Consider the following 57,671-nt stretch of genomic DNA (forward strand, 5'->3'; position numbering starts at 1 on the left):
GCGATAACAGTATCAACGCTATGGTTGCTGCTTGGCACTGGGGCGCTTATCTTGGTGAAGAAGGTATCAAAAACGGTATCCGTGTAAAAACCTCCTCGTTTACTCATCATATGACCAATGTGACCATGTGCAAGGCCAAAGCTTCTAGTAACTATCCTGTCTCTATCATGGCCAATCAGGAAGTGACTCGTAACGGTTATGATGAAGCGATTTTGATGGATCCGCAGGGTTATGTTTGCCAAGGTGCTGGCGAAAATTTATTCTTGGTAAAAGATGGCGTGTTACATACTCCAGACTTAGCAGGCGGTGCTCTTGATGGTATTACACGCCGTACTATCATTCAGTTTGCTGATGATTTGGGTATCAAGGTTGTTGAGCGCCGTATCACTCGTGATGAGTTTTACTTGGCGGACGAGATCTTCATGACAGGTACTGCTGCTGAAGTCACGCCAATCCGTGAGTATGATGATCGTATTATTGGTAATGGTGGGCGCGGTGAGCTGACTGAAAAACTGCAAACTCTCTACTTTGATGTGGTACATGGTCGCAATGAGCAGTATATGGATTGGTTAAGCTTTATTGATTAACAATGCCGTTACTTTAAAGACCAAAAAGGCTGAACATAATTGTTCGGTCTTTTTTTTATGGTAATATAGCCCTCATATTAATTCATAATATTAAAGTGAGCAGTCAATGCCAATAGATTCTAGTACAGCAGATACTCAAAATATCAAGCAAATCATCTGCATCAAATGGGGCACAAAATACGGGGCTGATTATGCCAATAAACTGTATGGCATGGTATCTCGCAACATTACACCACCATTCCGCTTTGTCTGTTTCACTGATGACACCACCGATGTACGCCCAGAAATTGAATGTCAAGCGTTGCCTCCACTTGATGTCGCTATGCCCACTAATACACTAGGCAAATGGCCAAAATCTCGTTTGTGGGGTGAAAAGCTAGGTGATTTGACAGGGACAGTACTGTTTGTAGATTTGGATGTGATTATCGTAGACAGTCTCGACCCTTTCTTTGAGTATGGCGAGCCAGACGATGTTATTTTGTCTTACAATCCTAGCAATCCATTAGAGCGTTTGGGCCAAACGTCTTGTTTTAGATTTCAGATAGGTTCGCTTGTGTCACTGCAAGAGAAATTCAAAGCTGATCCGCAAGGTATCGCTGATGAGTATCGTTTTGAGCAGCGTTTTGTCACTCGTAATGCACCAGGCGGCGTAAAACTGTTTCCAAAAGCATGGGTGGCACACTTTAGACGCAAGTGCCGTCAGCCGTTTCCGCTGAACTATATTAAAGAACCAAAGATTCCTAAGGGCGCTCGTATTGTTATTTTTCCAGGTGACTTATACCCTACGCATGCTATCGAAGGTAGGTATAACAAGAATGCGGCTAACAACGCTAAAGACCATCTGAAAAGACTCACTGAGCCTAAGAACTTAAAAAGACCGCTGCGCCATTTGCGTCACTTTATCTTGCCAGTAGGGTGGATTGAAAAATACTGGAGAGAGTAAGCTCAATTTTATACTTAAGTATTGTGACAATATCAAAGATTAGTATTTATGTTCTTACCTGTGTGAGGCTTAGAACATAAATCAGTTAACGGATGTAATTATGAAACCAAATGATGCTATTAGAGTCTTTGTTGGTTGTGACCCAAATAACTGTGATCTAGAGCAGATGATGGTATTGGATTATAGTATTCATAAACATACTAGCGTACCAGTGGAAATAGTATGGATGCAATTATCGCGTGACGCCAATAGCTATTGGTACTCTAATCCTGAGGCTGGCGAAGGCTGGAATACGACGAAATGGTCAACACCATTTTCAGGATTCCGATGGGCAATTCCAGAGTATTGTAACTATTCTGGACGTGCAATTTATATGGATGCTGATGTTGTGGTATTAGATGATTTAGCAAACTTATGGAATCACCCTATTGAGGGAAAATCTATAGTAGCGGCTAAAACAAATGCTGATATGACGCGGTTATGTACCTGTGTCTGGGATTGTAGGGCGGCAAAGGCGTTTATTCCAAAAATTGAACAACTCAAAAAAGATCCTGATAGTCATAAGCAAATGATGAAGCTGCTTAAAAAGAATAAGAAACTTATTGAGCCTTACCTTAATACCTATAATTGCGTAGATGGTGAAGGCTTACCCATAGAAGATATTAAAATATTACATTATTCAGATATGGGCACGCAGTTCAGCCACAAATACGCAATAGATAGAGTAAAAGCAGAAGGATTTGAGCATTGGTTTGATGGTAATATTATGCCGCACCCTAGACAAGATTTGTCTGAAGTGTTTGATGAGTATTATAACGAAGCACTTGCTGCTGGATATAATCTAGACAATTATAGAGTTGAACCTTTTGGACGTTTTCCAAAAAAATCCCAACAAGACTATGTCGGTAATAAGGTGACTCGTCCGCTTGCCTCTAAATCGTTATTTTCGAAGTTGTTTAATCGGTAGAAGCGATTTATTTGTTCACTGTTTCTATAAGATTATTATATATTTTATTTTCAAATGGGCGAAGATTTAATCCATAGGTTGTCGTTTATGAAGCAGCACAAAAAAATAGCGGTACTCGTTATTAACTGCCTACAAGGCGGCGGTGCGGAGCGTGTAGTATTAACGTTAGGTCAAGGGTTTCATGAATTGGGCTATGAGGTACATATATTAAGATTCAAACCGTTAGTCGAGTACGACTTGGGTCCAAACCTGAATTACCATGTACTTAGGTTTAAACCTTATAAGCTTATACCGGGATCAGAGCGGCGTGATAGAATTTTTGCGCGGGCAGTTGATAAGTATGTCTTACAAAATATCGGCCAACCTGACATCATATTGTCTAACCTTGATCGCGCAGATAGTATCCTAAGTAATAGTAAACTGCCTAATATTAATTATATTATTCATAATACCGTATCACTGCTTTATAAGTTCAATAAAAACCACGATGCTGAACAGTTGAAGAAACGCATGGTTGAGATATATGCTAAGCATCCTTGTATATGTGTGAGTGAGGGAGCTGAAAAAGATTTCGTCAAAAGCTTTGGCGAAATTACCCCAACGACGGCAATCCACAATCCAATTGACAGAGACAGTATTCAAAAACAGGCTGATGCCTTTGTCCCAGAATATCAAAACTATATAATCCATGTGGGTAGCTTTAAAGATGCAAAGCGCCATGATGTATTGGTAAAAGCCTACGCAAAAACGGATCAGTCTATGCCGTTGTTGCTTTTAGGCCAAGGCAAGCATAAAAGTGAGACAGAGCAATTAGTCAAAGAATTAAACCTAGAAAATAAAGTGGTATTTTTAGGTTTTTGTGAAAATCCTTTTCCTTATATCAAACATGCCCAATTTAAAATACTGACGTCTGACTGGGAAGGATTTGCTTTGGTTATCGCTGAGGCTTTGGTGCTAGGCACTCCCGTTATAAGTACTAACTGCCCGTCAGGTCCAAGTGAATTATTACCTGAAAACAATTTGATGCCAATGGGCGACGTCGATGCTATCGCCGAAAAAATGCGACAGGCAATGAATAACCCACAAAAATTTCATGCACCATTTAATGAAGCACTTCTTCCAGTTAAAATTGCAGAACAATACCTAGCTTTCGCTCAAAGCGTAAACGCTCAAAATTGATAAAATCGTATATTCTTTATATTAAAAACTCCCTGTAGTTCTGAGAAAGCCTAGAAAATGATTAATAAATTCATAAAAACAAAAGAAAGTGCACGCAAAGAAAATAAGAAAAAAGTCCTCTTAGTGATAAATTGTCTGCAAGGTGGGGGTGCTGAGCGTGTTGTTCTTACTTTGGGACAAGGATTTTACGACTTAGGGTATGAAGTACATATTTTGAGATTTAAACCTCGTATCGAATACGATCTCAATCCAAATCTTAATTATCACTTACTTAATTTTAAGCATTATAAGCTCATACCAACACTAGAGCGTCGTGATAAAGTTTTCGCGTGCGTAGTCGATCGTTACATTTCAAAGAAAATTGGCAAGCCTGATATTATCTTGTCAAATCTTGATCGAGCGGATAGTATCTTAAGTAATAGTAAGCTGCCTAATATTTTTTATGTGATCCATAATACCCTTTCCTTGTTATATAAGTTTGATAACACCAGTGCTGCTGACGAACTAAAGTCAAAGATGAGTGATATATACTCTAAACATCCTTGCATCTGTGTTAGCAAGGGAGCTGAACAAGATTTTATTAAAAGCTTCGATAATATTACACCAACTATTGCAATCCATAATCCAGTTGATAGAGAGAGTATCAAAAATTTGGCTGATGCTTTTGTGCCTCAATATCAGAATTATATAATCCATGTGGGCAGTTTTAAAGAAGCGAAACGTCATGATGTACTGTTAAGAGCTTATGCTCAAACTGATCAATCTATGCCGTTACTACTTTTAGGTAAGGGTAAGTACCAAAAAGACATAGAGCAATTGGTAGCAGAGCTAAAATTAGAAGATAAGGTAGTATTTTTAGGTTTTCAGGAGAATCCTTTTCCTTATATAAAACACGCAAAATTTAAAATACTAACTTCTGATTGGGAAGGTTTCGCCTTAGTCATTGCAGAATCTTTGGTTTTGGGAACACCAGTTATTAGTACCGATTGCCAGTCTGGGCCAAGCGAGCTGTTACCAAAAAATAATTTGATGCCGATGAGAGATATAGAGGCTATTGCTGAAAAATTGAGCTTGGCAATGAAAAATCCACAGCAATTTCACTCTGAATTTGACGAGGAACTTTTACCAAGTACTATAGCGAAAAAATATCTTACTTTTGCCTCTGATTTTGCAGGTAGAAAGTATTCTTAATCTAACCACCATTTGGACCAGTCATCTCTATGTAACTGTCGCAGAGTAGCAAAAGCGCTATCAGTATTTTGCAGTTTTTCAAATACGGCCAACAGAATATTAGTGGCTAATTTGTCAATTTTATGAAATTTACGATAGCGTTTGCGCATATTTCTTAAGCTATCATCGGTGCCGATACGAAAATAGGTAAGACCATCGTATAAGGGCAAGTCACCAGCATAAAGCATGTCAGTTTTTTCGGTTAACAAGGGCATATATTCAGCGTTAGCGGGTAGCTGCAAAAAATTCTTGGTCTCATATGCTCGCAAGGTATTCATTAAGGTTATAACATTCATTAAAATAGCCGCTCTATGAGCATTATTTGAATGATCAATAAACGTATCACAGGCGGAAACAATCCAGCGTAACGAGAGATGCTCTAATAGATAGTCACTTTCTACCGTCCATAGTCTTTCAAATTCGGCAAATGTGTTATCAATTTTGTATTTACGGCGCATCAATATGATGAGTGTATTGTGATAAAAGCAGAGCTCAGATTGACCTATTGATTGGTATTTCAAGTTATTCAAATGTTCTTCTAAGTCCTTACTTTTACGCTGATTGGTTAGTGCCTCAGTGTCACACATTGATTCAGTAACCATCGTTGCTTTCATCTCATCAAAGCTCTTGCCATCATAACTTTTGACAATTTTACCTGCATTCAATCTTTTTTCGCTCAGAAACAGTAAAAGTAATTTTCTTTGCCAACTGGAAGGTGTGGTCATGCCAATAAAATCCTTTGAGAAAATACAACGATATTAAAACTTTAATATCTGTAACATAGGTTTTAAAAATAATTATTTGTTATTTAAACTGAATAATATTGTTTATACCAATCGACAAATTTCTTAATACCTTCTTCGATACTGGTTTCAGGCTTAAAACCAATATCATCTACCAGCTCATCTATATCTGCATAAGTAATGGGCACGTCGCCTGCTTGCATCGGCAATAGATTTTCCTGAGCTTTTTTGCCACAAGCGTCTTCGATAGCATTAATAAAGCGGCGCAACGTTACTGGCTGATTATTACCAATGTTGTAAATTTTATAAGGAGCCGCCGCTGTAGTGATAGTAGAACACTGTGGAGAGGGTGCTTTATTGATTATGCGAATGATGCCTTTGACGATATCATCAATATAAGTAAAGTCGCGCTGCATATCACCGTTGTTGAATACGTCAATTTGCTCACCAGCTAGGATTTTTTTGGTAAAAGAAAAATAAGCCATATCAGGCCGACCATAAGGACCATAAACCGTAAAAAAGCGCAGCCCTGTCGTTGGGATATTATATAAATGACTGTAACTATGTGCCATGAGCTCATTAGATTTTTTGGTAGCGGCATATAAACTAATAGGGAAGTCAACACAGTCAGCAGTCGTAAATGGCTGCTTAATATTCATACCATAGACTGAGCTAGAGCTGGCATAAATCAAATGTTTGATATTGTGGTGACGACAGCCCTCTAATACATTAACAAACCCGACCACGTTTGAATCAATGTAGGCATTGGGGTTCTCGATAGAATAGCGTACGCCTGCTTGTGCACCCAAATTGATAACGGTATCAAATTGATAGGTGGAGAAAAGATCAGCCATTAATTCGCGATCAGCAAGATCTAACTTAATAAACGTAAATTTTTCTGACCCTGATGTCTCTTTCAGTATTCGTAAACGGTCTTCTTTTAGACCAACATCGTAATAGTCGTTGTTATTATCAATGCCCACGATAAAAAGATCTTTGTCGGATGATTTTGTTTCTAATAAACCTTTTATTAAATGAAAACCGATAAAGCCTGCAGCGCCAGTCACTAATATTTTCATTAGTCGCTCCCAAATAGGTCACGTGTAAATACTTTGTCCGCGACATCTTCTATATCGGCAGATAAGCGGTTGGCTACGATGACATCACTCATTGATTTAAAGGCTTCTAAATCTTTAATAACTCGTGAGTGAAAGAAATGATCTTCTTCCAACACAGGTTCATAGACAACGACTTCAATACCTTTTGCTTTAATCCGCTTCATGATGCCTTGTATCGCAGATGCTCTAAAATTATCCGAGCCACTTTTCATGACGAGTCGGTGTATGCCCACAATTTTTGGCTGTCTTTCGATAATTTTATCAGCAATAAAGTCTTTACGAGTTCTATTGGAGTCGACAATGGCCTTGATAAGGTTGCTTGGTACCTCGTCATAATTTGCCAATAATTGCTTGGTATCTTTGGGTAGACAGTAGCCGCCATAGCCAAATGAGGGGTTGTTATAATGATTGCCAATACGTGGGTCTAAACCAATGCCTTCTATGATTTGTTTGGTTTCAAGTCCAAATGTCTGCGCATAAGTATCAAGCTCATTAAAATAGGCCACCCGCATGGCTAGATAAGTATTAGAAAATAATTTGATCGCTTCAGCTTCAGTGGATTCTACAAATAGTAGCGGAACATCTTTTTTTATCGCGCCCTCCATCAACAGGTTGGCAAATTGCTGTGCGCGTTCAGATTGTTCACCCACAATGATGCGAGAAGGATAGAGATTGTCATGTAGTGCTTTGCCTTCTCGTAAAAACTCAGGTGAAAAAATAATACGATCGGTCGCATAACGCTCTCTAATACTTGCGGTATACCCAACAGGAACGGTCGACTTTATGATAATAATCGCTTGTTGATTGACTAAAAGCACTTGTTCAATCACTGACTCTACGGTTGAGGTATTGAAATAATTGGTCTTGGCATCGTAATCAGTCGGCGTTGCTATGATGATAAAATCAGCATCTTTATAAGCACTTTGGGCATCAAGCGTCGCAGAGAAGTTGAGATCTTTACGTGTTAAAAATGCTTCGATATCTGCATCTTCAATAGGAGATTGCTGTGCATTTAGTCGTTCAACTTTTTCAGAGATGACATCAACAGCCACTACTTCATTATGCTGTGCTAATAGCATTGCATTTGATAAACCGACGTAGCCTGTACCTACTACTGCTATTTTCATAATAAATCCAAATAATTTTAAGCGGTATACTGTCATTGATTTGCATCAAGATTGCGTAATGCTAGGAATAGTTCAAGTTATAATTAGAGTATTGGGGCATGTCCTCAATCTGAACAAAAGCGACTAAATGGGCTAAAAATAGCTAAATCTTGCCAAACTACGTCAAATAGCTAGTCAATATCTCGATATTATCTACACTATTTTCCTTGTTTGGCTGCCATTTATCTTATTTTTATCACCATTTTCAGATTGAGGACACGCCCTAGTTTAGTTCAGCTTACTGGTGTTTTTTACCACTGATTTAGGTAGATAATTTAAGAATTTATGATTCATAGCTTGGCTAATTCTTTTATGCAGGTTTGGTTCAAGAAGATCCAAGCTTTGAATACAACCATATTTTATGGTGACATCTTCTAGATCGGTTATAAAATTCGTAACACTACTTTCATTCTTTAGATAATTGATCGCTATATCGGGCTCTAAATTTATTTCGTCTTTTTGAATTTTTAAATGATTCATCAGCGTTATGGGGTTTATTTGTGCGACATCTCTGAATTTATATTTGATCTGCTCTATCAAAAAATTAGGATTATTTAATAAATAGCTTTTTAAAGTATTTTTATCGACGATGTGAGGGTAGTGGTGAATCTCAAAAAATTTATCCATACCAAGCACTTTAGCACTTAACATCTGCGCTATAGTGTGCCGTGGTTGTATCGGTGTTCCAAACAATTTCAAGCGAGATTTTCGAAAGTTGAGCTTGGCATTCAAACCAGCGCTTTTGCGCCAATGACCATAAACAATCAGTCTGTTATTGTCCAAAAAGTCATCTATTGTCACTGATTGATTAAAAAAGAAATCATCGTTCATATATATAAAATAGTCAGACAATCCTTCGATATTCCATATCATCGTCTCAATCGATCGGGTATTGAAGGTTGGCAAAAATTGCTCATAACCCAAAAATATATCTTTATGATCGACAATACGTATTTTGTCTGCTGAACAAATATTTTGTTTGGCAAACTCATCAATGAATGCTGGCCGTTGTTGGTCTGTAACGATATAGATATGACGAACAAAAGGTGCATATTTAATAATAGAGGCGATATTATAGTATATCTCGTCGTCACTAGCGAACCGTGTGGCAGTTGTAGCATCTGACGCCACTGGTTTGCCCGCTTTATAGCGCTCTCTTTTTTGTTTGAGTAAGGGATCTGCACCATCTACCCAAGCAATGATGACGTCTAATACCTTTTCATCGGGCTGTCTCATGACTGATCCTATTTTTGCGAACACATTTTATGAATATGCCGACATTTTTAGTAGTTACGTCCATTCAATGATGATATTTACTGACGCTACCATTTAAAAAGTTTAATAAACAAAACTGATCACGATTTTGCTATGGGCGAGCAGATAAATCACGCTTATACTTCAATCCATAAAAGCAAAGGTCTAAAAGTAGATGAGACTAGCATATAAAGTCAGAATGCTGCAATAATTATGACCATTGATACACTTATTTGGCTAATCTGTCATACCCATATAATCGATTCACTTTAAATCCAATACAATACTGCTGGGGTAGATTTTTTGCAGCTTCTGTCACGCTTGCGAACAGCACGCCAGAAACATTTAGCCATTTTTAGTCCATTTAGATACGATCAATTGAATTGAGGACATGCCCTAGCGTATCGATTTTATTTCAAACTGACTATACCTTCATTAAACCAAACTGAGATACTGATGCCACCTACTATTTTATTCATTTTAAAAGCGCTTGAAGGTCGTGGCGCTGAGCGTATGGTCACAACATTAGCAAGTGCTTATGTAAAAATGGGCCATCGAGTTCATATCCTATGTTTGGAGAAAACACAGGATATGTCATTGGATGTAGGCATTCAATATCATGTCGTACCTTATGATGAGGTCTTTTCTGAGCAGGATTTAGATCCAAAATCCAAACAAGCCCAGGCCTATGATGCAGTTGCTAGGCGTATTGATAATTATGTACTGAGCCAAATAGGGACACCAGATTTGATATTGGCTAATATATATAAGGTGAATTGGATCATGGCGTACAGCCAATTACCAAATATCGTCAATGTACTGCATACGGCGCTATCTAAGCAGTTTCAGAACCAATTATCAGATGCGCCCACACAAACTCTCAATCATCTAAAAATGGTCTATGGTGCCCATCCTTGTAGCTGTGTGAGCGAAGGATCACGTCAAGATTTGCTTTCAATTTTAGGGCAAATTACCAAAACCGTGACCATTTATAATCCTTGTGATGTTACTAATATTAATAGCAAAACAGCACAACCGCCATCTATCGAAAATTTTGGTTTAATAGACCAGCAATATATGATTCATGTTGCCTCATTTGATAGCATGAAAGGTCATCGAGACTTGCTGCAAGCCTATGCTAAAACAGAGCGAAAGCTGCCACTAGTATTGGTCGGTAAGGGCAAGCTTGAAGAAGAGATTAAGCAATTGGCTATTGAGCTTAATATTAGCCACTGCGTTCGATTTTTAGGTTTTCAGAGCAACCCTTATCCGCTGATTGGCTCAGCAGCATTAATGGTACTCACCTCTAAGTTTGAGGGTTTTGGCTATGTCATCGTAGAGGCGCAAGCACTCGGCGTACCAGTGATCAGTACCGATTGTCCGTTTGGACCAAGGGAGTTATTACCTGCAAAAAACTTAATAGCTGTAGATGATATTGAGGGGTTGGCTATGCTCATCGATCGCGCAATAGACAATCTAACACACTATATAGTACCGATAAATAAGCAACTATTGCCTCATTGTATCGCGCTACAGTATTTAGAATTTGGCTCAGAATTAGATTTAGATAAACACGAAGATCTATGAATGCTAGGGCGTGTCCTTGATTCAAGCGATACTATCTAAATGGACTAAAAATCTAAACGGGCTAAAATTTCGCAAACATCCTCAAATAGCTGATTAATATCCCGATATTATTTACGCTATTTTTCTCGTTTGACGGCACTTTGTCTCACTTTTATAACCATTTTTAAAATGAGGACACGACCTAGATATTATCAAATAGTGACTTGGAGACAGGTGAATGATTAATGACTGCCACACCCTGCGCTTTATAGGTTTTACCCAATAAATTAAACGAAGGTACAATGCGTTCGTTCAGAGCTTTGTTTAGCATACTTGGGGCGCTATTACCTTCATTTTCATAGAATCGCGGCTGATCACTGTTGAGTAAATCGAGACCGTATAAATTTATAGTAGCGGCATGACGTGAGAAAGCCAGTTGCGTCGCCACATAGACAACCGTGCCTGCCTCCACAAATCCATGAGTAAGATTAAGAGAGACGCCGATCTCAGTATCTTTATAACGATCATCGACAATAAAGCTTGGATGATTTGTAAAGCATGACAATGGCATTTTTTTATTTAGTAATTTTTTCTTAAAAGTTAGCTTACTAAACGATAGCTTATTTGATTTGACCCCCCATAGTCTATTTACTGGATATAACACACGCATGGCATGGGAGTAGGTACGCATGATATCAGGGTGGGTTGTTGCCATCGCTTCAAAGACGGCGAGCGTCGCATATAAAGGTTGACCCGTATAATACTGACGTAAAATCTCAGGCTGATGATCAATAAAGCGTGCGTCACTAATCACATAACCCGCGATATCGGTGAAGTGATGATGCTCAAGAAGGCTGAGGCTGCCATTGACAAAAATAGTGGCTGTGTCTAGTAGTTCTGACCATGATAGTTTTTCTATAGATGGACCTGAGGCGATAATATTAACGTCTTTTCCAAGCAAGCTTTGCTCGGGTTCATTGGCGTTAAAAGCATTGATAACGATGAGCTCGCCATCAATATTGAACCCAGCAGTAGCAGGTAACCTCAAATATAACGCCATACTATTTTCCAGTAGTGAACCTCAATTATTTTATGCCGTAGGGCATTGCCTTGAATTTATTTGAACGGTCTTCAAATCGCAATATATATCCGTTTACTGCCAATGATTTTTTAACCATGGGCTCGGTTTTACATAGCGATACCATTTACCACCACCGCCATTAATGGCATCTGGTGGATTAATCTCGCCATGGAAGATAACGATTTTTGCGCCAGAAGGAAGCTTTGGCGCACGTATCATATTAAACGGTATAGGCGCAATACATTGATATTTGAAGCTGACGCACCATGTTTTATCCCAATACTCTAGGTGATGATGCTTACGTAAGTAATTAGAAAGATACGCTTGTTCATGGCGAACTTCTTGTCGAATGGTATCAAAATTACGCTCAAAGTTTGTTAAGAGGTCAGGATAAGTATTCATACCGATCTTAAAGCGATAAACAGAGCTATTACCAATCATGCGCCAAGGTTTTTTCCAATCACGAATAATGACGACGCTATCGTCATGCTCGGCTCCATAGGTAAAAAAAGCATCAATGTTATCAACAATAACGATATCAATGTCTAAAAATAGTGCCATACCTTTAAGCCCATAGAGCTCAGAGCTAAAGGTCGTCAGCTTTTTCCAGCCACGCTCAGGGCCAGCTGGCAAATCCATTTCGGGGATAGGGTGACAGATGACAGCTGGGTCAATGCCAGTGCTATCATCCGTTAAGCAAATCATCTGGAATGCTAAGGTAAGGTGACGACTGACCATATTATAAAGACGGTTGACATACTCAGGACCGTATTTATCACCCCATTTCATACAGATGACATAACGCTGTTCAGAAGTGCTGTGATTTGTTTGCGTTTGGTCTGCCGATACGGGGTTCGTCATGTCAATTGCCATAATGCACTCATATTTATTTAAATAGATAAGAATTAAAAGCTAAAAAGGTCATCAGTCTCTAATAATATTAACACAGGCAATTGATGTAATATATTTACAATTTTAAGCCTTCGTCGTTAATGCTATTCATTTGGCATTCAATTATTTTGATGATGGACATCATTAATTGTGTCTGAGGAAACGCTGGTATGATGTTTATTAATAAATGCAGCTAACCTAGATTTTTCAGCGTTATAAGGATTACCTAGCGTTGGAATACGCTTAAAACGTCGATAGCCCCACATATAATGGCTGTATTTGTCCTCAATCATTTGTTGCATTGCTTGATTGAGCGCATAAGTAGATATTTCAGCGCTGCGATCATATAAGGCGGGATCGCTGAGTTTGTAACAATAAATATCGAAACCGCGACCATCATCACGGCGAATACAAGATAAACCGACCAAGGCGCATTTGGTTTTGCTAGCCAGCTTTGAGGCGAGCGTACTGGTCAATGTTTCGATACCGAAAAAAGGTACCACTACGCCTCCCGAAGGATCAGGAACATGATCAGGCAGAACAATGCTAAAACCACCCTGTTTGAGTGTTTTAAACACCGCTTTCACGCCGCTACCATCTGTAGGAACCAAAGTCGCATTGAGACGCGATCGACCCTTTAAGACAAAATCATTGGTAATATTGCCCTTAACAGGCTTGTACATGATGGTTGGCGCGCCAAACTGATTAAGCCACGCGTTCATCATCTCCCACGTACCAAGGTGCGGTACAATGGCAAGCATGCCGTTGGGACTGGCAAGCCCTTCTAATAAAAACTCTTTATTATGGACGTCACGAATTTGAGCAATACTCCATTCAGGAGGCATAGCCCAGCTTTTAATAGACTCAATGCTGGTTAAGCACTGATGATAAACGATATCTTTGGTTAGCGATTTTTTTTGAAGATCAGATAACGCAGGAGCAATCAGCGCTATATTAATATTAATAGTGCGCATGATACTCAAGCTTGGGATTTTAACAATTACCCAAGCGACAAGTCGTGCCATCGTCTGCAGTACAGACAATGGCACGTATTTAAAAACATGATAAGGATTCATAAACATCCACATGGTGATGAATCAAACAAATACTGTAGGAAATATCCGAGCATCACCAGGCCATTTATTGAGCAGATTACTTGGTGTCAGCCTGTACTTTTTCACGCACACGAATACCAAGATCACGTAGCTGTTTGCTATCAACTTCAGCAGGGGCTTGAGTTAGCGGACACTCAGCAGTTTTGGTTTTTGGGAAAGCGATGACATCACGAATAGAGTCCGCGCCTACCATAAGCATAATTAAGCGATCCAAACCAAAAGCCAAACCACCATGCGGCGGTGCACCGAATTTTAGAGCATCGAGTAAGAAACCAAACTTGTCCTGAGCCTCTTGCTCGCCGATACCCAGAGCATCAAGTACGGCTTGCTGCATATCAAAAGTATTGATACGTAAGCTACCACCGCCAACTTCAGTACCATTTAATACCATGTCATAAGCGATAGAAAGGGCAGCTTCAGGATTGGTTTTTAATTCCTCAACTGAGCCTTTAGGTTTGGTAAAGGGATGATGCATTGACGTCCAGCGGCCATCATCAGTTTGTTCAAACATTGGGAAGTCAGTCACCCAAAGTGGTGCCCACTGACAGGTAGTCATTTCAAGATCTAGACCGATTTTTTGACGTAATGCGCCGATTGCATCATTCACGACACTGGCTTTATCCGCACCAAAGAAAATAATGTCGTTACTTTCTGCACCAGTACGCTCAATTAAACTTACTAACACATCATCGGTCATGTTTTTAATAATCGGTGACTGCAAACCAGATTCTTTGTCCACACCATTATTGATGTTGCTGGCGTCATTGACTTTAATATAAGCCAAACCGCGCGCGCCATAGATGCTAACGAATTTGGTATAAGCATCGATTTGCTTACGACTTAATGACGCACCGCCAGGAATGCGAAGGGCAGCAACGCGACCCTTAGGATCGTTAGCAGGTCCTGCAAATACTTTGAAGTCAACGTCTTTCATCAAATCTGCAACGTCGACCAGTTTTAGTGGGATACGTAAATCAGGTTTGTCTGACGCATAGTCACGCATCGCTTCAGCATATGTCATACGTGGGAATTTTTCAAACTCAACATCCATCATGGTCTTAAACAAATGCTTAATCAGACCTTCGTTGATGTTCATGATTTCTTCTTCATTTAAAAAAGAAGTTTCAATATCCACCTGAGTAAATTCAGGTTGACGATCAGCACGTAAATCTTCATCGCGGAAGCATTTAGCGATTTGATAGTAACGGTCAAAGCCTGACACCATCAATAATTGCTTAAACAGTTGTGGCGACTGAGGCAATGCAAAAAAGTTACCTGGGCGAGTACGCGATGGAACAAGATAATCACGAGCACCTTCAGGCGTTGCACGAGTCAAAATAGGCGTCTCGACATCCAAGAAGCCATGATCATCTAAATAACGACGAATGGCTGAAGTGGCTTTGGCACGAAAAACCATACGCTCTTGCATTTGCGGACGGCGCATATCAAGGTAGCGATATTTTAGACGCAAGTCTTCTGATACCGTGGTTTTTTCATCATTCAATGGGAACGGCGGCGTTTCAGACTTAGCCAATACTTCAATTTCTTTAGCCAATAACTCAATCTGACCACTGGTCATATTATTGTTTTCAGTACCTTCATAACGGCGACGTACACGACCAGTAATTTTTAACACATATTCAGGACGTACGGCATCAGCCATAGCAAATGCTTCTGGAGTATCAGGATCGACGACGACCTGCAAGATACCAGCGCGGTCACGCATGTCTAAAAAAATCACGCCACCGTGATCGCGACGACGATGTACCCAGCCTACGATGCTAATGGTTTGCTCAATGAAGCTCTCGGTTACCGCTCCGCAATATTCGTCTCGGTATTCGCTATGCGTCGTAATACTATCCGTCATAATATAGTTATCCAGTTATCAGCCCAATTCGAAATACAATCAATTCGAAGTACAGTATGCAGCCATTGCTGTGAGTTTCAAGCTTTTTGCAAAAAAACGCACAAACAACGCGATCAAGACATAAGGTCATCACGTTGGCTGCAGAAAATTTTATATAAACGCATATTATGCCTAATATGCTTTTGTTATACAACCAGCTGAGTTTAATCCAAGTATAGGAACGCCTCGGTATTGGACGTATTTATTCCGTAACATGTACACTCGGTTAAATATTGTCATTCTGCTTGAAAATTTAGCCGAGTGTGCGCATATTAACGGTCACGCTAATAAAAACATCTATGTTGATATGTCTACGGACTTGAGGAATTTTACTTATGTTATTTCATCCGCCCAAAAATCCTGTTGAGCTAAAAGTAATGCATCTAAACGAAGCGCAAAAGCAGCGCCGTGAAGATTTGATGGAAGCGACCCAAGGTAAAGCTGCTCTTAAGCAATTCAAAAAGACTATGGCCAAAAAAGCCAAACAAACGTTAAAAATCAAAGCCAAAAACAAAAAGAAAAGTGCGAATAATACATCACAAGTTTTTGTTTTAGACTTTGATGGTGATATAAAAGCAACCGCGGTCAAGCATTTGCGTGAAGAAATCAGCACGCTTATCAGTACCGCAAATAAAGGCGATGAAGTTATTGTGCGTCTAGAATCAGGTGGCGGCTTGGTACACAGTTATGGACTAGCAGCGGTGCAATTGGCTCGTCTAAAAGATGCTGGTCTGAAATTGACTGTGTGTGTCGATAAGGTTGCGGCCAGTGGCGGTTATATGATGGCGTGTGTGGCAGATAAAATTATTGCAGCCCCTTTTGCGATTATTGGCTCAATCGGTGTGGTATCGCAATTGCCTAACTTTCATAAATGGCTCAAAAATCATGACGTAGATTATGAGATGTTTACGGCTGGTGACTATAAGCGTACCGTAACAGTATTTGGTGAAAACGATGCAGAAGATCGTGCCAAATATCAAGAAGAGCTCGAGCAGACACATGAATTGTTCAAACATTTTGTCAATCGTTATCGTGGCATGCTGGATGTAGACAAGGTAGCGACGGGTGAGCATTGGTATGGCGAAGATGCACTGCATTTGAACTTGATTGATAAATTGCAAACTTCTGACAGTTATATTTTAGAGTTGATGGAAGATAATGAAGTTTATGCGCTACATTCACGCCAAAAACCAACGCTAGCCGAAAAGCTTGGATTTGCTCAAGCGGCAGAAGCGACTTTGAGTATGGCAGTTGACAAGCTACCAGATGCTTTGGCTCGCTTTGACTTAAACAGTCGTTTAAATATCCTAAAGTAATCTAGGACATGGCCAAATTATTATGAATTTTCGCCATTAATAATTGAGCGTATCACTCATAATTTATACATTGTTTATATTTTGTAAAAGGCGTGTCCTAGCTGGTCGCGCCTTTTTGCTGTTTATTAATAATTGCTGTGTTATAAATATAGAAGACAGTACACGTACGTACACTATTTTTATTGCTCAAAAATTTTCATCGAAACGTGATTAAAATAATTCATAAGGAAAAGGAAGTCACCCATGTCTACCAATACATTGATGTTTACTGCCACAGAGCATGGTCAAGCCATGCATGCAAAAGTGAAAGCGTTTATTGAGACGCAGATTGAACCAATTGAAGCAAAGTTTTGGCAAGATTGTCATGAGCAAAACCCTGATGGCAATTGGCAAAACTGGCAGTGGCCAGAAAAATATGAAAGCCTACGCAAACAAGCAAGAGAAGCTGGCTTGTGGAATCTGTTTTTGCCTGATGATACGTTAGGGGCAGGGCTTTCGGTCACTGATTATGCTCCGATTGCAGAGTTGACCGGACGCAGCTTATTAGCGCCTTATGTGTTCAATTGCAATGCGCCTGATAGCGGAAACATGGAGCTGTTGTGGCGTTATGGTTCTGAGGAGCAGCAAGCAAAATGGTTAATGCCAATTTTAGAAGGTAAAACCCGTTCTGTGTTTTGTATGACGGAGCCTGATGTGGCATCCAGTGATGCGACCAATATGCAGGCGACTGCTGTGGTGGACGGTGACGAGATTATCATTAATGGCAGTAAGTGGTGGTCATCTGGTCTTGGTGATCCTGCGGTTGATGTTTTGATTGTGATGGCATACACCCCTGATGAAAACAAAGACCGTCATCATCAGCATTCTATGGTGCTAGTACCTGCGAAAACATCGGGTGTAAACATCGAACGTATGCTCAAAGTATTTGGTGACTACGATGCACCGCATGGACATGGCGAAGTCAGCTTTAATGATGTGCGTGTGCCTGTGAGTCATTTTATTGGCGGGGCTGGTATGGGCTTTGAGATTGCCCAAGGTCGGCTAGGGCCAGGTCGCATCCATCACTGTATGCGCTGTGTTGGTGCCGCCGAAAAGTCTCTAGAGCTGGCAGTGAGACGCGGTATGGCTCGCACTGCTTTTGGTAAGCCGTTACTAGAATTGGGTGGCAATTTTGAACGTATCGCTGAAGCGCGTATCAAGATTGACCAAGCGCGTTTACTGACCTTATATGCGGCGCAAAAAATGGACGCGCAAGGAACGAAGGCAGCACTCACTGAAATCTCAGCTATTAAAGTCGTCGCTCCAACAGTACTGCAAGAAGTGGTTGATATGGCGATTCAGATCCACGGCGGTCTGGGTATGTGCCAAGATACGATGCTGCCAAATTTCTTTGCACAAGCACGAGCGTTACGATTGGCTGATGGCCCTGATGAGGTGCATAAAACTATGATCGCGAAATTAGAATTAAAGCGTCAAGGTTTTAATCACTCGTCTAAACCTGCAAAATCTTAATGGTTAATGGCTATTCCCTTAACACAACGTCCAATTGAAAATTCATTATCAATCATTTGATAGTGAATTTTTTATCACTAAATTGTTTTATAAAACAAATGACCACATGATAAGGAGTATCTAATGGCAACTGACAATGATGATGAAACCAATCGTACTGAAACCAATCTCACTGAAACCAATCTCACTGAAACCAATAATGAAATACTGGATAAAGGCGGCGAGGTTCGAGAAGGCGAGGAGCTTGATACCCAAGCGATAAGCGCATGGCTGCGCGCTCAAGGTGTTGATATACAAGGCGCGCCTACCGTTACACAGTTTTCAGGTGGTGCGTCGAACTGGACCTACCGTCTACAATATGACAATCAAGATTTGATCTTACGTCGCCCGCCAAAAGGCACCAAAGCCAAGTCAGCACACGATATGGTACGCGAATATACGGTGCAAAAAGCGTTAAAAGACGCCTATCCTTATGTACCAAAAATGATAGCACTGTGTACCGATGAAGAGGTGATTGGGGCTGATTTTTATGTCATGGAACGCATGGAAGGTATCATTCCTCGTGCCAATTTACCAAAGGGCGTTGATTTAAATACAGCACAAACGCGCGCGTTATGTACCAATGTCATCGATGCTTTAATTGAATTGCACCAAGTGGATTACCAGCAATACCCTGAATTGATGGATCTTGGTCGCGGTGAAGGCTATTGCGAGCGTCAGGTCAGTGGTTGGGATAAACGCTATGTCAAAGCGAAAACGCCGAACGTACCAAGCTTTGCACTAGTAAGACAATGGCTTGGTAAGCACACACCTGCTGATAGCAAAATGTGTATTATTCATAATGATTGGCGCTTTGACAATGTCATTTTGGATACCGATGATCCGACCAAAGTTATCGGCGTTCTCGATTGGGAAATGGCAACATTGGGCGACCCTTTGATGGATTTGGGTAGCGCATTGGCTTATTGGATCGAAGAAGATGACAATATCATCATGCAGCAGTCACGTCGTCAGCCAACACATCTAGACGGCATGATGACCCGTGAGGAAGTCGTTGCCTATTATCTCGAACAGACTGGATTACAGATAGATAACTGGACTTTTTATGAAGTGTTTGGTCTATTTCGCCTAGCCGGTATCGTCCAGCAAATTTACTATCGTTACTATAATAAACAAACGACCAATCCAGCCTTTAAGAATTTTTGGATTATCGTTCAGGTACTACATGCCAAATGTTTGAAGCTGATTGCTCAATATGAAGGTGAGGTGCTATTTACCAGCCATGTACAGCCTTATTTAAAAGATATGGGTGTCGATGCTGCTACGATTGAGCGGTTACCAAGTCCCATACAATCTGTTATTAAGGGTATTTTGCCAAAAAGTTATTTTGAACAAATCTCTCAAAAACCTAAAGACTAAAAGTTTAAAAAACAGTCCTTTATCAAATACAATAATCTTTATAAAATACAATAATCTTTATAAAATATAGTAAGAAGGTATGATTTTATGACAACCATATTGCTAGCGCGCCATGGTCAGGCGTCGTTTGGACAAGAAAATTACGATCAGCTCTCAGAGCTAGGTACTGTTCAGGCGCAAATGCTCGGTCAGCATTATGCAAATACGCAGCGCCGAATTGATGCTATTTTTACTGGTAGCTTGGTTAGACAAATAGACTCAGCGCAGCATTTTTGGACAAGTTATCAGTCCTCTATGGCCGCTGAACATAGTAACGATGCGCTTGCTTCTGTTATCAATTTAAGTGAGCCTGACAGTTATATCTTGCCACAGTTTGATGAATTCAATCATAAAGATGTCTTTGTTAAATCTGATGCTACTTTCATTGATAAAGGTGCCATCGCGGCTGAAATTGCTAAGTCAGAGGTACCAGCCACACGTTTGGCTGAACTGTTTGATCAAGCGATGAATCGATGGCATGGTGGCGACAATGATCAGGACTACATTGAAAGCTGGCCACAATTTAACAACCGTGCGCAGCAAGCACTTGAACAAGTACGTGTAAAAATAGCAGACCTGAATTTAAACCATGATAGTACGGTATTGGTTTTTACATCAGGTGGTGTGATTGCGGCAATTACTGCCCAGCTATTAAAGCAAGGTAGCCTGACTGCTTATCAGTTAAATAAAAGCCTGGTTAATACAGGTGTCACGTCTGTCACATTGAAAGAACAAAGTACACGCTTGATGGCTTTAAATGAATATAGCCATTTATTTTCTGAAGGTAAAGATTTTATAACTTGGCGATAAAATGGCAAATGGCATCAATCAGTGTCAGCTCAATGTGAAATAGCGTAGCCTTTAGTCTCGATAGTGATAGTGAAGGTCTGATGCTAAAGTTGCGCCATACTACGTGACAAAGATCGCCAAGGTATCTGCATCAATAAGATTAGGAGTCGATATGATCGTTACCGCCACTCAGATAAAAGTCGCTAGCTTGCTCGGCTTATACCGTTTTATTTATAGTGCCATGAGTATCAATAAACAGTTATATGAAAAACAGTTGTCCGAGCATAGCGGCATAGTGTTTATTAGACTGAAAGGTTTTAGAACTCTGAGCGGCTGGTCGAGCCTTGAAGCAATGAAAGATTTTCGTAATAGTGGTGCGCATCTTGAAGCTATGAAGAACCTAAAAAAATTGGATTCGCCAAAAGCGTGACGTGAGAATCACTAACAGAGCCAACTTGGAAAGAGGCAAAAAACAAGACTTAAAAGTGTTCAATTCCGCCGCGCAAAAAAATCTTGAATATTACAATTGCTTGATAATACGATTTATAATCGTCAGCAGGTACAGCCTATAGTATCGTGATTATTCTTATACATAACCGCCACTTATGCAGGGCAAGCTAGCTATTACAATGAAGGCACTATAGAATATTGATTTCCATTCAGGATCAGTATATAAGGGGCTGTCCATGCAAAAAAAACTAATGAGCTTGGTAACAAAAACGACCAAGCAACATAAAGATAAAGTGTTGGGAGCGATTCAGCCCGCACGTTATCTAAAAGGCTTGCATGAACAGCAGGTTGGTCTCAATAAAACCGTCATTATTACTGGGGCCAGCTCGGGCTTGGGCGAAGGTATGACAAGACTCTTTGCCAAGCTCGGCTACAATCTCGCGATATGCGCACGCCGTATTGATCGCCTAGAGCACTTAAAAGCAGAACTGACAGCAGAATATCCTAATATACGCGTCGAGTACCGTGCGCTAGACGTCAGTGATTACGATACGGTTTTTGAAGTGTTTGACGCCTTTGCCGATGATTTTGGCAGTATTGATAGAGTAGTGGTCAATGCTGGTATTGGCGATAGTCGCCGTATTGGCAAGGGACGCTTTGATACCAATCGACGTACGGTCGAAATTAATTTTATATCGGCATTGGCGCAATGTGAAGCCGCGATGAATATCTTTCGAACGCAAAACAGCGGTCATCTGGTCGTGATATCAAGTATGTCAGCGATGCGTGGACTACCCAAACACTTGACGGCCTATGGCGCTAGCAAAGCTGGGCTGGCTCATTTAGCAGAAGGGATTCGTGCAGATATGCTTTTGACCAAACTGCCGATTAAAGTGTCTACTATTTACCCCGGCTATATCCGTACTGAAATTAATGAAAATGCCAAACCATTACCGTTTGAAGTGGATGCTGATACTGGTACTCAGGCAATGGTTGCAGCAATTGAAGCTGGCGTGAGTGAAGCGTGCGTGCCAAGCCTACCGTGGTCAATCGTCGGTCAGGCAATGAAGCGCTTGCCGTTGCGAGTGATGAGTAGGTTAAGCTAATACGATTAACTTGCTCAATGCTAGATAAAAAGAAGCCCACTATTATTATAGCGGGCTTCTTTTTGTGTTTATTTCAAATTATGTTTATCTCAAAATAAGAACGTGAAAATTATAACGTCTGAGGATTGTCTAAAATATGTTTTTCACGCAGTTTTTGACGTAGCACTTTACCCACATTACTCTTTGGTAGTTCACTGACAAATTCGATATGACGCGGACATTTATAGCCAGTCAAATTGTCTAATGCAAATTCGGTAATGATTTCTTTAGTCACGTTATTATCTGCAGGGACAATATAAATTTTGACCGCTTCGCCTTGTCGTTCATCAGGAATACCAATCACTGCGCAATCAATAATGCCATCGCAGTCAAGCATAACCGATTCAACTTCATTTGGGAAAACGTTGAATCCTGAGACCAAAATCATGTCTTTTTTGCGATCAAGTAGGGTAAAGTAGCCTTTTTCATCCATACTAGCGATATCGCCCGTTCGGAAGTAACCATCGCTGGTAAAGTCTTCATTACTGTCTCTATTCAGATAACCTGAGGTCACGTTTGGTCCTTTGATGCACATCTCGCCTGCGTGATTAACGCCCACACGTTTACCATCTTCGTCAATGAGAATAATATCGATACTGGGTACGGGTATACCAATCGTTCCATTAAACTTGCGATCAGTAATGACGTTGGCAGTACCGCCAGCGACACCTTCAGTCATGCCCCAACCTTCGACCATCGGACAGCCAGTAACCTCTAACCAACGTGCGGCGGTCTGCTCAGTGGCTGCCATACCACCCGCTTGAGTGATTCTTAATGGACCAAAATTTAAGTCTTTAAAGCTTGGCTGATCAAGTAAAGCCTTGAATAGCGTGTTCACGCCTGGGAAAATATGGAAGGGTTGTTTTGATAATGTTTTGACAAAGCCCGCCATGTCACGTGGATTTGGTACCATTATAAAAGTGTAGCCTGAACGCATACCTAGCAAACTGAGTGAAAATGCAAAGATATGATAAAGCGGCAATGCCATGACCATATTGATATATACCTCATTAATCTCTGAGGTGACAGGACGGTACCAAGATTCTGCCATCAATGCAGCAGACACTATATTGCGCTGAGTCAGTATCGTACCTTTGGATAATCCTGTCGTTCCACCTGTATATTGCAAGATCGCCAATTGATCTAAGCTAATTTTTGGTGGATGAAAAGGTGGGTTTTTACCTCTTTTCAGCACGTCAGGAAACTTAGTGACTTCATGCTTTGGATCATCGAGTTTATACTTAGGTATTAAACGTTTGACTTGACGCACAATGGTATTGACCAACATACCCTTTAAACCCATCATATCGCCCAGTTTGGACAAGACAATACGCTTGATGGCAGTCTCATCGACGACTTGCTCTAATGCTTGTGCAAAGTTATCGACTACAAAAATAACCTGAGCACCTGAGTCATTTAACTGATGTCGCAGCTCACGCCCTGTATATAATGGATTAACAGGCGTACAAACGTAGCCCGCCCGCAAAATACCGATCATGGTTGGCAAGTATTGAGGGACGTTTGGCATCATTAGTGCTATTACACTGCCTCTAGGAAGCCCTTGTGCTTGTAACCATGCCGCCACAGCAAGTGACGCTTTATCAACGTCACCATAGGTATGAGTGACGCCCATACATATTGTCATTGGATGCATATGAAAACGATCAAAACACTCTTCATATAGCTCCATTATGCTGCTATATTTATCTGGATTGATGGTCTTAGGTACACCCTTCGGGTAATGGGCAAGCCATGGTTTATTCGGCGTCATAATCAGCGTCCTGGAAATTTAAAAGGGATTGAGATATTGCAATAAAGCAGTCTTATCCGTAGCAATGCAATATATCAACGCTGACGTAAATTATTTTTTGCTGAAAAAAATAACATGCTTATTTATTAACTGGTCGCTAAGTTTTCATTATCGTTATACATTTTTCTTAGCTATTGTTAGTAATTCATCATCGGATAGATTGAACAACAGATGGCGTAATAATATATTTTTTACGCTTGAATAAGCTGGATCTAGTGCTTATAACTAAAGTACCAAAAATCGATACATTCGAGCAATACACTAGCATGAATACAATATTAAGTAATATCGGTATAGCAATACTGAGCAGTACATAAATAAAGCTATAACATACAATCTATGTTTCATTAGAGTGAATAAAATTTAGCCATGTTAGCGCGTTTAGATATTAGCGCTCGACTTGAGGAGACGCGATAGCATAATGATTCTCTGATAAGCGCTAATAGGAAAGAATCATTAGCTATCAGCCTGTTCTGTGATCGCTTTTTGAATAGCATCGTATAATTTTTGTGGCACTCGGATAGGTCGCATTGGTATGGTGCTAGTAGAGGCAGTATTTGATTCATTATTAGATATCGATTCTGGCTTCACTAGGTTTTGTACGCAAGCAATAACGATTTTAGTGCAACTTAATAAACTGTTATTGGCTTTGTTAATAGAGCTATCATCTGATGTATGACGATGAATACTTTGATAAAATATCATGCTGGCAGGTTTTAGTTCAACTTTATCGATACGCACATTGATGACTTCATCCAGTAGAATGGCTCTTTTATATTGCAAATCGGCTTGACTCACGACAAAATGCTGTACGTCACCACTATCGGTCTGTAAAAAATAGCCATTAAGACCCAGCTCAGTAAACCAGTCGCGTCGGCAGTTTTCAAAGAATACCAAATGGTTGGCATGATAGACTATGCCACCAGCGTCAGTGTGGTTAATATAGACTTTATAATCAGCAGCAAATAGTGGCGCGCTTGATTTGTCGGATGTTGAGACTGCGTTTGAATCTTTACTCGTAGTGGCTGTCATAGTGATACTCATAAAATGGTTGGATCGCTGTCAGTTAATAAACGCGACTTAATAAATGTGACTTAATAAATGTGACTTAATAAATGTGACTTAACAAAGGTCATTTAATAAAAAGCGATGTATGTGGTAATAGATATAATTGATAGTAACAGTTACTTTATCGTAAGATACAAAAGCACGCAACAGATAGGCTGTCTTACGTCTGTTATCATAGCCACTTAGTTGCCGTTACCTCTCATATATTCGTATCAGCACTGTAGTTTAATTAATTAGTATAGGATGGTTTATGCCTCGTTTTGTCAGTTTTAATATCAATGGTATTCGCGCTCGCCAACATCAGCTTGAGGCTGTACGAGAGGTCATCGATCCTGATGTGATGGGTCTACAAGAAACGAAAGTTCATGATGAGCAGTTTCCACTTCAAGACATAGAAAGTCTTGGTTATCATGTAGAATATTTTGGCCAAAAAGCCCATTATGGTGTCGCACTATTGTCCAAGGTTGCGCCCATCTTTGTACAAAAAGGTTTTCCTAGCGAAGATGTAGAGGCGCAAAAACGTTTTATTCATGCTCGTTATGAATTTGACGGTCGTGAAATTGATGTGCTTAATGGTTATTTTCCGCAAGGAGAGAGTCAAGACCATCCTACTAAATTTCCTATGAAGCGTGCGTATTATGCCGACTTAATGGCTTATATCGATACTTTAAAAGCCGAAGGACGTTCGCTTATTATTATGGGTGATATGAATATTGCTCCAGAAGATATCGATATCGGCATTGGTGAAGTTAATGCGAAGCGCTGGCTTAAAAATAGAAAAACGTCATTTTTGCCAGAAGAACGTGAGTGGTATAGCGCATTAATGTCGCGCGAGTTGACCGATACGTACCGTTTGCACTACCCAGAAAGTACAGAGTTCTACAGTTGGTTTGATTATCGCAGTCGCGGATTCGATGATGACCCTAAGCGTGGTTTACGAATCGACCATATCTTATGTACGTCTGATTTGGTGGGTTCATGTGTCGATGCAGGTATCAGTTATGAGCTGCGAGCCATGGAAAAACCCTCTGACCATGCACCAATTTGGTCAGTATTTGATTTGAATAAGCTGTAGGACATGTCATCAATTAGCACGCTTAATCATTTAGTGGTCTTCAAATGGCTAAATTTTAAGCCTCACAATCTAAATGATGACACGGCCTAGTATTTATAAAATATTTATCTGAAAATTATCAGACTCTGTCTATAACTAATATCAAAAATTAAGTAATAAGGATTTAACGATGGCTGTCGGACATGTTGCAGTACCTACTACTATTTATCCTATCGAAGGAATCAAATTAAGCGCCACTGCAGCGGGTGTACGCTACAAAGATCGTGACGACTTAGTTGTGGTTGAGATAGCAGATAGGGCCACTACTGCGGTTGTGACTACCAAAAATACCTTTTGTGCTGCACCTGTGCGTATATTACGTGAGCACTTTGCGAAAGCCAGTCCGCGCTATTTGGTGACCAACACTGGCAATGCGAATGCGGGTACTGGCGCTGATGGTAAACGTCGTGCTATCGATATCTGTCAGGCTTTGGCGAGTAAAGCGGGTGTGGATATCAACGCAGTGTTGCCATTCTCTACTGGCGTGATTGGCGAGCCGCTAAACAGCGATGCCGTTATTGCAGGTTTAGATGAGGCGCTTGCCAATTTGGCTCCTAGCAATTGGCTGGCTGCGGCGAATGGTATTCGTACCACCGATACGGTTCCCAAGCTTGCTAGTCAAAAGGTTGATATAGATAATCTCAGCTATCACATTACTGGAATGTCAAAAGGTTCAGGTATGATACGCCCAAATATGGCGACCATGCTGGGTTACGTGGCGACAGATGCCAATATCGCTGCTGATTTACTACAAGAGATGCTAATCGCTATCAATGAGCAGTCTTTCAACCGCATCACAGTCGATGGCGATACGTCAACCAATGATTGCTGTGTATTAATAGCGACAGGTGCTGCCAGCTTGGATGTAATCGATAGCCCAAAACATCCGCATTATCAGCCAGTTTTTGCCGCCTTAACTGAAGTGTTCGTACGTCTAGCACAATTAATTGTACGTGACGGTGAAGGCGCTACCAAGTTCATGACCGTGAAAGTCACTGGTGGTAAGACAACACAAGAGTGCTGTGATGTGGCATATGCCGTTGCTCATTCGCCATTGGTAAAAACAGCATTTTTCGCTAGTGATGCCAATTGGGGTCGTATCTTAGCGGCAGTTGGTTATGCGGGTATCGAAGATCTGGATACAGAGCAAGTCGATGTATATTTAGATGAGGTGATGATTTGCCAAAATGGGGGCGTTGCCTCTAGTTATACGGAAGAGGCAGGCAAGATCGTCATGAGCCGCGCTGAGATTACCATTCACATTGATCTTGCCCGTGGTGATGCCAGCGATACGGTTTATACTTGTGATTTATCATACGATTATGTCAAAATTAATGCCGATTATCGCAGTTAAAACTGTTAGGCTTCTTAATTGTCTAATCTATACTTATTACAGAAAGCTAGAGTGCTTATTTTATAGCAAAAAGCTAGAGTGATAATCGCTCTAGCTTTTTGCTACCTACATTGCGGTGGTTATCAATTTACACTCTTATTCAATACGTTTTATTAACATCAGTTGCAAAAGCTGACGTTACTTTACAAAGCAGTCATAGAGAGAAAGGCGTTCTGCCCTCTATACTACCCTCAGTAAATAATAACAGCCAACGCAGAATACCAATTAACTGAGGATTGAATAATGAAAAAATTAGTACTTGCAGCGTTAATGACAACTTTTACCCTTTCAGGTTGTTCTATGATGAGTATGGACAATGAGCGCACAATGGTTGTTGAAGGACAGCCTATGAACGTTAAAGTCGTTAATATCAAAAGCTTTGATATAGAAATTGCCCCACGTAAGGCTGTTTGTGATCTTACTGCCAGTAATGGCATGAAAGTTGAATCACAGTGCTTACAGTACCGTCAGAGCTATCAGAAAAACTTTACCACTCTAAATGGCAACATCCAAGGCTTCACTTATGAGCCAAACTACCGTTACATGCTTGATGTACGTCAAGAAGCAGTGACTGCCGAAGGTTCTAACGTGGTACAACCAGTTTGGATTTTGAACGAAGTTATTTCAAAAACTGCTGAGTAATGTCAGAGATATTAGCTAATATTTATGAGTAGCTAGTAATCACAAAAAAGCCTCTAATTCGTTAGAGGCTTTTTTTGTTTTAGCAATAAATCTAATGGCCTAAATTAGCACTGATTATAGTTAGCACTGGCTATAGTTAACGCTGACACCGTGGGTCGCCGTTGGAATACGGTTATCAGCATAGACCGCAAGACCGCCACGAGCAGTCTCTTTATACTTATCAGACATATCAGCGCCTGTTTGCTTCATGGTTTCTATCGCTTTGTCTAATGAGACAAAGTGCTGACCATTACCTCTACAGGCCAAACGTGCGCCATTAATGGCTTTGACCGCGCCCATTGCATTACGCTCAATGCAAGGGACTTGCACCAGTCCGCCGATAGGGTCGCAAGTAAGACCTAAGTTATGCTCAATACCGATTTCAGCAGCATTTAAACATTTGGCCGGCGACCCATTCATGATTTCTGCCAATGCAGAGCCTGCCATGGCGCAAGCGGAGCCAACTTCACCTTGGCAGCCGACTTCAGCACCAGAGATTGAGGCATTTTGTTTGATTAAGCTACCGATAGCGGTGGCATTCAATAAAAACTTGCGTACACCGTCTTGGCTATAATTGGGCAAAAAGTCACGATAGTAGTGTAGTACGGCTGGAATGATACCTGCTGCACCATTGGTGGGTGCAGTCACCACTTTACCGCCATTGGCATTTTCTTCGTTGACGGCGAGTGCATACAAATCAACCCAGTCCATTGCTGCCAACTTATCAGTCTTTGATATTGGCTGATCTTTTTCGGCGCTCAGCTGCACATGTAAGTCTTTTGCACGCCGTTTGACATCTAGTCCGCCCGGTAAAATGCCTGAATTTTCACAGCCTTGTTTGACACAGTCTTGCATCACTTCCCAAATATTGTCTAAATAGGCGAATACTTCTTCTTTATCATGGAAGTGGCATTCGTTCGCCAATACTAAATCACTGATGCTTAACTCATGCTGAGAGCACTGATCTAGCAGTTCAGCCGCGTTATTAAAAGGGTAAGGCACACGATCAATCGTTGGACTGGCCTGATCTTCATCTGGATCGGTGGCGTCTTCTTCGTTAATCACAAAACCGCCACCCACTGAATAATAGGTCTGCTGATAGCGAGAACCGTCAATCAATGTGGCTCGAAGTGTCAATGCGTTAGGGTGATAAGGCAAAACAGTGTCATCGTACCAGTAGATATCTTGTTCGGTATCAAACGCAACCGTATGAATACCTGATACATTTAGTGTTTTGTCAGAAAAAATAGGAGAAAGATAGTTGCTAGTCAGTCGTGTATCAATGGTGCTGGGCGTATGTCCAAGTAATCCTAGCAGTATGGCCGTATCAGTTGCATGTCCTTTTCCTGTCGCCGCTAAAGAACCGTAAAGCTCAATTTCAATCTTTTCGATAGCCGTCAGTTCTGTTTGCTTGCCTAATGACGCGAGAAAAAGATTTGCAGCGACCATTGGTCCTACCGTATGCGAGCTTGATGGACCGATTCCGATTTTAAATAAGTCAAAAACACTAATCATAATAAATTACCGAAAATTTTAAGTGGGTTAGCAGATTTTATTTGCTGCTTTAATCACTTTTATTGAGAATAGTAATAGATAGCCATCGTTTCGATAAAACAACAAAAGTTAGGTATTAAATGCTATCTATGAAAGTAGTGGAGTAAAGGCATAAAGATAACGATTGAATAATAACTTTTATTTATTTTGAAACTCCGCTATCATGCTCGGAGTCAACTAATATGTAACATCCTGTAAGTTAGTTGTCGTTATAGATTACATAGAATCCTAAACGATCAAAATTGTTTTTAATAGAACATATCCAACCTTATGTGTTTACCAAGGAATATGACCATCATAGAAAATAGTACTTTTAGTTTGTTATATTAAAACATAAATGAATGAGCACGACCCATTATAGATGGGAAGATATAGAATTTCACTATTTATAGCAGTTTTTGGCCACTTATAGTAGTTTCTAGTCACATAGCCTAATTATAAAATTTTCGATTTAACGCATTTTCTATTTTATCAGTTATTTTAGCCTATTACTTTAGCTCAGCTCACATAGGATAAGCGCGCATGCCCTCTCAAAAAGACCACTCGTTATCTTCAGAAAACAGCGCTCAAGATCAGTCAGCTCAAAACATATCAGAAGCGGCAAGTATTGATTCAGCCACTATGAGTCATCCGCACAATCCAGACTTTGAAAATGGTCGATGGTTTCCGACATGGCAGCCTTATAAAGGAGATTTGGACCGTGATCCAGTCGGTATCAATGAATATTTGCCACCATCAAAAAGTGTCTTATTGGGTGTGCAGCATACTTTTGCAATGTTTGGGGCGACCGTATTAGCACCGTTGTTAATGGGGTTTGACCCCAACTTAGCTATCCTAATGTCGGGTATTTGTACAGTGATGTTCTTTATCATCACTGGTGGACGCATGCCGAGCTACTTGGGATCAAGCTTTGCTTTTATTGGTCCAGTCATCGCCGTTACAGCCTATGCGGGCGCAGGATTCAACAATAACTTGAATGTCGCGTTAGGTGGCATCATGGCCTGCGGCATTATTTATGCATTTATTGGGCTGCTGGTGATGAAAACGGGTACAGGCTGGATTGAGCGCTTAATGCCCCCAATCGTCACCGGTGCTATCGTCATGATTATCGGTCTTAACTTAGCGCCAGTAACCATCCAAGGAGTGTCTGCTAACCAGTTCGATGCTTGGATGGCTGTATTGACTGTACTACTTATTAGTGGTGTGGCTGTATTTACACGAGGTATGCTGCGTCGTCTGCTATTGTTGGTTGGCTTGATATTATCATACGGTGCTTATTTTATGATGACTAATGTCATGGGCTTTGAGTTAGCCATTGATTTTAGTGGTGTGGCTGCTGCTTCATGGTTTGGATTACCAAGTATTCATACCCCGCGTTTTGAGATGAGTGCGATTATCTTAATCGCTCCTGTGGCCTTTATTTTGGTTGCTGAAAATTTAGGGCATTTTAAGGCCGTTGAAGGCATGACCAAATCGCGTGTGACGCCTTACATGGGGCGTGCATTCTTTGCTGATGGTTTGGCGACAACTTTTTCAGCAGGATTTGGTGGAACAGGCGTTACCACTTATGCAGAAAACATCGGTGTCATGGCGGTGACCAAGGTATATAGCACAACGATATTTGTGATAGCGGGATTGGTTGCTATTTTGCTAGGATTATCGCCAAAATTTGGTGCCATCATACAGACGATACCAGCAGCGTTATTGGGCGGCGCATCCATTGTAGTATTTGGCTTGATTGCGATCGCTGGCGTAAAAATCTGGATAGACAGCCATATCGACTTTAGCAAAAACAGTAATTTAATTATCGCTGCTGTCACCGTCATCATGGGTACAGGTAACTTTAGCTTACACTTAGGCGGCTTCGATTTGGGCGGTATTGGTACTGCTACGCTGGCAGCTATCGTACTGAATGCATTGTTCAATCAAGGATCTGAGGCGAAGGCTGCCAATAAACAATCTGCCAAATAATGTCCATTACACCCAAATAATTAGTTTTCATTGCGCTTAGTTGAATCTGTGTCATTAAAAAAGCGCCCGTTCTATATATAGAATGGGCGCTTTTTATTGGTAAATATAATCAATTTACTTGTATTTACGCCTATAAAATCGTGCAAAAAATCGATAACGACGCAGTGCACGCGGCTTAGGTTTTAATGAGCCTAAGTAAATGGCAAACATAGTCAGTAGCGCGCCACTCCATTGTAAAGTATTAATCGGTTTATCCAGCCAGCTATAATCAATCACCAATGCCGCGATGGGTTCCGTTAACAGCAATAATCCAGTCAATGCTAGAGACAACTTAGGTATAGAATAGGCAATTAAACCCCATGCAAAGCATTGCATAACAGCGCCATAGACCAGTATCCAACCAATTTCAGACCAGGTATTTGGTAAAATATTGCCGCTATCAAACACAAACATAGGGACAATCATCGCTAATACGCCGCCAATACTAATCAGTTGCATCAACATAAATATCGGCGTCGGTTCAGTGTCATGCGTTTTACGAATAAATGTCATCGAGGCGGCAAGCATTGCTCCTGATAGGATACCAGTGACAAACCCCCAAGTGGCTGCTGTATTATGCGCAAACTCAGGACTGCCGATCATAGCGACACCAAGCATGGCTAAAAACAAACTGACGAGCTGTAGTATAGATTGGCGTTCATTAAAATATAAGAATCCAATTGCCGCTAAGAAAAAAATCTGTAAGCTATTGAGGAGGGTTGAGATACCTGGCCCTACGGCATAAATACTCTCGTGCCAAAGCGCCAAATCCAAACCCAAAAATACGCCTGATAACAAGCTATAAAAAATAGCGCGCCTTGAACGAGGTAGGCGTTGTCCTGTGACTTTGGCTAAGACTGCAAATACAATACCCGAGACAGCCAATCGCCAGAACGACATTGCCCAACCACCAATATCAACATGAGCAACAATCAAGCTGCCCAGTCCAAATATGATACAACCAATGACTAAGCCAATAGATGCAGATCGTGAAGAATCGGTGGCCATAGATTGCCCTTATTTTAGTATTGTTATTTGGAATTTTATTTTGTTAACGTGGGTATTAACACAGGCCATATTGTCGAGGTTTTGAGCCCAAAATGAAATGATTAAAATATAATTTATTTTGATTATTAAATGGGCCATCACAATATAGTCGCGTCACATCCTTACAGGAATGATATTGGCGCAGATGACACTGTTTGTTAACCTATTGGTTTATAATAGGAATGTTTTATTAACCTTTATATTAAAAACTTCAATACTATTAGCCTAGGTTTACTTATGTTTCGACGTTCATTATCAAAACGACAACTGTCTTTCGTATTGAGTTTACCGCTTGCGGTGTCGCGATATGGTTTTGCTACTAGCATCTTGTTTAGTGCATTATTCATCATACCAACTGCACAAGCAGCCAGCTGTAAAATCCCCAAAAGTTACTATAAAAATGTCTCTTGCACAGCGAGCAGTAGCTACTTTTTAGCCATAAAGGATTTCGGTGCGCCAGTGGCTTTGATTAATAATAAAGGCAAAAGTGTCGTTGATTTATCACGCTACCAAAAAGTCGATGCTGACAAGCTATCAGGCGGTTTGCTACCAGTGCAGCGCAACAATAAGATCGGCTACCTTAATATGAAAGGTAGAGAAGTGGTTCCTGCGATGTACGATGTACTGACAGAGAGCCAAGGTTGGGCGCGTCCCGTTTCTGAAGGACGTATCGTGGTAAAAAAAGAGGGCAATTACGGCGTCATTAACACTGCCAACAAAACCATCGTAGCGTTCTCGTCAACGATTAGTGACATTGATAATTATCAGAGTGGCATCACACGTGTACGTAAAAACCAAGCAATCAGCTGGCTAGATGAAAATGGTAAAACGGCGAATGATCCAAATAGTAAGAGTAATAATCAGTCCACAGCAGGGCAGTCTGCTACTAATAACAGCAACAGCTCCTCGGGTTCATCACAATCAAGAAATACAGCGCCCAATCGTTTTACGACGTTGCAACCGCGTCAGCAAGACGGCAAATGGGGTTTTGTCGATGACAACAATGTAACGATGATTACCTATTCTTTTGATGAGGTAAAGCCATTCTCTGAAGAATTGGCTGGCGTGCGTATCGGTAAAGACTGGGGATTTATCAACCTTGGCGGTGAGCTGGTGATTCCTTTTCGTTTCTCGAATAAAGGCGTGTCAGCTGGTGATAGTTACAAAGGTAAGTCAGCGTTCGTATTTGCAGAAGGTAAAGCTTGGATTGGTAACTTAAAGAATGGTACCAAGATGTGCATCGATAAAAAAGGCGATGGCGTTGGTTGTTAAACCTATCATTTAAATCCAAAAGCCAATTAAACCCAAAAGCCAACACGAAATATTTAGTATAAAAAAGAGTGTAAATCCTATGAGTTATCGATAGGTTTTACACTCTTTTTTATTGTCAATATGCTCAGATACTATTAATTTCAAAAATTGTCAATTTCAGACATTGTCAATTGAGAACATATTCTAAATCATCAAATATTATTTAGCCAATAAATGCGTGCTAATCAAGTCGACCATATAAGGCTGATAGTACTCAGGAATATCGTGCGCCATTCCTTCGATTAAGTGAAACTTGGCATTAGGAATAGTTCTAGCAACCACGCGCCCTTGTGAGGCAGGCAGCAGACCGTCTGCGCTACCGTGCAGCACGATCGTTGGTGCTTTAACTTGCTTACTGAAACGACTAATGGAGCCGGAAGCCAAAATAGCATTGAGCTGTTGTACAGTACCGAGCGGATGAAAGTTACGCTGATAACGTATTTTGGCAACCTCACGCACCATGCGTACATTCACGTGTCCAGGCGTACCAACGGTCTTCATAAACCACACACTATGACGCACGATATCGCGTTCAGAGTGACTCTCAGGACGGTTAATGAGCGTATATAGTTGCTTGGGTCTTGGTGGCCTCAAAAAAGCACGATTGGTCGTGGTAAACATTAATGCCATCCGCTGCACTAGGCTAGGATAGCGAGCTGCTACAATTTGGGCAATCATGCCGCCCATGGAGGCACCAAGCAGATGGGTGGCACCAAGGTTCAGGGTTTTGATCAAACGAGCCGTATCTTCTGCCATATCCGTTAGATTATAAGCAACGGGTGCGCCTTTATTGGACAATCCCGTTTGCAAGCGCATCATCATTTTGAGCTGACTGATACGCGGTAAACCTTCAATTTGGACTTTAGAAGACAAACCAATGTCACGATTGTCAAAGCGAATCACAAAAAAACCTGCATCAATGAAGCGTTTGATAAAGTTGTTGGGCCAAAATACCATTTGCGAGCCAAGTCCCATCACCATCAGTAATGGCGGGTCATTGGGGTTGCCGCCTGCCTCAACACAAAGCTCAATACCATCACCAATATCGATCATTGCTTGGTGAAGGTGTTCGCTAAGGTCGGATTCACGCCATTGGTGTTTACCGAATTTTTGCCACTCAGGCGTTGGGTAATGACTTGAGTTTTTAGCCAAGGTCTCAGACAATTCGGTGCCATTGATGTCAGTTGATTTTGTCATGAAGTATCCTAATTAGAGTCGTCTACTAAATCTCAAGCATCTCAAAATCGAGCTTGCCGACACCGCATTCTGGACAAGTCCAATCGTCAGGGATGTCTTCCCATTTGGTGCCGGGCGCAATGCCTTCTTCAGGACAGCCGAGCTCTTCATCATATATCCAGCCACAGACGATACATTCATAACGTTTCATAAATAATCCTATCGATCATTACCAGTGTTGCAGTAAGTTGTTAATGCTCATTTTTAGAGTCACAGTCATCATATTAGACTGTAAAAGCGCACGTAGTTTAGCATATAACCGTGATTTTCGTCGTTAAGTTTACACTTGTATATTGAGATTAATTGGCGTTTATCAAGGCATTTCTCTCTTTCATATTGATATAAGGCCCATCATTCTTATGCTGCAAGCCACAACATCTCTATCAGCTGTGATATAATCGCTGCCGAAAAATCCATAGTGATATCCATGATTCACTACCGTTATACTGTCATTTAAACAATGTCATTTAAACACCGTTATCTAAGCCATATAAACTAAGGGTTATTATGAGCAGCAATGCCGCCGTATCCGCTAACAACGCAGCCGAACCGTCTAATAGTCTCAATACTGATCATCAGTTTTGGCAAATTATTCGTACAGTACCAGACTTCCCAAAAGTCGGCATTGATTTTTATGACATTACGCCACTACTGCGCAGTCATATTAATGAAGTCATCGATGCGCTGCTTGCTGCATTGCCAGATGGGTTGATGGATAAGGTCGACTGTCTAGGGGCTGTGGAAGCGCGTGGTTTCGTGTTTGCAAGTCTGCTGGCAGGTCGATTGGGTAAAGGTATGATTTTGCTGCGTAAACCAGGCAAATTGCCACCGCCAGTTGCTAACAAGTCCTATGCATTAGAGTATGGTAAAGATACCCTTGAGATGCAAAATAATTTGCCACCTGAGCGCGTATTACTGGTTGATGACATCTTAGCCACTGGCGGCACGTTGACGACGGCTTATGAGCTTTGCCTGTCAGCCAGCCATACTGTGGTAGGCGTATTGGTATTGCTAGATTTAGTCGATTTGCATGGTGAGTTTCCAGTGCCTGTATATACGGTATTAAAGGCTTAATCTGAGTTTTTTAGAATGTCTTATCAATTGCACTAACCATATAAAACAAAAGCGCGCTGAATGATATCAGCGCGCTTTTTTAATTATTGTCGCAGTCCAAGTCGTTAAGCTGACTGTTTGGCTTGCTCATAGTTTTTGCAAGCCTGTTCGACCATTGTGCGACCAATCGTTTTTGGAGTCGTGATTTTAAAGTCCTTTGTGGTCAGTATTGGTTTTTCTGACTGCCAAGATTTGATGACTTTATTCTCAGCACCATAGTTCACGTAAGCTCTTTTATAGTAGCTAGCGTCTTTGCAAGAGATCAATAATTGCTGATCGCTATGGTGAATATTGGTTTCTTTATTTACTTTGGTCTCTTTGTCTTCGTTTTTTTGCCCAGTGCTTTTTTGTGCAGTGCTCTTTTGTGAAGGATAGGTTCTACGAATAGACACTGTAATATTTTCGATTCTTTTTTCATCTATGATACTGATGTCGGATTTTTCGATAGAATCTAAATCTAAACTAAAAATAGTTCCAGTAGGACTTTCTGATACTTTTGACCAGTTCACCGCATGTGCGCTGACTACTAGAGCACCTCCTGCCAATAATACTGATAGCCGTTTCATAATAAAGCCTTGCTTCTGCTTGTGGAAAGGAGGCCATAATAGCCAACTTGTTATTAGTAGGCAAATTTCTTTTATGACCCGCTGTCTCTGATGACACTCATAAAGCATCGTCAGTATTAATTATTACTGGTATCAATTATCGCTTATATCAGTGATTAATCATATTAATTACGCAGCGCCGCTAACATTTGGGCAAGCTCATCACGAGCACTGATGAAACCATCAATACCCTTTGGTAATAAATCTTGTGTGACGGTGTCTTGTTGATAAGCCGCACTGAACTCCTCATGGGTCAAGCTCACTCGAGTCATGTCTGCTACATCCAGTGACATGCTCGGCGACAGCTGCTGAATGACGTCTGTATCCATTGCTGCTAGCTCATCGATAAGGTTGGGCGCGATGGTCAGCAAATCACATCCTGCTAGCGCCAATATCTGCTCAGCTGAGCGGAAACTTGCTCCCATCACCTGCGTCTTGTAGTTATGTTGTTTGTAATATTGGTAAATACGTTTGACTGACTGTACGCCCATATCATCTGAAGTGGGTACGTTTTGACGGTTTTGTTGACGTTTTTGCCAATCTAAAATCCGGCCAACGAACGGCGATATCAGCGTCACGCCAGCATCGGCACAAGCAATCGCTTGGTGCTGTCCAAATAGTAAGGTTAGATTACAGTGGATATCTTGGGTCTCAAGATAGCGCGCGGCCTCAATACCTTGCCAAGTAGCCGCCATTTTAATCAACACACGCTCTGAATCGATACCTGCCTTTTCATAGGCTTCCATAAATTCTAAGGCTTTATCAATCGTCGCCTGAGTATCATAAGACAAACGAGCGTCAACCTCGGTAGAGACGCGACCTTCGATTAGCGCTAAAATATCACAGCCAATCTGTATGGTAAGCGCATCAATCGTCGCATCTACATTACCGTTATAATGGCTCATGGTCTCTGACATTATTCCTTGATTGTCAGGATGGATGAGCGCCTTAGTAATTAAGCTTGGATTGGTGGTCGCATCAATAGGCTTTAGACGCGCAATGGCGGTTAAATCGCCAGTATCAGCGACAATCGTGGACATGGTGCGAAGCTGTTGTAATGCGCTCATCAGATATCCTTTTTTCATCAATAATGGGGTTATTTTCTTATTTATAGTGATATTTACTGTTAATTTTGAACTGTAACATAGTTTTGAGCCTATGTTTCCCGATAGTTTGCCCATGCGTGTCTATCAGACGGTATAACTTTGCTAATATTAGTAGGTTTACGCACATTTACACCTATTTACACATGGGCACTGACGATAGTTTTTGTTATAGTAGAGCGGGTCAGCTATCTGGTTGCCGCATTTGTTATTTGATGTATTGTCAGCAGGTAGTAATCAGATATGATAAGACGAGCAGAGTACAATATTTTTGATAGATTGACCTATTGAATACTAGAGCGTGTCCTCAATTCAAGCGATTGTATCTAAATGGGCTAAAAATGGTTAAATTTTGCCAAACATTGTCAAATAGCTGATTAATATCTCGATATTATTTGCGTTATTTTCCTCGTTTGACTTTATATCTCATTTTTATGACCATTTTTAAAATGAGGACATGGCCTAAAATAAATATCGTAATACTCAAATAGTTATAAAACTCAGTAATAATATTAGAAAAAGGATGGGCGGTAATGAGTGAGCAGTCATCAGAGCAAAACATGGACAATCTAAATCAAACCATCGTCGATACCGCAACTGAAAAAGAATTTTTGGACAATATTCGTCAAAATATTGATGCGGTAGACTGCGAAATCCAAACGTTAATCAATAACCGCGCCAAGCTGGCTCAGCAAGTAGCCGCAGTAAAGAAAAACCACAACGTCAATAATCCGACTGCCGATAATAGCAATCCTATTTTTTATCGCCCTGAGCGTGAAGCGCAAGTATTAAAAGCGGTAATGAAACGCAATACTGGTCCAATCGCTGATGAAAAAATGGCGCGTTTGTTTCGTGAAATTATGTCAGTTTGTTTGGATTTAGAAGCACCGCAACGTATTGCTTTTTTGGGTCCAGTTGGCACCTTCACTCATGCAGCCGCACTCAAGCATTTTGGAAAAGCGGCAGATACGGTACCAATGACGACCATCACTGATGTGTTCCGAGAAGTCGAAGCGGGGACGGCTATGTATGGCGTGGTACCTGTTGAGAACTCTTCAGAAGGCGTGGTTAATCATACTTTAGATGGCTTTTTATCGTCTAACTTAAAAATCATTGGTGAAGTTGAGCTGCCCATTCATCAAAATTTCTTAGTCGCTGAACACACCAAGATTGATGGTCTAAGCCGTATTTATTCGCATCAGCAATCATTGGCGCAATGCCGTCATTGGCTGGATGTTAACTTTCCAAATGTCGAGCGTGTTGCGGTATCGAGCAATGGTGAAGCGGCACGTCGTTTGAAAAACGAATGGCATTCAGCAGCGATTGCAGGAGATGTGGCTGCTGTAGAATATGATTTACATAAGCTTTATACCAATATTGAAGACAATCCAAGTAACACCACGCGCTTCCTCATCATTGGTCATGAAGCGATTGCACCATCAGGTCAAGACAAAACTTCTATCGTGGTTTCAGCGCATGACAAAGCGGGCGCATTGATCGAAATCTTAAAGCCTTTGTCGTATCATGGCGTTTCTATGACCAGTATTGAAACACGTCCTGAACGTCCTAATAAGTGGGCATACGTCTTCTTTATTGATATGAATGGTCATGTTGATGAAGCAAATGTCAGTGCTGCTATTGCTGATATTCGTCCGTTGGTGAAAGACGTGCGTGTATTAGGCTCTTATCCAAAAGCGGTATTATAAATGTGATATATGCCCATACTTTTACCATAAATCATAAATCACGGTCATAATCAGAACCAAGAGGCTTAACTCATAATAGATGTCTTACCACATCTAAGGATAAATCATGCAGTCTACTCAATCGACCCAGTCAAATTTATCACCGCTAGTACCAGCCTATGACAGTATTCTGGAGTTGGCACCTTATCAGACAGGAAAGCCTGTTGAAGAGTTGACGCGTGAGTATGGCATCTCAGATGTGGTAAAGCTTGCCAGTAATGAAAACCCGATGGGCTGCTCACCGCATGTGACGCTGGCAGTGACGGAGCAATTGGGTCAGCTGGCGCGTTATCCTGATGGTAACGGTTATTATCTGAAGCAAGCCTTGGCTGATTTTAATGATGTCAACGTCGATCAGATTACTTTGGGCAATGGCTCTGACGATTTGCTCGATATTTTGGCGCGTAGCTTTACCAGTGCTGATGATGCGATTGTTTATAGTCAATATGCGTTTATTATTTATCCGATGTTGGCTAAAATGCAAGGCGCAACTGGTATAGAAGTGCCTGCTCATCGCTTTGGGCATGATCTAAAAGCAATGAGTCAGGCAGTTCAAGATAACCCAAACACTAAGATGGTGTTTATTGCCAATCCTAATAATCCAACTGGTACGCAGCTTGAGCATGAAGCGATGCGTGAATTTGTGGCCAGCGTGCCACGCTCAGTATTGGTGGTATTAGATGAAGCTTATATCGAATACAGCCCTGGAAGTAATAACCGAGCGCTGTTGGATGAATTTGACAATGTGGTCATCGTACGTACTTTTTCGAAAGCCTATGGGTTAGCTGGTCTACGTGTTGGTTATGCGTTAAGTTCGGTAGCAGTGGCGGATCTATTAAATCGCATTCGTCAGCCATTTAATGTTAGCCGTATTGGTCTAGCGGCTGCCGCTGCTGCACTTGCCGATCAGGAATTTATCGAAAAAACTCGACTGATGAATGACGAGCAAATGCGCTGGTTAGAAAAACAGTTTGATGCGCTAGGGTTGGGGTTTGTTAAGTCTCATGCCAACTTTATTATGGTAGAGGTGAAGGTTGAGATGGAGGACATCACGGCTGCTGTGATTCATCACTCATTATTGAAACAAGGCGTTATCATCCGCCCATTGACCGTTTATGGTCTGCCTAACTGGCTGCGTATCACGGTAGGATTGGCAGAGGATAATTTACGCCTCATTGATACCTTGCGCTCTATCTTGACCGAAGATTGATAAGATCATTAGATTTCTTTTAGGCAAGATATTTTTTAAAGAGATGAGCCAATCAATCCGCCACTAAATTTTATGACACGAACGTTGGATTACTTTATCTAAACTGACGTTCGTTTGTACAACGAGAAAAGCCGTGAGTAGCCAGCAAAAACATCAAGAAAACAACAGTCAATCGTTTTTAAATACGCAATCGCCATTATTTCAACAAGTTTGTGTGATTGGACTTGGGTTAATCGGTGCAAGCCTTGCACAAGCCATTAAAGACAATGGATTGAGTCAGCGTTTGGTCGCAGTCGATAGGCATGCGCCAAGTATAGAGGAAGCAATTAAACAAGGATTGCTGGATGCGGGTAGCTCAAGTCTGAGTGATGTGGTTGGTGGTAGTGATTTGATAGTCATTGCAGTACCAGTACAGGCAGTACGAGCAGTGTTTGTTGATATTAAACAGGCGATGGATGACGGACGGCTTGCGACTGATTGCATTATTACCGATGTCTGTAGCACCAAGGTCAATATTATTGATGCTGCCAAAGCCATTTTTACTGATTTACCTGTGGGTCTAGTCCCTGCGCATCCGATTGCTGGTGCTGAAAATTCAGGGTATCATGCTCGCCGTGCTAATTTGTTTGTCAATCATAGCGTCATTATTTGTGAACTACCAACGACCAATGGTTTAGCTATCGCAAAGCTGCGCTTGTTATGGGAGGCGGTGGGTGCAAAAGCGATGCCGATGGACGCATATCACCACGATGCCATATTGGCACATACCAGTCATTTACCGCACTTGCTGGCCTTTAATTTGGTTGAGCAACTGGCGAGCCATGATGATAATTTGGATATGTTTCGTTATGCCGCTGGTGGTTTTCGTGACTTTACACGCATCGCCGCCAGTGACCCTAAAATGTGGCACGATATATTTTTTGCCAACCAAAGCGCGATTGTTAGCGCTCTCGATGAGTATGGTGTCTATTTACAGACCATGCGCCAGCTTATCGTTGATAAAGATTCAACCGCCCTGATGGGACTTTTGGGCCGCGCGCAAGCCGCACGGCGACATTTTGGCCATATGTTAGCCAGCACCCCTTATACGGATACTTCTGCCATGTCAGCTTCTTATATTATTACGCCTAGCAATACCGTTTCTGGCACGATTACCATTCCTGGTGACAAGTCCATTTCTCACCGTAGTATTATGCTTGGTAGTCTTGCCACAGGCATCACGCATGTGACTGGATTTTTGGAAGGAGAAGATGCGCTTGCGACGTTGCAAGCGTTTCGTGATATGGGCGTGACCATTGAAGGACCTGATAATGGCAATTTAACCATTCATGGGGTCGGTATGAATGGCTTAAAACCAAGCAAAACGCCTCTATATATGGGTAATTCGGGCACCAGTATGCGCTTGCTGGCAGGTATATTGGCCGCACAACCATTTGATAGCGTGATGCTGGGCGATACCAGTCTGAATAAACGTCCGATGGAGCGTGTGGCAGCACCGCTACGTGGGATGGGTGCTATCATTCAAAGTACGGGGCATAGTGGTACAGCGCCACTCAGTATCACTGGTCGAGACACGGTCGGCAAACCATTACAAGGCATAGATTACGAGCTGCCAGTCGCTTCTGCACAGATTAAGTCATGCTTGCTGCTAGCAGGTTTATGGGCGCAAGGTACAACGAAGATTACCCAACCAGAAGTCAGCCGTGATCATACTGAGCGTATGTTGTCAGCCTTTGGTTATCCAGTCACCGTCGATGGTAATCGCATCAGTGTGGAAGGTGGCGGTACATTAACAGGTGGCGATATCGCCGTACCTGCTGATATCTCTTCAGCGGCCTTTTTTATGGTGGCTGCTGCCATTAGCCAAGATAGTGAATTGACCTTAACGCAAGTGGGTATCAACCCTACACGTACGGGCATTATTGATATTTTAAAATTAATGCAAGCCGATATCCGCTTAAGTAATGAGACCTATGTGGGCGGCGAACCAGTTGCAGATATTACGATTCGCAGCTCAAACTTAGTCGGCATAGATATACCCGAGCATCTCGTACCACTAGCGATTGATGAATTCCCAGTGTTATTTATCGCTGCCAGCTGTGCGCAAGGTCGTACCGTATTGACTGGGGCAAAAGAGCTGCGGGTCAAAGAATCTGACCGTATTGCAGTCATGGCCGAGGGTTTACAAACGCTTGGCATTGATTGTACGGTGACCGACGATGGTCTGATTATTGAAGGGAAGGGCGTTGAAGGTAATGGCATAAATAACAGCCAACCTATCTTTGGCGGTGGTCAGATTACCTCACATCATGATCATCGAATTGCCATGAGTTTTGCGGTTGCCAGCTTACGTGCATCAAAGCAAATCATTATCGAAGGGGTTGAAACGGTCAATACCAGCTTCCCGGGATTTGCAGAACTTGCCAATCAAATTGGTATGTCTATTCAAGTTGATAGTACTAGCACTTAATGCTGTATCGTTTTTTCTGAATGCGCATGAGTCAGTAGACTTATAAATAAGATTAACGCACTTATTTGCTAGGACACGCCCTAATCTTTAGGTAATTTTATTTCAAAACAGTGGTTATCGTTAGCAATGTGTAGATGTCTATTATGGCATTTACGCATTGCTTTTTAACTTGTATTCTATCCGTAGTGACCCTGCGTGTTTGCCATTGTATTAATATAAAAATTAACAATAGGTGAGGACGCGCTTTGCTCTAAAAAGATGTACTTTATTATGACTACCCAAAACGTCATCAAAAAATCTGTTGCCCCTATTAAAACGACCAGACGCGGTATTGTTACTGCGCTTATCGCTTTTTCTATCTGGGGCGCTTTCCCTTTATACTTTAAGCAATTGTCTGATTATAATGCCACCGAAATCATTGGTCATCGCATTGTTTGGACCTTTGCCTGCTTACTGGTCGTATTGGTAGTTACTAAGCGTTGGCAGTGGATATCGACGCTCAAGCAAAACCCGAAATGGATAGCCTATACCTTTATCTCTGGTGTTATCATTGCTATCAATTGGCTTACCTATGTGTGGGCGGTCAACAATGATCAGATTTTAGAAGCCAGTTTAGGGTATTTTATTGGACCACTCGTTGGCGTTGGGCTGTCGATGATTCTGTTTAAAGAGCGTTTGCGTACCTTGCAGTGGGTGGCGATTGGTTTTGCGTTATTGTCGGTCGTCATTCAAGTAGTTATGCTGGGTAGCTTGCCGTGGATATCATTGATATTAGCCTTTAGTTTTAGCACTTATGGCACCATTCAGCGGCAGACGCCTTTGACCGCAGTCGATGCGATGTTTGTTGAAACTGCCATGCTGTTGCCTATTTTTCTATGGTGGTTTTGGCAGTCTGATGTGGCCAGTAGCCATATCGGCTTTTGGTTCACGCCTTCTATTTGGCTATTAATGCTGGCAGGCCCCATTACTTTGATACCGTTATTGATGTTTAATAAATCTACTAAGTTAGTCGCTTATAGTATTCTTAGCTTTATGAATTATTTGACACCAACCTTTATTTTCTTCTTAGCTGTCTTTTATTATAAAGAGCCGTTTGATTTACATCGTTTAGCGGTATTTGGTCTGATTTGGTTAGGATTGTTGTTATTTAGCATTGATCTATGGCGACATCGTCCAAGTAAACAGTTAAAAGCGGCGCGCCTGCGTGAAGAATCATTATCATCAAACACGCCCTAGTCAAAAAATATAATTAACAAGGATGGAAGCATGTTTCATACCCAATCTGACGTCGTATTTGTAAAAGGCTTAAAAGTAGAAGCAGTGATTGGCGTTTATGAGTGGGAGCGTGCTATTACTCAGCCACTACTCATTGATATCGCGCTTGAGACCGATATTAGCCGTGCCGCTGTGTCAGATGATGTCGAGGATGCAGTAAACTATAAAGCGGTCTGTGATGACGTGAACGAATGGTGTCAAGCCATTAAAGCAAAGCTGCTTGAGCATCTGGCGGGACAAATCGCTGATAAGCTACTCGCCAAATACGCCATCCACCAAGTGACGTTAAGTATTGCTAAGCCAACTGCTATTAAGCAAGCGGATGCGGTTGGTGTGCAAATCACGCGCCATGCCAAAGCTTTGTCTAATGAGCCAGCTGTACATAGTACTGATAATAATCAAACCCACGATGTATAAAGAGCTGGCTGATTTGAATTTTGATACTTTAGAAAAGCAGGCGCTCGAAGCGTTGCAGGCACAATCGGTAATGGCCGTACTATTGGCATTGGGGAGTAATTACCAAGCTGAAATATACCTACCAATCGTGCGAGCGTCTCTAGCGACCTTAGGTGAAATAAAGCTATCTACGGCCTTTCAAAATCCTGATTTTACAGCGACCTTTGAGCTGCCAAAACCTGACTATACTAATCAATGCGTCTATTTATCTCTGAAATCGTCCATGACATTGCAGCAGCTGCAGCAAACACTCAAACAGTTTGAATGTGATTGTCATAGGCAACGCTCAGCAGAACAGTCGATGCTTGTAAAGCAAGTCACAATGGACATCGATGTATTATTAGTTCATTTGGATATGAATCATAATAGCCTAAGCAATAAATCTGAATTCAAATGGATAATCATGGCAGACCGTTATCCATTTAAACGCCATGAAAAAGCGGGGATTAAAGAGTTGGTAGCGAATGGTTTTTGAACGGCTGACTATTATTAAAATTGAAGAATTGATATCGACAATACAAGCGATTGCTCATACTGATGTCTAAACAATGCGACTGACCTAAATAGAAATTAAATCAGTCATCATGAATCATTTAGGTGTTAAGAAGAGCATGAGGCAGAGGTTATAGTCTGCCTAGGTAAGGGGAATACCTTGTCAAAAATAAGCGTAAATACGAAGGTGTAGACTAAGAAAAACACCAACAATGCAGCTTCCATTACAAAGGCTGTCCATAGCCCGACACCATACCATAGCATATATAACGGTAAGCAGATCAAGATTAGGCCGCCTTCAAATCCTAGGGCATGAAACGCTCGTAAGATAAGGGTACGGTCATTAATGTTGAAACGTTTTTCAGTATATTCAAAAGCTGAATTGTAGATAAAGTTCCAAATCACTGCTGCGCCTGAGACCATAATCGCCAAAGGAAGAGATTGTAGTGCATCGCTACCGCTGAGCAGCATGAGAAGAAATGTAGATAATAGAATGGCCAGTATTTCAAAAACAGTCACGTAAACAATACGGCGTTTGATAGGGGTTAGTGTATTCAACCGGAACTCCAATGAGCCTTTTTGGCTTTTATAGATAACAAAAAGCCGGTCCGTCCCGGTTAACATAAAAACAGATAAACATTAAAGCAGTACCACGGTTTCCGCCTGCACCACTATTATAACCAAATTTTTTGATAAATAAAAATGCAGTACACCGTAGTATTTGTAAGCCAACGGTAATTTTATTTCAGTTTAGCATCGATCTCATCTACATCAGCACGACCAATGACGTCCAAATCCTCTAGACACAGTTTGTCGTACTCTTTTGTGCAAAATTCTGGATCAATTTGGCACATCGCAGCTTGTAGCTGATCCAGACGGTTCTCTGATTGCTGAATATGTTCGAGCATTTTAGCAAATGCTTCTGCGACAGGGTCTTGTGAAGACGGGTCGATACCATAGGCCTGAAAAGCCGTCGTGCGTGCTGCGTTAGACGAGGTGTTTTTAGACGGATTTTTATTTCTTGTCCCTGCTTGTGCCACTCTTTCTTGCTGCTTCGCATCCTGTACTTTGGTGGCGATGGGATTGCCTTTTTCATCATGATGATCTGAGATCATACGGGCTGCACTACCGACCATCGTAGCACCTGCTGGTACCGGTTTTACCACCACTGCATTTGAGCCTATTTTTGCGTTTTTACCGACCGTGAATGGCCCCAATACTTTTGCTCCAGCACCAACCGTGACACCGTCTTCTAGCGTTGGGTGGCGTTTGCCATTATTCCAAGAGACACCGCCCAAAGTCACACCGTGATACAAGGTGACGTCATTACCAATCTCAGCAGTTTCCCCAATGACGACGCCGACACCATGGTCAATAAAAAATCGTCTACCAATTTTGGCAGCAGGGTGAATCTCGATGCCAGTGATGATGCGTGAGCCGTATGAGACGACACGTGCTGCAAGTTTTTGTTCATTGTTCCAAAGACAATGTGCCCCGCGATGTAAGATAAGCGCGTGGATGCCAGGGTAGGTCAAGATGACTTCCAGACTATTACGTGCCGCAGGATCGCGGTTGAATACTGCATCAATGTCTTCTTTTAGATCTTTTTTGATGCTGGCAAACGATTTGAACAATTTGGCTGGCAGTGACATACAGTGTCCTATCTATTCATCGGTAAAATGTCTGTACTAAAAGTGGTGTTACGAGGGCATATCTTTAATTCTAGCGATCATATCTAAATGGGCTAAAGCCGTCATATATGAATCAGTCGTCATTATATCTAATAATGATAAAATCTTATTTTCGCTCGGCTCTTTTTAGTTATATCAGCTTTACATCATAAAATATAGTGATGAATTATCATATCGAAGCTTGCTTATAAATAAATACTATTTGACTAGTATCCACTTTGTGCCCAGTTCTAGAATTAAAAAAGAGACTTAGTCTTTGGAGAGCTTAGCAATTAAAGCGCTCAGTAACTGGTATTCTTTTTGGTCAAGTTGTATACGCGAGCCAAGTCTGGACAATCGCGATGGTAATGATTTTAAGTGTTCGCTATCTGCCAAACCACGCTGAACCATCAGCTCAGTTGTTCGCTTGGTCAGCTGTTGCAGCTGCTGTTGGGTAATGGCTGGCTCATCCCACTGCTGACGTATATGTATGTCTACGGTATTATCCTCTAGTTCACTGTTAGCCGTTTGAGCATGTGTCTGCGCGTAAGCAAAGATAAAGCTGGCGATTACTTGTACGGCTGAGGCGACATTTAATACAGGGTAAGCGGGATTGGCATCGATTTGAATATGATAATCTGCATAAGCCAGCTCTTCATTGGTCAAACCACGGTCTTCACGACCAAATAAGATAGCAATGTTTGGCTTGTTGGCTTGCTCATGATTGAGAGCATTTTCTGTATTTGATGCAGATTGGCTATCAATAAATTCTAGGATAATTTTGGCCGCTTGCGTGGGTGTGACCACAGGACGCGGTAAATGACGGCTGCGACTGCTTGCCGCAAACACCAGCTGACAATCCGCGATAGCAGATTCTAATGTTGGTGAGATGATGGCAGATGACAGCAGCTCACTACCGCCTGCCGCATGAGAAATACTGGATTCATCGATTGGCAACTTAGGGTCAACGACGGTCAGACGTGATAGACCCATGGTATGCATCGCCCGTGCTGCCGAGCCAATATTGGCAGGCAAGGTCGTATTAACCATGACCACTTGCACACAAGAAAGATAATCACTCACGGCATGGACTGATAATGCTGACGCTGTAGATGGTATAGGATTGTGACTCATTATTGCCCCAATCGTTGATTGATTGCTTGTTCAGCGCGTTTTAATGCGACGGCGATCTCTTCAATCAGACTGGCCTGCTCACTGATAAGACGTTCACGGCAGTGCTCTTGTAATTGTCTACAAAGACGAACCAGTTGCGTCGTTCCCAAGTTGGCACTTGCGCCTTTTAGAGCATGAGCAATCTCAAAGCCGTTGGCGTTGTCATTTTCTTGCTGAGCCACTCGCAGCGCGACCACTCGCTGCTGACTGTCAGTGATATAAACTTGTATCAAATCGGCAAAGTCTTCTTCTAATAAGTCACGCATGTCTTCAAACTGCTCGTTATTGATAATTTCTTCATCAGTTTGAACCATCAGTTGGTTATTGGGCTTTTCGTTCATGGTTTTATGTCCAGTTTTTAAAAGTTGAAGCCGATAAAATGACTATAGTATTTTTTATTTGTAAATAACAGGCTAGGGCATGTGATCAATTAGCACACTTAATCATTTAGTAGTCTTAAAATGGCTAAATTTTGCCAAACGTCGTCAAATAACTGGTTAATATCTCGATATTATCTGCGTTATTTTCCTTGTTTGACTGTAATTTATCTCATTTTAAGCCTCACAATCTAAATGATGACACACCCTAGTTGTAATGAAAATGTAAGTTGTCTTCGCTAAGCATATTCTTTAATTGCTGTAAATTATCATCATTGGGGTAGATACGCCAGTGCTCAGATAGTCCGACATTCGCAATGCCAAAATCTTCATAAATACTGAGTCCAAGCGGCAGGCAGTTATCATTAATGGAGGCGTCTGTATTACTCAACGCATTATTGGCATAACCATGTTGAGTCAGCCCTTGATTTGCTTCGTTTTGATAAAGGGTGTCTTGATTCATGTCACTTTCTAAAGCCAACAAGTCATTGCCGTTCTCATCGTACAAGCTGCCGCCCATCGAAGGATTATAACCGCTATTATTACTTTGCTCATCTTCCTCATTATTATAAGACAGACGCGGCGCTGGGATAATGTCCGTTTGTGCTGATTTAAGTAACGGTTGCAGATGTGTGAGCAAATTAATATCACTGCCTTGAATTTTGATACTGATCTTTTTGAGCCAACGCAAGCGTGCGTCAACCATACTCATGGCGCTATCAAGACGCGCAAATAAACGTCCATCACGCTCACGGATACTGCCTTTGATAATAACCACTTCATCGACTTTTAGCTGATCTTTCACGCGATTAAAACGCTCTGCATAACAGCTCACTTCAAGACGAGAAGTGCCGTCATCTAAGGTAATCACATTGCGATTACCGAAATTGGCAATATCTATAATCAATCCCGCAAAATAGCAGCTACCGTTATAGCCTGTATCCGTCAACTTGTCGAGACGAGCGCCTGAAGTATAGCGTTTGAGCTCATCTAAGTATTCATTGATTGGATGGCCAGTTAAGTACAGACCCAAAGTGTTCTTTTCTGCTTTTAGGCGATGTTTATCACCCCAAATCAGTTCAGCAGTCATGACAAGTGGCGGTGCCGCGACGACACCATCCATTTCACCAAACAAATCCATCATACCGATTTCGCGGTTTTGACGGTCTTGCTCAGCGGCTTGTACCGCGCTTGGTAGCTGACTCATCAGCGCACCGCGAATCTCGTACGCTTCGTCGCTTGGCAAATCAGGACGTAGGGTAGTCGCAAAGTCATCAAAACAGCCTGCGCTCACTAACGCCTCAAGCGTGCGTTTATTAACCTTCTTGATGTCTACTCGGCGACAAAAATCATATAAATCCTTAAATGGACCTTCACGGCGGCGCGCTTCAACGATAGATTCAACAGCACCTTCACCAACACCTTTAATCGCACCCAAGCCATAAATGATATTGGTTGGGGTATCGGCGACAAAATGCCATTCACTGCGATTGACTGATGGATTAACGACGGTTAGTTCGAAATTTTCGCGGCAGTCGTTGATAAAGAACACCACATTGTCAGTATTGTTCATATCAGACGTCAATACCGCTGCCATAAATTCAGCAGGATAATACTGTTTTAAGTAAGCCGTTTGATAAGCCAAAACACCATAAGCAGCTGAGTGCGAGCGGTTAAAACCATAACCGGCGAATTTTTCCATCAAGTCAAAGACGCCCCCTGAAGTGACTTCATCGATACCTTGTGAGGTTGAACCAGTAATAAAGATATCGCGCTGTTTGGCCATCTCTTCAGGTTTTTTCTTACCCATGGCACGGCGCAGCATATCCGCACCGCCCAAGCTATAACCTGCCATAACCTGAGAGATTTGCATGACTTGTTCTTGGTAAACAATAACGCCGTTGGTGTTCTCTAAAATTGGCTCAAGATTGGGATGGTCATAAATGACTTCCTCACGACCATGCTTACGGTCAATATACATATCCACCATGCCCGCATCTAGTGGGCCCGGACGATACAGCGCACACATAGCGATAACGTCTTCGATATTGGTCGGCTGCAATTTGGCCAGATACTTTTTCATACCCATACTTTCTAACTGAAAGACGGCAGTGGTTTTGGCATCTTGCAATAGTTTATAGGCTTTTTTGTCGTCTAATGGCAAATCTTCTAATACCAAGACATCTTTGCCTTCTTTAACACGGCGCAGATTGATGTTTTCAACCGCCGCATTAATAACGGTTAAGTTGCGCAAACCCAAAAAGTCAAACTTGACTAGACCGACAGCTTCGACGTCATCTTTGTCAAATTGGCTGACGCGGTGACCTTCATCATCACAATAAATGGCGCTAAAATCCGTGATCTTATGCGGGGCAATGAGTACGCCACCAGCATGCTTGCCGACATTTCGGCAAACACCTTCCAGCTTGATTGCCATCTCCCAAATCTCAATGGCATCTTCATAATCCATATTATCAGGATTAGAGATTAAGTCTTTGAGCTGAGGCTCTTGCTCAAGTGCTTGGCTAAGGGTAATGCCAGGCGTTTTTGGGATCAATTTAGATAATTTGCTGGCAAGAAAGTAGGATTTGCTTTGTACGCGCGCCACATCTCGCACCACCGCTTTTGCCGCCATCGTACCAAAGGTAATGATTTGCGAGACCGCTTCACGACCATAGGTTTGCGCCACATAATCAATGACTCGATCGCGACCTTCAATACAAAAGTCAATATCGAAATCGGGCATCGATACCCGCTCAGGGTTTAAGAAGCGCTCAAATAATAAGTCGTAATGGATAGGGTCTAGGTCGGTAATGTTTAAGGCATAAGCGACGAGTGAGCCTGCACCAGAACCGCGACCTGGTCCAACCGGCACGCCATTGGCTTTTGCCCAGCGGATAAAGTCCATGACGATTAAGAAGTAACCTGGGAATCCCATAGACAAGATAACTTCCAGCTCGTATTCGAGACGTTCGTCATATTTTTGGCGAAAGTTGCTCCAATTATCGCTACGTGCTTCAATCGGAAACAGCTTGTCTAATCGATTATTCAGCCCACGGACTGACTCTGCGCGGAAAAACGATTCAATGGTCTCGCCTTCTGGAACGGGGAAGTCGGGTAGGACGTTGATGCCAAGTGTCAAAGTCACATTGCAGCGCGTTGCTAAGCGCAAAGTATTATCAACCACCTGCGGCAGATCAGTAAATAACTGCGCCATCTGGTCTTGAGTCTTAAGATACTGCTCATCTGAATAAGTTTGCGGGCGATTTTGATCAGCAAGTACATATGAGCCTGCGATACAAACGCGCGCTTCATGGGCATCAAAATCATCTTGCTCTAAGAAGCGCACGTCATTATGCGCAATGATAGGAATATTATGTTTGGCACCTGAGTGGATAGCCGCTTTAATAAAGGCATCCTCGCCTGAGCGATTGGTACGCTTAATAGCAAAGTATAAGCGATCATCGAACTGTGCTTGCCATTCAGTCAGTAGCTCGTCGGCTTTTTCTGGCATAGAGCCGACGAGCGCTTGACCGACATCGGATTTCTCAGTAAATAAGACAATAACACCTGCTGCGTGCGCTAAAATATGGCTGCGTTTGACGACCGGCACGCCATGATTGGCAGCATCAGCACGGCCTTCAGTGAATCCGAGTGAGACAATACGCGTGATATTTTGATAGCCCTCATTGTTCATCGCTAGTAGCGTTAGCCGCGTGTCTTCATTATCCATGATGACTTCACTACCGATAATCGGCTTGATACCAGCGCCTAAACAGGCGCGATAAAATTTCACCGTCGCATAAAGGTTGGATAAATCAGTCAATGCAAGCGCACGCTGATGGTCAGCCGCAGCGGCTTTGACCAGCGGCTTGATGCGCACGATAGAATCGGTGATTGAATATTCGCTATGAATACCAAGGTGTACAAATGACATAGAGGACTCTTACGGATACGATCAAAAAATAGGCTGATAATAAAATAAATATAATATTATCAATGGTTTAAGCTAGTAATGTATTGCAAATAATACGGCAGAATGCGTATTTATTCATTTTGAATCAGGTCGTTAATGATAGCATTATTTACCGTAGACAGCCACCGATTGAACGGAGTAATCGCTATGAGCTCGGTGCTTTCTTCTTATTAAAAAGCCTTCTATACAGTAATATAGAAGGCTTTAGTAGGCATGATATTTGTGATTAGTGGGCTAATTATTAGTGTTTACCATATTTATCACTATATTCTATCCAGAAGTCTGCATTCTCAACGCCAGCTTTTCTGGGATCAAAGATAGGGTTGATTCCTAGTTTCATTTGTCTGTCATAATCTTTTAGCACTTTTATAGCAGGTTTACTGAGTAAGACGATGGCGATGAAGTTAAGATAACACATACTACCAAAGCCGATATCGCCGAGCGCCCACATGACACCCACAGACTGTACACTACCGGTCAAGCACACCACAAGGAAGATGATTTTTAGCAAAGGTTTTAGCACAGGATAGCGCAGTTTTTGATCGAGATAGACCAGTGTAGTTTCAGCGATATAGTAATAAGCAATCAGGCAAGTAAAAGCAAATAAGAAGATAGCAATCGCCACAAAACCACTGCCATATTGGCTAAATACCGTTGAGACAGCGGCTTGAGTAAATGCCGTACCCGCTTCGACACCTGGCATGTTTTCTACCAGTACCATGCCTTCTGAAGGAATCACGTTATACATGCCAGTTGATAAAATCATTAAGGCTGTGGCAGTACAAACAATAACCGTGTCAATGTAGATAGAAAAGCTTTGTACCAAGCCTTGTTTGGCGGGATGAGAGACTTCTGCAGCAGCTGAGCTGAAGGTTGCTTCACCCGCACCTGCCACGTTAGAAAATACGGCACGGCGAACGCCCCAAGAGATTGCTAGACCGACGATACCGCCAAATACGGCATCCATACCAAAGGCGCTTTTAAAAATAAGTGCAAACATTGCTGGCAGGTTTGAGGCATTAAATACTAAGACGATGACCATCATCATAACGTAGCCAATGGCCATGATGGGAACAACTTTACTAGCAAAGCCAGCGATACGTTTGATACCACCAAAGATAATAAATGCCAGTAGCAGAACGATAATCGCACCAGTCACGATAGGTGGGATGTTAAAAGCCGTATTAAATGAGTCAGCGATAGTGTTGGCCTGCACACCCGGTACCAGAACGCCATAAGATAAGCAGGTCACCACCGCGACCAAGATAGCAAACGGTTTCATCCTAAGCCCGCGCTCAATATAAAATGGTGAGCCGCCGCGGTATTGATCGTCAACGGTGTGCTTATAGACTTGTGCAAGAGTCGATTCTATAAAGGCGCTAGCCCCACCGAGTAGCCCCATGACAACCATCCAAAATATAGCCCCAGGGCCACCTGCGGCAATTGCTGTTGCTACACCGGCGATATTACCAACACCGATTCGACCAGACAGAGCCATACTAAACGCTTGAAAGGAGCTGATACCTTGGGTTGATGTTTGCTTATCAAATAATAGTCTTACCATCTCCTTAAGATAGCGAAATTGGACACCGCGTGTGATCACTGTAAAGTAGATACCGACACCAAGTGCTAAGTACACTAGAGCATCGCTCCATATATAACCAACCAAGGTATTAATAATCGCTTCCATGACGTTACTTCCTTGTAAGTATGTGATAAGAGACTTAATTTGTTGATAACCTATTAATAGGTGGGTTTATTAATTCACCACCCAAATAGTTTTGGTCTGAGCATACTGTGCTAAAGCTTCAAGCCCATTATCACGACCACCAAATCCTGACTGTTTATAGCCACCAAAGGGCGTTGTAATGTCGCCTTCTGAAAAACCATTGATAGAGATGGTGCCCGCTTTGATAGCTGAAGCGACTCGATAAGCCCGTTTGATATTTTGTGTATAAAAAGAAGCTGCTAGACCATAATTGGTCTCGTTTGCCAGTTTGATGGCTTCATCTTCGGTCTCAAAGCTAGTAACTGCCAGTAAAGGACCAAAAACCTCTTCTTTAAAGAGCGTCATATCGGCGCTGACATTATCAAAAATCGTCGGTTCGATATACCAACCGCTACCTAAATCCTCACGAATAGAACCGCCTGCGATAAGCGTTGCACCTTCATCTTTAGCGGTTTTTAAATAATGGCAAACTTTTTCGAAATGGGCTTTTTCGATCATGGGTCCAATAGCAGTATCGACATCGTAAGGCGAGCCGACCTTCCATTCTTTAAGACCTTCTTTTAGCTGGTTAAGTAAGCGCTCTTTTTGGCTACTATGGACGAGCAAACGTGAGCCACAGCTACAGTTTTCACTCATGTTCCAAAACGCGGCAGACAGTATGTCGTTGATCGCGGCTTCATCAAGTACGGCATCATCAAAAACGATTTGTGGGCTTTTGCCGCCGCATTCTAAGACGATCTCTTTTAAGTTACTTTCTGCTGCATAATGTAAAAATAAGCGTCCGACTTCTGTTGATCCAGTGAATGACACCATATCGACATCCATATGCCGACCAAGAGCTGCGCCAACATTTTCACCAAGACCACAAACCATCTGTATCGCTTCTTTTGGTACGCCAGCTTCATAGGCAAGCTCTGTCAAACGGTAGGCAGATAACGACGTCAATTCAGCTGGTTTGACGATAACAGAGTTGCCCATGATGAGCGCAGGGGCGACTTTCCACGCATACATTTGCGCAGGGAAGTTCCATGGTAGTACGGCACCGACGACACCAATAGGTTCTTGAACGATAAGACCCAACGCTGCGCTACCAGTTGGCGCTACTTTACCAAAGACTTTGTCCGCCGCTTCGGCATACCATTCAAAAGTCTCAATCGTTGCTGGGATATCGGTATTTAAGCATTCGGTAATGGGTTTGCCCGCATCCACACAATCTAATGCTGCAAGCTCTTCGCTATGTTCGTGCATGAGTGCACACCAACGCTGCATAATGGCTTTGCGTTCAGCAGGTGCCAAACGGCGCCATTCACCATTCTCAAAACTGTCGCGCGCCACTTGTACAGCGATATCAATATCTTCGCTAGTACCAGACGCAATCTGACCAATCAAGCTGTTATCAATTGGAGTGTGATTGTCTACTGTGGCTGTTGATATATTGTCAGCGGCTATTAGATGACCTGCCCAGAGTTTTTGTTGTTTGGCTTGCTCGAATACTTGCTCTTTGGTTATGCTCATTTTTTAATCCTTATATACTGAATGCGCGACCATAGATATCTATAAAGTCATGCCATTCAGCAATGGTTATCCTTAACAGTATTTTTATAATACAAAGTGTTATTTAGATAATAGTGCTAAGAATTCTGATTTTTCATCGGCTGGCATATCCGTCAGTGGTACACGCACGGAACCAACGTCAACGCTGCCTTTTAAGCAACCTGCTTTGGCTTTTTGGTTGTAATTACCAGATTCCATAGAATGAATAGCAGGATAAATATCACTCATAATTTGCTTAGCTTTATCCCAATCGCCTTGCTGGGTGGCATTAAACAAGGCCACTTGCTCTTCAGGGAAAACATTTGCTGCGCCAGCAATCCAGCTTTTTGCGCCCCAAAAGAAGAAGTCCACTGGTTGATCGTCGCAACCACAAACCACGTCAAAGTTATCAAAATTGGCTTGTAACATACGTAGCGCATGACTAAAGTCGCCGCTGCTTTCTTTTACACCAATGATGTTAGGATGCTTGGCTAGATGAGCCACGGTATCAAACTCAATACTGACGCCGACACGCGCTGGAAAGTTATACATAATAATCGGCAGTTCACTGGCATCTGCAACTTTTTCAAAGTGAGCGATGATACCGTCTTGTTCAGGCAAGCTATAAGGGGTGGCAGACAGCATCAGCCCGTCATAGCCTAAGGTTTTTGCTTGTGTGGCAAGCTCAATAGAGTGGTCGGTCGATAAACTGTTAATACCAGCGATAAGGGTAACTTTGCCTTTTGCTGCGTTGGCGATAGTGGTTAGAACCAGCTCACGCTCTGCTGCTGAAAACGTATAATATTCACCCGTGGTGCCGCAAGCAACGATACCAGCGACTCCTTTATCAATAAAGGTTTCCACCAATGTGGTCAGTGTTTTTGCATCTACGTTGCCGTTACTGTCAAATGGAGTAACGATTGGGACCAGAATGCCATTTATGTTCATGAGAGTATCCTTATAGCTGTTGATTTAATGGTGATTCACTATCGAATCGATTGAGTTTTTGTGCATAATTATGGGTCTTACCATGACTGTTTTTAAAAAGCCTTCTTAAAGCGGCTTAGTTGATATGGTGCTGGGTCGATAGTATGAATATCATCA

The 57,671-nt window shown here is 41.8% G+C and carries 49 protein-coding genes (2 of these 49 cut by a window edge); 24 read left to right on the forward strand and 25 right to left on the reverse strand.

From position 1 onward, the window contains the following. The 5 genes from JMX48_RS05455 to JMX48_RS05475 all read left to right on the forward strand — a co-directional run. Positions 1-587 carry the 3' portion of a branched-chain amino acid transaminase gene (locus JMX48_RS05455; protein WP_201535273.1) on the forward strand. 343 nt of this gene lie to the left of the window's left edge, so the window shows 587 of its 930 coding nt (coding positions 344-930); its start codon lies off the left edge, out of view; its stop codon occupies positions 585-587. A gap of 106 nt (positions 588-693) precedes the next feature. Further along, positions 694-1,530, forward strand: a complete 837-nt coding sequence (locus JMX48_RS05460; RefSeq protein ID WP_201535275.1) for a glycosyl transferase — start codon at positions 694-696, stop codon at positions 1,528-1,530. A gap of 100 nt (positions 1,531-1,630) precedes the next feature. Next, positions 1,631-2,497, forward strand: a complete 867-nt coding sequence (locus tag JMX48_RS05465) for a glycosyltransferase (protein ID WP_201535277.1) — start codon at positions 1,631-1,633, stop codon at positions 2,495-2,497. 87 nt (positions 2,498-2,584) lie between these two features. Beyond that, positions 2,585-3,676, forward strand: coding sequence for a glycosyltransferase (locus JMX48_RS05470; protein WP_201535279.1), 1,092 nt, complete (start codon positions 2,585-2,587; stop codon positions 3,674-3,676). A 57-nt stretch (positions 3,677-3,733) separates the two neighbouring features. Continuing rightward, positions 3,734-4,867 carry a glycosyltransferase gene (locus JMX48_RS05475; RefSeq protein ID WP_201535281.1) on the forward strand — a complete coding sequence of 378 codons (1,134 nt, stop codon included), beginning with the start codon at positions 3,734-3,736 and terminating at the stop codon, positions 4,865-4,867. Here the strand turns inward: JMX48_RS05475 and JMX48_RS05480 are convergent. From JMX48_RS05480 to JMX48_RS05495, 4 genes are all read right to left on the reverse strand, one after another. After that, positions 4,864-5,631 carry a hypothetical protein gene (locus JMX48_RS05480; protein WP_201535283.1) on the reverse strand — a complete coding sequence of 256 codons (768 nt, stop codon included), beginning with the start codon at positions 5,629-5,631 and terminating at the stop codon, positions 4,864-4,866. The two genes, JMX48_RS05475 and JMX48_RS05480, sit on opposite strands and share 4 nt — an antisense overlap. Positions 5,632-5,714: 83 nt before the next feature. After that, positions 5,715-6,728 (reverse strand): NAD-dependent epimerase, encoded by a 1,014-nt coding sequence (locus JMX48_RS05485; protein WP_201535285.1) that lies wholly within the window; start codon positions 6,726-6,728, stop codon positions 5,715-5,717. Next, positions 6,728-7,894, reverse strand: a complete 1,167-nt coding sequence (locus JMX48_RS05490; RefSeq protein ID WP_201535287.1) for a nucleotide sugar dehydrogenase — start codon at positions 7,892-7,894, stop codon at positions 6,728-6,730. Before JMX48_RS05490 ends, JMX48_RS05485 begins: the two co-directional genes overlap by 1 nt. Positions 7,895-8,161: 267 nt before the next feature. Continuing rightward, a complete protein-coding gene (locus JMX48_RS05495) occupies positions 8,162-9,169 on the reverse strand; it encodes a capsular polysaccharide biosynthesis protein (RefSeq protein ID WP_201535290.1) in 1,008 nt (335 codons plus the stop codon). A gap of 474 nt (positions 9,170-9,643) precedes the next feature. Between JMX48_RS05495 and JMX48_RS05500 the strand changes: the two genes are divergently transcribed. Then, complete coding sequence (locus JMX48_RS05500; protein WP_201535293.1) at positions 9,644-10,774, forward strand: glycosyltransferase; 1,131 nt, start codon at positions 9,644-9,646, stop codon at positions 10,772-10,774. Positions 10,775-10,955: 181 nt separating this feature from the next. On the opposite strand, the gene JMX48_RS05505 is transcribed toward JMX48_RS05500, so the two are convergent. The 4 genes from JMX48_RS05505 to aspS form a co-directional block, all read right to left on the reverse strand. Continuing rightward, positions 10,956-11,813, reverse strand: a complete 858-nt coding sequence (locus JMX48_RS05505) for a hypothetical protein (protein WP_201535296.1) — start codon at positions 11,811-11,813, stop codon at positions 10,956-10,958. A gap of 93 nt (positions 11,814-11,906) precedes the next feature. Continuing rightward, entirely contained in the window at positions 11,907-12,695 is a 789-nt protein-coding gene (locus JMX48_RS05510) for a glycosyltransferase (protein ID WP_201535552.1), read from the reverse strand. Positions 12,696-12,844: 149 nt separating this feature from the next. Further along, entirely contained in the window at positions 12,845-13,801 is a 957-nt protein-coding gene (locus JMX48_RS05515; protein ID WP_201535298.1) for a lysophospholipid acyltransferase family protein, read from the reverse strand. 76 nt (positions 13,802-13,877) lie between these two features. Continuing rightward, positions 13,878-15,707 carry an aspartate--tRNA ligase gene (aspS, locus tag JMX48_RS05520; protein ID WP_201535300.1) on the reverse strand — a complete coding sequence of 610 codons (1,830 nt, stop codon included), beginning with the start codon at positions 15,705-15,707 and terminating at the stop codon, positions 13,878-13,880. 374 nt (positions 15,708-16,081) lie between these two features. Here aspS and sohB point away from each other — a divergent pair, with 374 nt between their 5' ends. The 6 genes from sohB to JMX48_RS05550 all read left to right on the forward strand — a co-directional run bounded on the left by sohB (position 16,082) and on the right by JMX48_RS05550 (position 22,377). Beyond that, on the forward strand, positions 16,082-17,062 hold the full coding sequence (sohB, locus tag JMX48_RS05525; protein ID WP_201535302.1) for a protease SohB: 981 nt from the start codon (positions 16,082-16,084) through the stop codon (positions 17,060-17,062). A 261-nt stretch (positions 17,063-17,323) separates the two neighbouring features. Beyond that, on the forward strand, positions 17,324-18,574 hold the full coding sequence (locus tag JMX48_RS05530; RefSeq protein ID WP_227687919.1) for an acyl-CoA dehydrogenase family protein: 1,251 nt from the start codon (positions 17,324-17,326) through the stop codon (positions 18,572-18,574). A gap of 123 nt (positions 18,575-18,697) precedes the next feature. Continuing rightward, positions 18,698-19,993, forward strand: a complete 1,296-nt coding sequence (locus JMX48_RS05535; RefSeq protein ID WP_201535306.1) for a phosphotransferase family protein — start codon at positions 18,698-18,700, stop codon at positions 19,991-19,993. A gap of 87 nt (positions 19,994-20,080) precedes the next feature. Next, positions 20,081-20,842, forward strand: coding sequence for a histidine phosphatase family protein (locus tag JMX48_RS05540; protein WP_201535308.1), 762 nt, complete (start codon positions 20,081-20,083; stop codon positions 20,840-20,842). A 151-nt stretch (positions 20,843-20,993) separates the two neighbouring features. After that, a complete protein-coding gene (locus JMX48_RS05545) occupies positions 20,994-21,251 on the forward strand; it encodes a hypothetical protein (protein WP_201535311.1) in 258 nt (85 codons plus the stop codon). 256 nt (positions 21,252-21,507) lie between these two features. Next, complete coding sequence (locus JMX48_RS05550; protein WP_201535314.1) at positions 21,508-22,377, forward strand: SDR family oxidoreductase; 870 nt, start codon at positions 21,508-21,510, stop codon at positions 22,375-22,377. 109 nt (positions 22,378-22,486) lie between these two features. Here JMX48_RS05550 and JMX48_RS05555 read toward each other — a convergent pair whose 3' ends face one another. Both JMX48_RS05555 and JMX48_RS05560 read right to left on the reverse strand, forming a co-directional pair. Further along, positions 22,487-24,187, reverse strand: coding sequence for an AMP-binding protein (locus JMX48_RS05555; protein ID WP_201535318.1), 1,701 nt, complete (start codon positions 24,185-24,187; stop codon positions 22,487-22,489). Positions 24,188-24,682: 495 nt separating this feature from the next. Further along, the gene (locus JMX48_RS05560; protein WP_201535321.1) at positions 24,683-25,258 is read right to left on the reverse strand and encodes a thioesterase family protein; all 576 of its coding nucleotides are present in this window, start codon (positions 25,256-25,258) and stop codon (positions 24,683-24,685) included. A gap of 286 nt (positions 25,259-25,544) precedes the next feature. On the opposite strand from JMX48_RS05560, the gene xthA reads away from it, so the two are divergent. The 3 genes from xthA (at position 25,545) to JMX48_RS05575 (ending at position 28,443) form a co-directional block, all read left to right on the forward strand. Beyond that, entirely contained in the window at positions 25,545-26,369 is an 825-nt protein-coding gene (gene xthA, locus JMX48_RS05565) for an exodeoxyribonuclease III (protein ID WP_201535323.1), read from the forward strand. Positions 26,370-26,538: 169 nt separating this feature from the next. Next, positions 26,539-27,762 (forward strand): bifunctional glutamate N-acetyltransferase/amino-acid acetyltransferase ArgJ, encoded by a 1,224-nt coding sequence (gene argJ / locus JMX48_RS05570; protein WP_201535325.1) that lies wholly within the window; start codon positions 26,539-26,541, stop codon positions 27,760-27,762. 282 nt (positions 27,763-28,044) lie between these two features. Beyond that, a complete protein-coding gene (locus tag JMX48_RS05575) occupies positions 28,045-28,443 on the forward strand; it encodes a DUF4377 domain-containing protein (protein WP_201535327.1) in 399 nt (132 codons plus the stop codon). A gap of 120 nt (positions 28,444-28,563) precedes the next feature. Here the strand turns inward: JMX48_RS05575 and JMX48_RS05580 are convergent, their stop codons facing one another. Next, positions 28,564-29,997: an L-serine ammonia-lyase gene (locus JMX48_RS05580; protein ID WP_227687912.1), complete on the reverse strand. Its 1,434-nt coding sequence runs from the start codon at positions 29,995-29,997 to the stop codon at positions 28,564-28,566. Positions 29,998-30,657: 660 nt separating this feature from the next. Between JMX48_RS05580 and JMX48_RS05585 the strand changes: the two genes are divergently transcribed. Further along, positions 30,658-32,007, forward strand: coding sequence for a solute carrier family 23 protein (locus tag JMX48_RS05585; protein WP_413786350.1), 1,350 nt, complete (start codon positions 30,658-30,660; stop codon positions 32,005-32,007). A 114-nt stretch (positions 32,008-32,121) separates the two neighbouring features. Here JMX48_RS05585 and JMX48_RS05590 read toward each other — a convergent pair whose 3' ends face one another. Next, on the reverse strand, positions 32,122-33,054 hold the full coding sequence (locus tag JMX48_RS05590; protein ID WP_201535332.1) for a DMT family transporter: 933 nt from the start codon (positions 33,052-33,054) through the stop codon (positions 32,122-32,124). 276 nt (positions 33,055-33,330) lie between these two features. Between JMX48_RS05590 and JMX48_RS05595 the strand changes: the two genes are divergently transcribed. Continuing rightward, on the forward strand, positions 33,331-34,365 hold the full coding sequence (locus JMX48_RS05595) for a WG repeat-containing protein (RefSeq protein WP_201535334.1): 1,035 nt from the start codon (positions 33,331-33,333) through the stop codon (positions 34,363-34,365). 198 nt (positions 34,366-34,563) lie between these two features. Here JMX48_RS05595 and JMX48_RS05600 read toward each other — a convergent pair whose 3' ends face one another. Both JMX48_RS05600 and JMX48_RS05605 read right to left on the reverse strand, forming a co-directional pair. Then, positions 34,564-35,601 (reverse strand): alpha/beta fold hydrolase, encoded by a 1,038-nt coding sequence (locus JMX48_RS05600; RefSeq protein ID WP_227687913.1) that lies wholly within the window; start codon positions 35,599-35,601, stop codon positions 34,564-34,566. A gap of 25 nt (positions 35,602-35,626) precedes the next feature. After that, positions 35,627-35,791 carry a rubredoxin gene (locus JMX48_RS05605; RefSeq protein ID WP_021814629.1) on the reverse strand — a complete coding sequence of 55 codons (165 nt, stop codon included), beginning with the start codon at positions 35,789-35,791 and terminating at the stop codon, positions 35,627-35,629. Positions 35,792-36,147: 356 nt separating this feature from the next. On the opposite strand from JMX48_RS05605, the gene JMX48_RS05610 reads away from it, so the two are divergent. Then, positions 36,148-36,714, forward strand: coding sequence for an adenine phosphoribosyltransferase (locus JMX48_RS05610; RefSeq protein WP_201535336.1), 567 nt, complete (start codon positions 36,148-36,150; stop codon positions 36,712-36,714). A 104-nt stretch (positions 36,715-36,818) separates the two neighbouring features. On the opposite strand, the gene JMX48_RS05615 is transcribed toward JMX48_RS05610, so the two are convergent. Together JMX48_RS05615 and JMX48_RS05620 are read right to left on the reverse strand one after the other, a co-directional pair. Beyond that, on the reverse strand, positions 36,819-37,319 hold the full coding sequence (locus JMX48_RS05615; protein WP_201535339.1) for a hypothetical protein: 501 nt from the start codon (positions 37,317-37,319) through the stop codon (positions 36,819-36,821). Positions 37,320-37,483: 164 nt separating this feature from the next. Then, positions 37,484-38,425 (reverse strand): transaldolase, encoded by a 942-nt coding sequence (locus JMX48_RS05620; RefSeq protein WP_201535342.1) that lies wholly within the window; start codon positions 38,423-38,425, stop codon positions 37,484-37,486. A gap of 569 nt (positions 38,426-38,994) precedes the next feature. On the opposite strand from JMX48_RS05620, the gene pheA reads away from it, so the two are divergent. The 6 genes from pheA to JMX48_RS05650 all read left to right on the forward strand — a co-directional run bounded on the left by pheA (position 38,995) and on the right by JMX48_RS05650 (position 46,092). Beyond that, positions 38,995-40,167 carry a prephenate dehydratase gene (gene pheA, locus JMX48_RS05625; RefSeq protein WP_201535345.1) on the forward strand — a complete coding sequence of 391 codons (1,173 nt, stop codon included), beginning with the start codon at positions 38,995-38,997 and terminating at the stop codon, positions 40,165-40,167. 106 nt (positions 40,168-40,273) lie between these two features. Next, entirely contained in the window at positions 40,274-41,416 is a 1,143-nt protein-coding gene (hisC, locus tag JMX48_RS05630) for a histidinol-phosphate transaminase (protein WP_201535348.1), read from the forward strand. A gap of 133 nt (positions 41,417-41,549) precedes the next feature. After that, positions 41,550-43,886 carry a bifunctional prephenate dehydrogenase/3-phosphoshikimate 1-carboxyvinyltransferase gene (locus JMX48_RS05635; protein WP_201535351.1) on the forward strand — a complete coding sequence of 779 codons (2,337 nt, stop codon included), beginning with the start codon at positions 41,550-41,552 and terminating at the stop codon, positions 43,884-43,886. A gap of 270 nt (positions 43,887-44,156) precedes the next feature. Continuing rightward, positions 44,157-45,122, forward strand: coding sequence for an EamA family transporter RarD (gene rarD / locus JMX48_RS05640; protein ID WP_201535353.1), 966 nt, complete (start codon positions 44,157-44,159; stop codon positions 45,120-45,122). Positions 45,123-45,152: 30 nt separating this feature from the next. After that, a complete protein-coding gene (gene folB, locus JMX48_RS05645; RefSeq protein ID WP_201535355.1) occupies positions 45,153-45,578 on the forward strand; it encodes a dihydroneopterin aldolase in 426 nt (141 codons plus the stop codon). Between the two features lie 13 nt (positions 45,579-45,591). Next, on the forward strand, positions 45,592-46,092 hold the full coding sequence (locus tag JMX48_RS05650; protein WP_227687914.1) for a 2-amino-4-hydroxy-6-hydroxymethyldihydropteridine diphosphokinase: 501 nt from the start codon (positions 45,592-45,594) through the stop codon (positions 46,090-46,092). Positions 46,093-46,217: 125 nt separating this feature from the next. On the opposite strand, the gene JMX48_RS05655 is transcribed toward JMX48_RS05650, so the two are convergent. The 9 genes from JMX48_RS05655 to JMX48_RS05695 all read right to left on the reverse strand — a co-directional run. Continuing rightward, positions 46,218-46,667 (reverse strand): PACE efflux transporter, encoded by a 450-nt coding sequence (locus tag JMX48_RS05655; RefSeq protein ID WP_227687915.1) that lies wholly within the window; start codon positions 46,665-46,667, stop codon positions 46,218-46,220. Between the two features lie 182 nt (positions 46,668-46,849). Then, positions 46,850-47,761 (reverse strand): serine O-acetyltransferase, encoded by a 912-nt coding sequence (gene cysE / locus JMX48_RS05660; RefSeq protein WP_201535359.1) that lies wholly within the window; start codon positions 47,759-47,761, stop codon positions 46,850-46,852. A gap of 288 nt (positions 47,762-48,049) precedes the next feature. Further along, positions 48,050-48,913: an RNA methyltransferase gene (locus JMX48_RS05665; protein ID WP_201535361.1), complete on the reverse strand. Its 864-nt coding sequence runs from the start codon at positions 48,911-48,913 to the stop codon at positions 48,050-48,052. After that, positions 48,913-49,293, reverse strand: a complete 381-nt coding sequence (locus JMX48_RS05670; protein WP_201535364.1) for an Hpt domain-containing protein — start codon at positions 49,291-49,293, stop codon at positions 48,913-48,915. Before JMX48_RS05670 ends, JMX48_RS05665 begins: the two co-directional genes overlap by 1 nt. A 244-nt stretch (positions 49,294-49,537) precedes the next feature. Next, the gene (gene dnaE / locus JMX48_RS05675) at positions 49,538-53,266 is read right to left on the reverse strand and encodes a DNA polymerase III subunit alpha (protein ID WP_201535367.1); all 3,729 of its coding nucleotides are present in this window, start codon (positions 53,264-53,266) and stop codon (positions 49,538-49,540) included. 280 nt (positions 53,267-53,546) lie between these two features. Next, on the reverse strand, positions 53,547-54,995 hold the full coding sequence (locus JMX48_RS05680) for an alanine/glycine:cation symporter family protein (protein ID WP_201535370.1): 1,449 nt from the start codon (positions 54,993-54,995) through the stop codon (positions 53,547-53,549). Between the two features lie 69 nt (positions 54,996-55,064). Continuing rightward, positions 55,065-56,549: an aldehyde dehydrogenase gene (locus JMX48_RS05685; RefSeq protein WP_201535374.1), complete on the reverse strand. Its 1,485-nt coding sequence runs from the start codon at positions 56,547-56,549 to the stop codon at positions 55,065-55,067. A 99-nt stretch (positions 56,550-56,648) separates the two neighbouring features. Beyond that, positions 56,649-57,515 (reverse strand): 4-hydroxy-tetrahydrodipicolinate synthase, encoded by an 867-nt coding sequence (gene dapA / locus JMX48_RS05690; RefSeq protein ID WP_201535377.1) that lies wholly within the window; start codon positions 57,513-57,515, stop codon positions 56,649-56,651. A 92-nt stretch (positions 57,516-57,607) separates the two neighbouring features. Next, a protein-coding gene (locus tag JMX48_RS05695; protein WP_201535380.1) for an NAD(P)/FAD-dependent oxidoreductase crosses the window boundary here: on the reverse strand, positions 57,608-57,671 show its final stretch. It continues 1,193 nt past the right edge of the window; only the last 64 of its 1,257 coding nucleotides appear in the window; its start codon lies beyond the right edge, outside the window; it ends in the stop codon at positions 57,608-57,610.

It is taken from the genome of Psychrobacter immobilis (assembly GCF_904846225.1).
GTDB lineage: Bacteria > Pseudomonadota > Gammaproteobacteria > Pseudomonadales > Moraxellaceae > Psychrobacter > Psychrobacter immobilis_F.

Excerpts from the sequence above, each read along its gene's own strand:
- JMX48_RS05460 (WP_201535275.1), top strand. The coding sequence starts at position 694 with ATGCCAATAGATTCTAGTACAGCAGATACTCAAAATATCAAGCAAATC.
- JMX48_RS05465 (WP_201535277.1), top strand. The coding sequence starts at position 1,631 with ATGAAACCAAATGATGCTATTAGAGTCTTTGTTGGTTGTGACCCAAAT.
- JMX48_RS05470 (WP_201535279.1), top strand. The coding sequence starts at position 2,585 with ATGAAGCAGCACAAAAAAATAGCGGTACTCGTTATTAACTGCCTACAA.
- JMX48_RS05475 (WP_201535281.1), top strand. The coding sequence starts at position 3,734 with ATGATTAATAAATTCATAAAAACAAAAGAAAGTGCACGCAAAGAAAAT.
- JMX48_RS05480 (WP_201535283.1), bottom strand. The coding sequence starts at position 5,631 with ATGACCACACCTTCCAGTTGGCAAAGAAAATTACTTTTACTGTTTCTG.
- JMX48_RS05485 (WP_201535285.1), bottom strand. The coding sequence starts at position 6,728 with ATGAAAATATTAGTGACTGGCGCTGCAGGCTTTATCGGTTTTCATTTA.
- JMX48_RS05490 (WP_201535287.1), bottom strand. The coding sequence starts at position 7,894 with ATGAAAATAGCAGTAGTAGGTACAGGCTACGTCGGTTTATCAAATGCA.
- JMX48_RS05495 (WP_201535290.1), bottom strand. The coding sequence starts at position 9,169 with ATGAGACAGCCCGATGAAAAGGTATTAGACGTCATCATTGCTTGGGTA.
- JMX48_RS05500 (WP_201535293.1), top strand. The coding sequence starts at position 9,644 with ATGCCACCTACTATTTTATTCATTTTAAAAGCGCTTGAAGGTCGTGGC.
- JMX48_RS05505 (WP_201535296.1), bottom strand. The coding sequence starts at position 11,813 with ATGGCGTTATATTTGAGGTTACCTGCTACTGCTGGGTTCAATATTGAT.
- JMX48_RS05510 (WP_201535552.1), bottom strand. The coding sequence starts at position 12,695 with ATGACGAACCCCGTATCGGCAGACCAAACGCAAACAAATCACAGCACT.
- JMX48_RS05515 (WP_201535298.1), bottom strand. The coding sequence starts at position 13,801 with ATGAATCCTTATCATGTTTTTAAATACGTGCCATTGTCTGTACTGCAG.
- aspS (WP_201535300.1), bottom strand. The coding sequence starts at position 15,707 with ATGACGGATAGTATTACGACGCATAGCGAATACCGAGACGAATATTGC.
- sohB (WP_201535302.1), top strand. The coding sequence starts at position 16,082 with ATGTTATTTCATCCGCCCAAAAATCCTGTTGAGCTAAAAGTAATGCAT.
- JMX48_RS05530 (WP_227687919.1), top strand. The coding sequence starts at position 17,324 with ATGTTTACTGCCACAGAGCATGGTCAAGCCATGCATGCAAAAGTGAAA.
- JMX48_RS05535 (WP_201535306.1), top strand. The coding sequence starts at position 18,698 with ATGGCAACTGACAATGATGATGAAACCAATCGTACTGAAACCAATCTC.
- JMX48_RS05540 (WP_201535308.1), top strand. The coding sequence starts at position 20,081 with ATGACAACCATATTGCTAGCGCGCCATGGTCAGGCGTCGTTTGGACAA.
- JMX48_RS05545 (WP_201535311.1), top strand. The coding sequence starts at position 20,994 with ATGATCGTTACCGCCACTCAGATAAAAGTCGCTAGCTTGCTCGGCTTA.
- JMX48_RS05550 (WP_201535314.1), top strand. The coding sequence starts at position 21,508 with ATGCAAAAAAAACTAATGAGCTTGGTAACAAAAACGACCAAGCAACAT.
- JMX48_RS05555 (WP_201535318.1), bottom strand. The coding sequence starts at position 24,187 with ATGACGCCGAATAAACCATGGCTTGCCCATTACCCGAAGGGTGTACCT.
- JMX48_RS05560 (WP_201535321.1), bottom strand. The coding sequence starts at position 25,258 with ATGACAGCCACTACGAGTAAAGATTCAAACGCAGTCTCAACATCCGAC.
- xthA (WP_201535323.1), top strand. The coding sequence starts at position 25,545 with ATGCCTCGTTTTGTCAGTTTTAATATCAATGGTATTCGCGCTCGCCAA.
- argJ (WP_201535325.1), top strand. The coding sequence starts at position 26,539 with ATGGCTGTCGGACATGTTGCAGTACCTACTACTATTTATCCTATCGAA.
- JMX48_RS05575 (WP_201535327.1), top strand. The coding sequence starts at position 28,045 with ATGAAAAAATTAGTACTTGCAGCGTTAATGACAACTTTTACCCTTTCA.
- JMX48_RS05580 (WP_227687912.1), bottom strand. The coding sequence starts at position 29,997 with ATGATTAGTGTTTTTGACTTATTTAAAATCGGAATCGGTCCATCAAGC.
- JMX48_RS05585 (WP_413786350.1), top strand. The coding sequence starts at position 30,658 with ATGAGTCATCCGCACAATCCAGACTTTGAAAATGGTCGATGGTTTCCG.
- JMX48_RS05590 (WP_201535332.1), bottom strand. The coding sequence starts at position 33,054 with ATGGCCACCGATTCTTCACGATCTGCATCTATTGGCTTAGTCATTGGT.
- JMX48_RS05595 (WP_201535334.1), top strand. The coding sequence starts at position 33,331 with ATGTTTCGACGTTCATTATCAAAACGACAACTGTCTTTCGTATTGAGT.
- JMX48_RS05600 (WP_227687913.1), bottom strand. The coding sequence starts at position 35,601 with ATGACAAAATCAACTGACATCAATGGCACCGAATTGTCTGAGACCTTG.
- JMX48_RS05605 (WP_021814629.1), bottom strand. The coding sequence starts at position 35,791 with ATGAAACGTTATGAATGTATCGTCTGTGGCTGGATATATGATGAAGAG.
- JMX48_RS05610 (WP_201535336.1), top strand. The coding sequence starts at position 36,148 with ATGAGCAGCAATGCCGCCGTATCCGCTAACAACGCAGCCGAACCGTCT.
- JMX48_RS05615 (WP_201535339.1), bottom strand. The coding sequence starts at position 37,319 with ATGAAACGGCTATCAGTATTATTGGCAGGAGGTGCTCTAGTAGTCAGC.
- JMX48_RS05620 (WP_201535342.1), bottom strand. The coding sequence starts at position 38,425 with ATGAGCGCATTACAACAGCTTCGCACCATGTCCACGATTGTCGCTGAT.
- pheA (WP_201535345.1), top strand. The coding sequence starts at position 38,995 with ATGAGTGAGCAGTCATCAGAGCAAAACATGGACAATCTAAATCAAACC.
- hisC (WP_201535348.1), top strand. The coding sequence starts at position 40,274 with ATGCAGTCTACTCAATCGACCCAGTCAAATTTATCACCGCTAGTACCA.
- rarD (WP_201535353.1), top strand. The coding sequence starts at position 44,157 with ATGACTACCCAAAACGTCATCAAAAAATCTGTTGCCCCTATTAAAACG.
- folB (WP_201535355.1), top strand. The coding sequence starts at position 45,153 with ATGTTTCATACCCAATCTGACGTCGTATTTGTAAAAGGCTTAAAAGTA.
- cysE (WP_201535359.1), bottom strand. The coding sequence starts at position 47,761 with ATGTCACTGCCAGCCAAATTGTTCAAATCGTTTGCCAGCATCAAAAAA.
- JMX48_RS05665 (WP_201535361.1), bottom strand. The coding sequence starts at position 48,913 with ATGAGTCACAATCCTATACCATCTACAGCGTCAGCATTATCAGTCCAT.
- JMX48_RS05670 (WP_201535364.1), bottom strand. The coding sequence starts at position 49,293 with ATGAACGAAAAGCCCAATAACCAACTGATGGTTCAAACTGATGAAGAA.
- dnaE (WP_201535367.1), bottom strand. The coding sequence starts at position 53,266 with ATGTCATTTGTACACCTTGGTATTCATAGCGAATATTCAATCACCGAT.
- JMX48_RS05680 (WP_201535370.1), bottom strand. The coding sequence starts at position 54,995 with ATGGAAGCGATTATTAATACCTTGGTTGGTTATATATGGAGCGATGCT.
- JMX48_RS05685 (WP_201535374.1), bottom strand. The coding sequence starts at position 56,549 with ATGAGCATAACCAAAGAGCAAGTATTCGAGCAAGCCAAACAACAAAAA.
- dapA (WP_201535377.1), bottom strand. The coding sequence starts at position 57,515 with ATGAACATAAATGGCATTCTGGTCCCAATCGTTACTCCATTTGACAGT.